At 67.2% G+C, this 54,896-nt stretch carries 55 protein-coding genes and 1 pseudogene (2 of these 56 cut by a window edge); 32 read left to right on the top strand and 24 right to left on the bottom strand.

Translation table 11 applies throughout. The features are described 5' to 3' along the window. Positions 1-405, top strand: partial view of an adenylate/guanylate cyclase domain-containing protein gene (locus ACSQ9I_RS22130; protein WP_436314483.1) — the 3' portion only. 726 nt of this gene lie to the left of the window's left edge; the window shows 405 of its 1,131 coding nt (coding positions 727-1,131); its start codon lies off the left edge, out of view; its stop codon occupies positions 403-405. Between the two features lie 217 nt (positions 406-622). Here ACSQ9I_RS22130 and ACSQ9I_RS22135 read toward each other — a convergent pair whose 3' ends face one another. Next, entirely contained in the window at positions 623-802 is a 180-nt protein-coding gene (locus tag ACSQ9I_RS22135) for a VOC family protein (RefSeq protein ID WP_436293118.1), read from the bottom strand. A gap of 207 nt (positions 803-1,009) precedes the next feature. Beyond that, on the bottom strand, positions 1,010-1,909 hold the full coding sequence (locus ACSQ9I_RS22140) for a LysR family transcriptional regulator (RefSeq protein ID WP_436314484.1): 900 nt from the start codon (positions 1,907-1,909) through the stop codon (positions 1,010-1,012). 105 nt (positions 1,910-2,014) lie between these two features. On the opposite strand from ACSQ9I_RS22140, the gene ACSQ9I_RS22145 reads away from it, so the two are divergent. The 8 genes from ACSQ9I_RS22145 (at position 2,015) to ACSQ9I_RS22180 (ending at position 10,812) form a co-directional block, all read left to right on the top strand. Beyond that, positions 2,015-3,181: a mandelate racemase/muconate lactonizing enzyme family protein gene (locus ACSQ9I_RS22145; protein WP_436293114.1), complete on the top strand. Its 1,167-nt coding sequence runs from the start codon at positions 2,015-2,017 to the stop codon at positions 3,179-3,181. Between the two features lie 33 nt (positions 3,182-3,214). Beyond that, positions 3,215-4,192: a tripartite tricarboxylate transporter substrate-binding protein gene (locus ACSQ9I_RS22150; protein ID WP_436315800.1), complete on the top strand. Its 978-nt coding sequence runs from the start codon at positions 3,215-3,217 to the stop codon at positions 4,190-4,192. A gap of 697 nt (positions 4,193-4,889) precedes the next feature. Further along, positions 4,890-5,336 (top strand): DUF4124 domain-containing protein, encoded by a 447-nt coding sequence (locus ACSQ9I_RS22155; protein WP_436314485.1) that lies wholly within the window; start codon positions 4,890-4,892, stop codon positions 5,334-5,336. A 253-nt stretch (positions 5,337-5,589) separates the two neighbouring features. Then, on the top strand, positions 5,590-6,924 hold the full coding sequence (locus tag ACSQ9I_RS22160) for a C4-dicarboxylate transporter DctA (RefSeq protein WP_436314486.1): 1,335 nt from the start codon (positions 5,590-5,592) through the stop codon (positions 6,922-6,924). 22 nt (positions 6,925-6,946) lie between these two features. Beyond that, the gene (locus ACSQ9I_RS22165; RefSeq protein ID WP_436295007.1) at positions 6,947-7,645 is read left to right on the top strand and encodes a GntR family transcriptional regulator; all 699 of its coding nucleotides are present in this window, start codon (positions 6,947-6,949) and stop codon (positions 7,643-7,645) included. A gap of 37 nt (positions 7,646-7,682) precedes the next feature. Beyond that, positions 7,683-8,750, top strand: coding sequence for an AI-2E family transporter (locus ACSQ9I_RS22170; RefSeq protein ID WP_436314487.1), 1,068 nt, complete (start codon positions 7,683-7,685; stop codon positions 8,748-8,750). 123 nt (positions 8,751-8,873) lie between these two features. Continuing rightward, positions 8,874-9,311 (top strand): DUF2141 domain-containing protein, encoded by a 438-nt coding sequence (locus tag ACSQ9I_RS22175; protein ID WP_436314488.1) that lies wholly within the window; start codon positions 8,874-8,876, stop codon positions 9,309-9,311. A 7-nt stretch (positions 9,312-9,318) separates the two neighbouring features. Next, positions 9,319-10,812, top strand: coding sequence for a carotenoid oxygenase family protein (locus ACSQ9I_RS22180; RefSeq protein WP_436314489.1), 1,494 nt, complete (start codon positions 9,319-9,321; stop codon positions 10,810-10,812). Here the strand turns inward: ACSQ9I_RS22180 and ACSQ9I_RS22185 are convergent. The 10 genes from ACSQ9I_RS22185 to ACSQ9I_RS22230 form a co-directional block, all read right to left on the bottom strand. Next, entirely contained in the window at positions 10,767-11,960 is a 1,194-nt protein-coding gene (locus ACSQ9I_RS22185) for an aromatic ring-hydroxylating oxygenase subunit alpha (protein WP_436314490.1), read from the bottom strand. The genes ACSQ9I_RS22180 and ACSQ9I_RS22185 overlap by 46 nt on opposite strands. A 65-nt stretch (positions 11,961-12,025) precedes the next feature. Continuing rightward, positions 12,026-12,826 carry a siderophore ferric iron reductase gene (locus ACSQ9I_RS22190; RefSeq protein WP_436314491.1) on the bottom strand — a complete coding sequence of 267 codons (801 nt, stop codon included), beginning with the start codon at positions 12,824-12,826 and terminating at the stop codon, positions 12,026-12,028. After that, positions 12,823-14,706 (bottom strand): IucA/IucC family protein, encoded by a 1,884-nt coding sequence (locus ACSQ9I_RS22195; protein ID WP_436314492.1) that lies wholly within the window; start codon positions 14,704-14,706, stop codon positions 12,823-12,825. Before ACSQ9I_RS22195 ends, ACSQ9I_RS22190 begins: the two co-directional genes overlap by 4 nt. Next, complete coding sequence (locus tag ACSQ9I_RS22200; protein WP_436314493.1) at positions 14,703-15,308, bottom strand: GNAT family N-acetyltransferase; 606 nt, start codon at positions 15,306-15,308, stop codon at positions 14,703-14,705. The genes ACSQ9I_RS22195 and ACSQ9I_RS22200 overlap by 4 nt, the downstream gene beginning before the upstream one ends. After that, positions 15,298-16,518, bottom strand: a complete 1,221-nt coding sequence (locus ACSQ9I_RS22205) for an MFS transporter (protein WP_436314494.1) — start codon at positions 16,516-16,518, stop codon at positions 15,298-15,300. Before ACSQ9I_RS22205 ends, ACSQ9I_RS22200 begins: the two co-directional genes overlap by 11 nt. An 11-nt stretch (positions 16,519-16,529) precedes the next feature. Then, complete coding sequence (locus ACSQ9I_RS22210) at positions 16,530-17,843, bottom strand: lysine N(6)-hydroxylase/L-ornithine N(5)-oxygenase family protein (protein WP_436314495.1); 1,314 nt, start codon at positions 17,841-17,843, stop codon at positions 16,530-16,532. 23 nt (positions 17,844-17,866) lie between these two features. Beyond that, on the bottom strand, positions 17,867-20,245 hold the full coding sequence (locus tag ACSQ9I_RS22215) for a TonB-dependent siderophore receptor (RefSeq protein ID WP_436314496.1): 2,379 nt from the start codon (positions 20,243-20,245) through the stop codon (positions 17,867-17,869). Between the two features lie 99 nt (positions 20,246-20,344). After that, the gene (locus ACSQ9I_RS22220) at positions 20,345-21,385 is read right to left on the bottom strand and encodes a FecR family protein (protein ID WP_436314497.1); all 1,041 of its coding nucleotides are present in this window, start codon (positions 21,383-21,385) and stop codon (positions 20,345-20,347) included. Between the two features lie 48 nt (positions 21,386-21,433). Next, on the bottom strand, positions 21,434-21,943 hold the full coding sequence (locus tag ACSQ9I_RS22225) for a sigma-70 family RNA polymerase sigma factor (protein WP_093111249.1): 510 nt from the start codon (positions 21,941-21,943) through the stop codon (positions 21,434-21,436). A gap of 86 nt (positions 21,944-22,029) precedes the next feature. Then, the gene (locus tag ACSQ9I_RS22230; RefSeq protein ID WP_436314498.1) at positions 22,030-23,130 is read right to left on the bottom strand and encodes a GlxA family transcriptional regulator; all 1,101 of its coding nucleotides are present in this window, start codon (positions 23,128-23,130) and stop codon (positions 22,030-22,032) included. A gap of 94 nt (positions 23,131-23,224) precedes the next feature. On the opposite strand from ACSQ9I_RS22230, the gene ACSQ9I_RS22235 reads away from it, so the two are divergent. Beyond that, entirely contained in the window at positions 23,225-23,839 is a 615-nt protein-coding gene (locus ACSQ9I_RS22235; RefSeq protein WP_436314499.1) for a LysE family translocator, read from the top strand. Positions 23,840-23,859: 20 nt separating this feature from the next. Next, positions 23,860-24,132, top strand: a pseudogene (locus tag ACSQ9I_RS22240) (GFA family protein); the annotation flags it as partial. A gap of 176 nt (positions 24,133-24,308) precedes the next feature. Here ACSQ9I_RS22240 and ACSQ9I_RS22245 read toward each other — a convergent pair. Then, on the bottom strand, positions 24,309-25,211 hold the full coding sequence (locus ACSQ9I_RS22245) for a LysR substrate-binding domain-containing protein (protein ID WP_436305002.1): 903 nt from the start codon (positions 25,209-25,211) through the stop codon (positions 24,309-24,311). Between the two features lie 113 nt (positions 25,212-25,324). Between ACSQ9I_RS22245 and gcl the strand changes: the two genes are divergently transcribed. Genes gcl through ACSQ9I_RS22260 form a run of 3 tightly spaced genes read left to right on the top strand, consistent with a single transcriptional unit; the run spans position 25,325 to position 28,844 of the window. Then, positions 25,325-27,118, top strand: coding sequence for a glyoxylate carboligase (gene gcl / locus ACSQ9I_RS22250; RefSeq protein ID WP_436314500.1), 1,794 nt, complete (start codon positions 25,325-25,327; stop codon positions 27,116-27,118). A 20-nt stretch (positions 27,119-27,138) separates the two neighbouring features. Then, positions 27,139-27,918: a hydroxypyruvate isomerase gene (hyi, locus tag ACSQ9I_RS22255; RefSeq protein WP_436314501.1), complete on the top strand. Its 780-nt coding sequence runs from the start codon at positions 27,139-27,141 to the stop codon at positions 27,916-27,918. 26 nt (positions 27,919-27,944) lie between these two features. Continuing rightward, positions 27,945-28,844 (top strand): 2-hydroxy-3-oxopropionate reductase, encoded by a 900-nt coding sequence (locus ACSQ9I_RS22260; RefSeq protein ID WP_436305005.1) that lies wholly within the window; start codon positions 27,945-27,947, stop codon positions 28,842-28,844. Between the two features lie 4 nt (positions 28,845-28,848). Here the strand turns inward: ACSQ9I_RS22260 and ACSQ9I_RS22265 are convergent, their stop codons facing one another. Beyond that, complete coding sequence (locus ACSQ9I_RS22265; RefSeq protein WP_436314502.1) at positions 28,849-30,192, bottom strand: NAD(P)/FAD-dependent oxidoreductase; 1,344 nt, start codon at positions 30,190-30,192, stop codon at positions 28,849-28,851. Between the two features lie 181 nt (positions 30,193-30,373). On the opposite strand from ACSQ9I_RS22265, the gene ACSQ9I_RS22270 reads away from it, so the two are divergent. From ACSQ9I_RS22270 to ACSQ9I_RS22290, 5 genes are all read left to right on the top strand, one after another. Further along, a complete protein-coding gene (locus tag ACSQ9I_RS22270; protein WP_093111237.1) occupies positions 30,374-32,674 on the top strand; it encodes an NADP-dependent malic enzyme in 2,301 nt (766 codons plus the stop codon). A gap of 177 nt (positions 32,675-32,851) precedes the next feature. Beyond that, positions 32,852-33,883, top strand: a complete 1,032-nt coding sequence (locus tag ACSQ9I_RS22275) for an ABC transporter substrate-binding protein (RefSeq protein ID WP_436314503.1) — start codon at positions 32,852-32,854, stop codon at positions 33,881-33,883. Next, complete coding sequence (locus ACSQ9I_RS22280) at positions 33,883-34,725, top strand: ABC transporter ATP-binding protein (RefSeq protein WP_436314504.1); 843 nt, start codon at positions 33,883-33,885, stop codon at positions 34,723-34,725. Before ACSQ9I_RS22275 ends, ACSQ9I_RS22280 begins: the two co-directional genes overlap by 1 nt. Further along, a complete protein-coding gene (locus ACSQ9I_RS22285; protein ID WP_436314505.1) occupies positions 34,722-35,492 on the top strand; it encodes an ABC transporter permease in 771 nt (256 codons plus the stop codon). The genes ACSQ9I_RS22280 and ACSQ9I_RS22285 overlap by 4 nt, the downstream gene beginning before the upstream one ends. Continuing rightward, positions 35,489-35,971: a nucleoside deaminase gene (locus ACSQ9I_RS22290; RefSeq protein WP_436305008.1), complete on the top strand. Its 483-nt coding sequence runs from the start codon at positions 35,489-35,491 to the stop codon at positions 35,969-35,971. Before ACSQ9I_RS22285 ends, ACSQ9I_RS22290 begins: the two co-directional genes overlap by 4 nt. A 29-nt stretch (positions 35,972-36,000) precedes the next feature. Here ACSQ9I_RS22290 and ACSQ9I_RS22295 read toward each other — a convergent pair whose 3' ends face one another. After that, complete coding sequence (locus tag ACSQ9I_RS22295; protein WP_436314506.1) at positions 36,001-36,879, bottom strand: MBL fold metallo-hydrolase; 879 nt, start codon at positions 36,877-36,879, stop codon at positions 36,001-36,003. Positions 36,880-36,953: 74 nt separating this feature from the next. Here ACSQ9I_RS22295 and ACSQ9I_RS22300 point away from each other — a divergent pair, with 74 nt between their 5' ends. The 6 genes from ACSQ9I_RS22300 (at position 36,954) to ACSQ9I_RS22325 (ending at position 40,785) form a co-directional block, all read left to right on the top strand. Next, positions 36,954-37,340 carry an ArsR/SmtB family transcription factor gene (locus ACSQ9I_RS22300; RefSeq protein ID WP_436305010.1) on the top strand — a complete coding sequence of 129 codons (387 nt, stop codon included), beginning with the start codon at positions 36,954-36,956 and terminating at the stop codon, positions 37,338-37,340. Next, on the top strand, positions 37,337-37,768 hold the full coding sequence (locus tag ACSQ9I_RS22305; RefSeq protein WP_436314507.1) for a YeeE/YedE family protein: 432 nt from the start codon (positions 37,337-37,339) through the stop codon (positions 37,766-37,768). Before ACSQ9I_RS22300 ends, ACSQ9I_RS22305 begins: the two co-directional genes overlap by 4 nt. Positions 37,769-37,771: 3 nt before the next feature. Next, the gene (locus ACSQ9I_RS22310) at positions 37,772-38,236 is read left to right on the top strand and encodes a DUF6691 family protein (RefSeq protein ID WP_436314508.1); all 465 of its coding nucleotides are present in this window, start codon (positions 37,772-37,774) and stop codon (positions 38,234-38,236) included. A gap of 140 nt (positions 38,237-38,376) precedes the next feature. Then, on the top strand, positions 38,377-39,405 hold the full coding sequence (locus tag ACSQ9I_RS22315) for an ABC transporter substrate-binding protein (RefSeq protein ID WP_436314509.1): 1,029 nt from the start codon (positions 38,377-38,379) through the stop codon (positions 39,403-39,405). A gap of 19 nt (positions 39,406-39,424) precedes the next feature. After that, positions 39,425-40,396 (top strand): isopenicillin N synthase family dioxygenase, encoded by a 972-nt coding sequence (locus tag ACSQ9I_RS22320; protein WP_436305014.1) that lies wholly within the window; start codon positions 39,425-39,427, stop codon positions 40,394-40,396. 74 nt (positions 40,397-40,470) lie between these two features. After that, the gene (locus tag ACSQ9I_RS22325; RefSeq protein WP_093111216.1) at positions 40,471-40,785 is read left to right on the top strand and encodes an EthD family reductase; all 315 of its coding nucleotides are present in this window, start codon (positions 40,471-40,473) and stop codon (positions 40,783-40,785) included. Here ACSQ9I_RS22325 and ACSQ9I_RS22330 read toward each other — a convergent pair whose 3' ends face one another. From ACSQ9I_RS22330 to ACSQ9I_RS22340, 3 genes are all read right to left on the bottom strand, one after another. Further along, positions 40,786-41,184: an OsmC family protein gene (locus ACSQ9I_RS22330; RefSeq protein ID WP_436314510.1), complete on the bottom strand. Its 399-nt coding sequence runs from the start codon at positions 41,182-41,184 to the stop codon at positions 40,786-40,788. 121 nt (positions 41,185-41,305) lie between these two features. Beyond that, the gene (locus ACSQ9I_RS22335; protein WP_436314511.1) at positions 41,306-42,202 is read right to left on the bottom strand and encodes an SDR family oxidoreductase; all 897 of its coding nucleotides are present in this window, start codon (positions 42,200-42,202) and stop codon (positions 41,306-41,308) included. A 43-nt stretch (positions 42,203-42,245) separates the two neighbouring features. After that, positions 42,246-43,118 (bottom strand): helix-turn-helix domain-containing protein, encoded by an 873-nt coding sequence (locus ACSQ9I_RS22340; protein ID WP_436314512.1) that lies wholly within the window; start codon positions 43,116-43,118, stop codon positions 42,246-42,248. A gap of 200 nt (positions 43,119-43,318) precedes the next feature. Between ACSQ9I_RS22340 and ACSQ9I_RS22345 the strand changes: the two genes are divergently transcribed. Further along, positions 43,319-44,422: a mandelate racemase/muconate lactonizing enzyme family protein gene (locus ACSQ9I_RS22345; RefSeq protein ID WP_436314513.1), complete on the top strand. Its 1,104-nt coding sequence runs from the start codon at positions 43,319-43,321 to the stop codon at positions 44,420-44,422. A gap of 37 nt (positions 44,423-44,459) precedes the next feature. On the opposite strand, the gene ACSQ9I_RS22350 is transcribed toward ACSQ9I_RS22345, so the two are convergent. Continuing rightward, complete coding sequence (locus ACSQ9I_RS22350) at positions 44,460-45,536, bottom strand: aromatic ring-hydroxylating dioxygenase subunit alpha (RefSeq protein WP_436314514.1); 1,077 nt, start codon at positions 45,534-45,536, stop codon at positions 44,460-44,462. Positions 45,537-45,817: 281 nt separating this feature from the next. Here ACSQ9I_RS22350 and ACSQ9I_RS22355 point away from each other — a divergent pair, with 281 nt between their 5' ends. From ACSQ9I_RS22355 to ACSQ9I_RS22375, 5 genes are read left to right on the top strand one after another with little or no spacing between them, the layout of a single operon-like run. Continuing rightward, positions 45,818-46,330, top strand: a complete 513-nt coding sequence (locus ACSQ9I_RS22355; protein ID WP_436314515.1) for a nucleoside deaminase — start codon at positions 45,818-45,820, stop codon at positions 46,328-46,330. A 26-nt stretch (positions 46,331-46,356) separates the two neighbouring features. After that, complete coding sequence (locus tag ACSQ9I_RS22360) at positions 46,357-46,575, top strand: SlyX family protein (RefSeq protein WP_093111204.1); 219 nt, start codon at positions 46,357-46,359, stop codon at positions 46,573-46,575. Positions 46,576-46,591: 16 nt separating this feature from the next. After that, on the top strand, positions 46,592-47,113 hold the full coding sequence (locus ACSQ9I_RS22365; RefSeq protein ID WP_436314516.1) for an AAA family ATPase: 522 nt from the start codon (positions 46,592-46,594) through the stop codon (positions 47,111-47,113). A gap of 4 nt (positions 47,114-47,117) precedes the next feature. Further along, positions 47,118-47,948 (top strand): urease accessory protein UreD, encoded by an 831-nt coding sequence (locus tag ACSQ9I_RS22370; protein ID WP_436314517.1) that lies wholly within the window; start codon positions 47,118-47,120, stop codon positions 47,946-47,948. 50 nt (positions 47,949-47,998) lie between these two features. Then, a complete protein-coding gene (locus ACSQ9I_RS22375; protein WP_436314518.1) occupies positions 47,999-49,474 on the top strand; it encodes an MFS transporter in 1,476 nt (491 codons plus the stop codon). On the opposite strand, the gene ACSQ9I_RS22380 is transcribed toward ACSQ9I_RS22375, so the two are convergent. The 5 genes from ACSQ9I_RS22380 to ACSQ9I_RS22400 all read right to left on the bottom strand — a co-directional run bounded on the left by ACSQ9I_RS22380 (position 49,452) and on the right by ACSQ9I_RS22400 (position 54,234). Further along, a complete protein-coding gene (locus ACSQ9I_RS22380) occupies positions 49,452-50,138 on the bottom strand; it encodes a GntR family transcriptional regulator (protein WP_093111196.1) in 687 nt (228 codons plus the stop codon). The genes ACSQ9I_RS22375 and ACSQ9I_RS22380 overlap by 23 nt on opposite strands. A gap of 71 nt (positions 50,139-50,209) precedes the next feature. Further along, positions 50,210-51,664, bottom strand: a complete 1,455-nt coding sequence (gene hydA / locus ACSQ9I_RS22385; protein WP_436314519.1) for a dihydropyrimidinase — start codon at positions 51,662-51,664, stop codon at positions 50,210-50,212. 13 nt (positions 51,665-51,677) lie between these two features. Beyond that, positions 51,678-52,397, bottom strand: coding sequence for an amino acid ABC transporter permease (locus ACSQ9I_RS22390; RefSeq protein ID WP_436309579.1), 720 nt, complete (start codon positions 52,395-52,397; stop codon positions 51,678-51,680). A gap of 36 nt (positions 52,398-52,433) precedes the next feature. Beyond that, on the bottom strand, positions 52,434-53,276 hold the full coding sequence (locus tag ACSQ9I_RS22395) for an ABC transporter substrate-binding protein (RefSeq protein WP_436305023.1): 843 nt from the start codon (positions 53,274-53,276) through the stop codon (positions 52,434-52,436). Positions 53,277-53,337: 61 nt separating this feature from the next. After that, a complete protein-coding gene (locus ACSQ9I_RS22400; RefSeq protein WP_093111188.1) occupies positions 53,338-54,234 on the bottom strand; it encodes a dihydrodipicolinate synthase family protein in 897 nt (298 codons plus the stop codon). A 100-nt stretch (positions 54,235-54,334) separates the two neighbouring features. On the opposite strand from ACSQ9I_RS22400, the gene ACSQ9I_RS22405 reads away from it, so the two are divergent. Then, positions 54,335-54,896, top strand: the 5' portion of a protein-coding gene (locus ACSQ9I_RS22405; protein WP_436314520.1) for an FAD-dependent oxidoreductase. 2,366 nt of this gene lie beyond the right edge of the window; only the first 562 of its 2,928 coding nucleotides appear in the window; it begins with the start codon at positions 54,335-54,337; the stop codon falls past the right edge of the window.

Genomic DNA, 54,896 nt, shown 5'->3' on the forward strand with positions numbered 1-54,896 from the left:
ATCACCTGGGCGGTGGCCGAAGGGCGCGAGGGCGCTCGACCGGTCGCCTGCTACTTCGCGATCGAACAGGCGCTCGCGCGGGCTGCGCCGGAGTTCGAGCGCGAGTTCGGCGCGGTGCCGCGGCTTCGCGCTGCGCTGCATGGCGGCCCGGTCATCACCGGCGAAGTGGGAGGCAGTCGGCGCGCGATCGTGTACCACGGTGACGTGGTGAACACCACGTCACGCATCGAACAGGCGACGCGAGACCTCGAGCGCCAGTTCCTGGTCTCGGGCGACGCGCTGGAGCGGCTCGAGGATCTCGAGGGCTGCGCGCTCGAGGACCTCGGCCTCCAGCAACTGCGTGGCCGCGCCGCCGCGATGCAGGTCTACGCGGTCAGGGCCAAGGCCTCAACGAACAGCCAATAGAGGATTTAACTGGAACCGGGGCTGTCGATCTAAGGCCTGCAGCCGATGACCTTCGGGCTCGCCGATACCGGGCGTGTTAGGCCGCACCAGAGACCAGTAGAACTCAATCATGGATCCAAAGCTGCCGATTCGCAGTCTCGACTACACCGTGATCTTTGCTCGCCTGCCAGCGATGCGGGAGTTCTACAGCACCGTGCTTGGCTTTCCTGTGCACAGGCTAAATCTCAGCATAGATCTCCAAGACATTGCCGTCAGGATCTCGGAAGAACAGTGTTCGATGGCCCCATGGTTGGTCAGTGGGACCCGAGATGATATTGACACCACGCTCCGCGAGGGTACTTGCACAGGTCGCGACCTCGCTTGGCGTAACACGAAACGCAAGCTGCAGTGACAGCACACCAAAATGTCGTCAGTCCAGTGACCGCTTCGCGGCGATCGGATCCACATCTTGAACAGCCGCTTTGGGCCCACTGCTGCCGTACGGGTTGTCGCGATGGACGTCCGCAATGCAGTGAAGCGGTCTTAGATTGTGGATTCGACCAACTGGCCGCAGTTGAGGTCATACCCTGCGGTGACCACGACCACGACCACGACCACGATGCGATCACACTCCAATCGCGGCGTTCCAGAACGCGTTGGCGGCCTTCCCCAAGAGCTCGCTGTCGCGATAGAGCCTTATTTCCAAGGGAACTTCCCAATCGTTGCTCGCCGCGGCGACAAGCCGACCCTGGTCAATATCGTCCTCCACCAGCGTCTGCGGCAACCACGCGATCCCCCTACGGTCTAGCACCATCGTTCTGAGGACAGAGGCGAGATGAGCCGTGAAGACGGCCTGCGCAGGAACTGACTCCAGCCTGCGACCGATCACGGCGCGCATGATGCGTCCCAGCCCTGATTCCTCGGTGTACTGGAGCACAGGTACTGCAGGTCCGCCTTGACGCGCGAGCTGATAACGCGCGTTACCTTCCTCGTCCGGCGCCGACACCGCGATCAGCAGATCCTCACCGATCCGGGCCGACCTGTACGGCTCTGCATCCAGCGCCCCTTGCGCCTTGCTGTGCGCGTGGCTCAACACAAACTGAACCTTGCTTTGCAGCATCAGTGCTTCGCAACGCTGAAGCACGTCGGACATCAGTTGCACCGGCCCGAGCGTCGTATTCGATTCGAGGCTTCGCAACCATCGCGGCAGAAAAGTAAAAGAGAGCGCATGCGTGGACGCGATGCGCAAGGTGACCGAACTGGCCTCGGCGACCTTCTTGGCGTCACCCGGCACCCGCGCGACCCTGGCGATCAATTCCTGTGCCACGCCGGTGAACCATTCGCCGACTTCGGTCAGCTTGGCGGGTTGCGAACTCCTGTCGAAAAGCTCGGCGCCGATCCACTCCTCCAGGGCACGAATGCGCCGGCTAAACGCGGGTTGGGAGCTGTGGCGGTCCTCCGCAGCGCGCGAAAAATTTCCCGTGGCAGCCAGGGCCACAAAGTCTTCAAGCCAGATCAGATTCATGTGCGGTTCGTCCGGTGCATAGAAGCAGCGAAAAAGAGCATTGGCCCAAAAAGCCCGTGCGGCGGACCATACAGGCTCTCTATCAAACACCCCCTGGAGCCAACCATGAAGATCGTCGAAATCCGCGAGAAAACCATCCCCATCAGCTCGCCGATCCGCAACGCCTACATCGACTTTAGCAAGATGACGCTGAGTCTTGTCGCGGTGATCACTGACGTGATCCGCGACGGCAAGCCGGTCGTCGGCTACGGTTTCAATTCGAACGGTCGCTATGGCCAGGGCAAGCTGATGCGCGAGCGGTTCATACCGCGCATCCTCGAAGCGGATCCGACTTCGCTCGTCGACGACACGGGCGACAACCTCGACCCGCACAAGATCTGGAACACGATGTTCACCAACGAGAAGCCGGGCGGCCATGGTGAACGCTCCGTGGCGATCGGCACGATCGACATGGCGGTGTGGGACGCCGTGGCCAAGATCGAAGGCAAGCCCCTCTTCCAGTTGCTGGCGGACCGCTACGGAGACGGAAAGCCGAACCGCAAGATCTTCGTCTACGCGGCGGGCGGCTACTACTACCCTGGGCAGGACCACAGGAAGCTCCAGGACGAGATGCGCAGCTACATCGACCGCGGCTACACGGTCGTCAAGAAAAAGATCGGCGGCGCCTCGCTCGACGAAGACCTTCGCCGCATCGATTCGATCATGGAAGTGCTGCAGGACGGCCAGAAGCTCTGCGTCGACGCGAACGGGCGCTTCGGCCTTGAAACCGCCATCGCCTACGCCAAGGCGCTTTCGCAATACGACCTGTTCTGGTACGAGGAGCCGGGCGACCCGCTGGACTTCGAACTCCAGGCGGCGCTGCGCAACTTCTACAAAAACCCGATGGCCACGGGCGAAGATCTCTTCTCGATGCAGGATGCGCGCAACCTGATCCGCTACGGCGGCATGCGCCCCGACCGCGACTGGCTGCAGTTCGACTGCGCGCTGAGCTACGGCCTGGTGGAGTACCTGCGCACGCTCGAGATGCTCAAGGAGCACGGCTGGTCGGCCAGTCGCTGCATCCCCCACGGCGGGCACCAGATGTCGCTGAACATCGCCGCTGGGCTCGGACTGGGCGGCAACGAGTCCTACCCCGACCTGTTCCAACCGTTCGGCGGATTCCCGGATGGCGTGAAGGTAGAGAACAGCTATGTGACGCTGCCTGACCTGCCTGGCATCGGCTTCGAAGGCAAGGCCGATCTGTATCGCGAGATGCAGGCGCTGTCGGCCTGACGCCCGCAAACCCAAGGAGACAAGATCATGATCATGATCAATCTTTGGCGCTGCGGCGCCGGCCTCGCCGTGCTCGGATTCGCTTCGTTGGCGTGCGCAGAGTTTCCCGATAAGCCCGTCACGCTGGTCGTGCCTTTTGCCGCCGGCGGCCCGAGCGACAAGATCGCCCGGGACCTGGCCGAGGCGCTTCGCAAGCCTCTCGGCCAGACCGTCATCGTCGACAACGCCGCCGGCGCGGGCGGCACGATCGGCTCGGCCAAGGTTGCCCGTGCCACGCCGGACGGCTACACGCTGCTGGTGCATCACATCGGCATGGCAACCGCACCGGCCCTGTACCGCAAGCTCAGCTACAAGGTGCCGGAGGATTTCGAAACCCTGGGTCTTATCAACGAAGCGCCCTCGGTGCTGATAGGCAAGCCGAGCCTCGCTGCCGGCAGCTTCGCGGAGTTGCGTCAGTGGATCGCGTCGAATGGCGGCAAGGTGAACCTCGCCAACGCGGGGCTCGGTTCCGCATCGCACCTGTGCGGCCTGATGTTCCAAAGCGCGCTGAAGACGAGCATGACGCCCGTGCCCTACAAAGGGACCGCGCCGGCGATGACGGACCTCATCGGCGGCCAGGTCGATGTGATGTGCGAACAGGCGACCAACGCGGTGCCGCAGATCGAGGGCAAGAAGGTCAAGGTCTACGGCGTCACCAGCTTGCAGCGGCTACCGCTCGCGGCGCTGAAGGACACGCCGACCTTGTCTGAAGCCGGACTGAAAGACTTCAACGTCCAAGTCTGGCACGGCTTGTACGCACCGCGTGGCACGCCTCCCGCAGTGCTCGCCAAGCTCAACGCCGCACTGCGCACCGCGTTGAAAGATCCTGATCTGATCAAGCGGGAGGAGGCGCTCGGCCTCACAGTCGTCAATGACGACCGACTCGACCCTGCCGGCCACAAGAAATACCTTGAAGCCGAAAAAGCGCGGTGGTCGAAGGTGATCAAGGACGCTGGCGAATACGCCGACTGATGTGACGAGGGCAGCGGGCCGATAGAGCCCGCGCCCATTTGACGACACGGCAGGTCGGACGGACCTGCCAAGCCGACGGCCCCCACCAAGGCATCCAAGTGGCGCAGCGCGCTCCATTCCTTCCTGATTCGAAATATTCAGCATCGGTGGACCTGTCGTGGATGGCACGCGCCACAAACAAGGAAACGACATGACACCAAAAAAGGAAGAGTTCGCTGCGTGAGATGTCACCTTCCAGTCCTTCACCGGACGTAGCGGGCGGGCGCGCGACTGACGGGTCGTGGCCGATTGTTGACCGCCGCGTGGTCAGTGCGCACGCGCTTCCGAAGGCGGATGTTGGTGGTGTTGCTCGCGACCGTCCTGCCCCAGAGGGCCAGGACCCGGCCTCCTGGCAATTCTTGTAGTTGCCCTCAGATGGCAGCCCATCGTGCGCAGCTATTCACGCTGGCCTCTCGAGCCGTTCCGGCAGAATGATCCCCATGTCCGACCATGGCGCGCTTCCCGTCCACGATTCTCGAACCCCAACCCGTTCAACGCGTTGCGGTGAGGTGAAGGAAGCCCTGACGCCGGAGGGGACTGGTGACGCAGCCCATCGTCGTTTCGGTGCCGCTGCGAGCCTCCTTGAGATCCTCGACACCAGGCCGCTGCACATGCGCATACGCCGCCGGCGGTGGTGGAAGTTCTGGTGAACGCGAGCATGCATCACCTGGTGGTTGCTGCTCTTTGCACTGTGCTCGCGTTGCCAGCGGCAGCTCAACCGAAGGTCTATCGCTGCGATACGAACGGAAAGGTCGCGTACTCAGACGCGCCGTGCGTAGGGGCAAGGATTATCGACGCTACGCCGACTCAGGGTGCGGATAAGCTGGGCGGTGCCTCCCGCAAAGGCCGCGAAGTTCAGCGCGACGAGTACACCACGTCACTCGATAACGCGACGCGACCGCTGCACGGGCGATCTCACGACGAGATGAACGTGATGCGGCGACGAGTCAACTTGCCGGGCGGCGATCAGCAGGCATGCGCGCGGCTTGACAGCCAAATCCCGATGCTCGAAGCCGGTTCGGGGAGTGCCACGGGCGAGGCAAAGGCCCGAGCCGACGTGGACCTCTACAAAGCCCGCAAGCAGTTCTTCGACCTGAAATGCTGAGCTCCCCGTAGGGAGCGATGTGCGCGCTTGTCACCGACTCTGGCAGCCGCCAAAGTCGCCCGGTCGTTTGCGGATTTATTGGCGTCGTTTGCGGATTTATTGACGCGTTTGGGGAATTAATAGCTCAGAACATCTTCTTCAGGTGCACCCCAACCCCGGGAATACCCCCAAAGAAAAAACGCCGAATCTTGCCTACATTGCTTGTATGCAAGATTACTGATCTCTTGCATGCAACCAAACACGGAGATCCCCCATGCCCCGTTTCGCCAAATCGCTCTTCGGTCAGGTGGTCATCGCGCTGGTGCTCGGCGTGCTGGCGGGCCTGTTCTTTCCCGACTTCGCCGTCAAGCTCAAGCCGCTGGGCGACGGCTTCATCAAGCTGATCAAGATGATCATCCCGGTGCTGGTGTTCTGCGTGGTGGTGCACGGCATCGCCGGCGCGGGCGACCTGAAGCGCGTGGGCCGGGTCGGCGTCAAGTCGCTGATCTACTTCGAGGTGCTGACCACCATCGCGCTGGCCATGGGCCTGGTGCTGGCCTTCGTGTTCAAGCCCGGCGTGGGCATGAACGTGGACCCCGGCGCGCTCGACGCCGCGGCCATGAGCGCCTATGCCTCGAACGCCGACAAGCTCACCAGCGGCGGCACGGTCGACTTCCTCATGAAGCTGATCCCGACCACGGTGGTCAACGCCTTCGCCACCGGCGACGTGCTGCAGGTGCTGCTGTTCGCGGTGCTGTTCGGCTGCGCGCTGGCGCTGCTGGGCCCGCGCGGCAAGCCGGTCGGCGATTTCGTCGACACGCTCTCGCAGGTGCTGTTCAAGATCATGGGCATCATCATCAAGCTGGCGCCGCTGGGCGTGCTGGGCGCCATCGCCTTCACCGTGGGCAAGTACGGCATCGGCTCGCTCAAGCAGCTGGGCATGCTGGTGGCGCTGTTCTACGCTTCCGTCATCGTCTTCGTGTTCGTGGTGCTGGGCTTCGTGATGCGGCTTTCGGGCTTCAGCCTCGTCAAGCTGCTGCGCTACCTGCGCGAGGAACTGACCATCGTTTTCGCCACCACCTCGTCGGACAGCGTGCTGCCGCAGATCATGGCCAAGCTGCGCCACATGGGCATCCGCGACTCGACGGTGGGCCTGGTGATCCCGACCGGCTACTCCTTCAACCTCGACGCCTTCTCGATCTACATCACGCTGGCGGCCGTGTTCATCGCGCAGGCGACCAACACGCCGATCTCGATGACCGACCTCTTGACCATCCTGGCGATCGCGCTGGTCACATCCAAGGGCGCGCACGGCGTGCCGGGTTCGGCGATCGTGGTGCTGGCCGCCACGCTGCATGCGATTCCCGCCATCCCGGCCATCGGGCTGGTGCTGGTGCTCTCGGTCGACTGGTTCATGGGCATCGCACGCGCCCTGGGCAACCTGATCGGCAACTGTGTCGCCACCGTCGCGATCGCGGCCTGGGAAGGCGACATCGACCGCGAGCGCGCCCATGCGGTGCTGAACGGCACCCACTCGCCCGAGGACGAGCCGCTGGCAGAGCCCGACTCCCTGGTCGCCGCGGCGCACGCCGCCCACGCGGCACACTAGGGCTCATTCACAAGCCCTCGCCATGACCGACGTCACGCCCACCACCATCGCCGAGCGCGTGGTCGAAGCCATCCTGGCGCAGAAGCTCGCGCCCGGCGAGCGCCTCGGCGAGCAGGACCTGGCGGAGAACTTCGGCGTCAGCCGCACCATGGTGCGCGAGGCGCTGATGCAGCTGCAGGCGCGCGGCTTCGTCGAGGTGCAGTCGCGCCGCGGCTGGTACGTGGTGCAGCCTTCGGCCGAAGAGGCGCGCGACGCCTTCGCCGCGCGCCGCATCGTCGAGGCCGGCATCCTCGCCGAGGCGGGACGGCCGCTCTCGAAGGTGATCCGCAAGCTGCGCGAGCACATCGCCGACGAGAAGCGCGCCATCGCCGGCGCGGATGCCGCGACGCGCGCCTTCCTCTTGGCCGACTTCCATGTCTGCCTGGCCGACCAGATGGGCCACCGCCTGCTGGTCGACGTGCTGCGCGACCTCACGGCCCGCACCACGCTCGCGGCCACGCTGTTCCAGTCGAAGCACGAGGCCGGGCAATCGTGCGCCGAGCATGCGGCGATCGTGGCCGCGCTGGAGGCCGGCGACACGAAGCGCGCGCGGCAGCTGATGCTCGACCACATCGGCAACGTCGAGCAGGCGCTGCAGGTCGAAGCCGAAGCCGCGCCGGGCGCCGACGAGCGCCTGCGCGCCACGCTGGCGCCGGTGGCGCTGCCGCGCGCGTCGCGCTGAGGGAACGGCAAATCCGGTCGGCTACAGTAGCCGGCGTATGAATTCACCCCAACTCCAGCGCGGCGTCTTCCTGTTCCTGCTGGCGGCCGTCACGGCCGCCTTCTTCTGGATCCTGGCCCCCTTCTCCGGCGCGGTACTCTGGGGCGTGGCGCTGGCCATCCTGTTCACGCCGCTCTACAAGCGGCTGCTCAGGAAGATGCCCAAGCGGCGCAACCTCGCGGCGCTCGCCACGCTCACGATCTGCCTGGTGATCGTGATCATCCCGCTCACGATGGTCACCGCTTCGCTGGTGCAGGAGGTGTCGCTGGTGGCGCAGAAGATCCGCTCGGGCGAGATCAACTTCGTGCGCTACCTGCAGCAGATCGCGGCCGCCTTGCCGCAATGGCTGCTCAACCTGCTGGACCGATTCGGCCTCGGCAACATCGAAGCGCTGCTGGCCAAGCTCTCGCAGGGCGCGGCCCAGGGCACCCAGCTGATCGCGACACAGGCGGTCAACATCGGGCAGAACACCTTCGAGTTCCTGGTCAGCTTCGCGGTCATGCTGTACCTGCTGTACTTCCTGCTGCGCGACGGCACCGAGCTGTCGAAGTCGGTGCGCGAGGCGCTGCCGCTGGCGCGGCCGCACACGCACTACCTGCTCAACAAGTTCACCACCGTGATCCGCGCCACCATCAAGGGCAACGTGGCGGTCGCGGCCGTGCAGGGCGCGCTGGGCGGCCTCGCGTTCTGGTTCCTGGACGTGCAGGGCGCGCTGCTGTGGGCCGTGCTGATGGCCTTTCTCTCGCTGCTGCCGGCGGTGGGCGCGGCGCTGATCTGGCTGCCCGTGGCGCTCTACTTCCTGGCCACCGGCGAGATCTGGCAGGGCGTGTTCCTGATCGTCTTCGGCGTGGTCGTGATCGGGCTGGTTGACAACATCCTGCGGCCGCTCCTGGTCGGCAAGGACACCCAGATGCCCGACTACATCGTGCTGCTCTCCACCATCGGCGGCATGGCACTCTTCGGCATCAACGGCTTCGTGATCGGGCCGGTGATCGCCGCGCTGTTCCTGGCCGCCTGGGACCTGTTCTCCTCGTCGAACGAGGAGCAGGACGAGCCGCCGACCTGAATCCGGGCGCGCTTCGCCCGCCGCTCGCGCATTTGGCGCGCGCATTTTGCATTCCGTCGCATGGCGCTGGGCAGCAGCCAGCGGCCGCGCGATCTTCGGGCCTCCACTTCCGACGAGGCCCTCATGAATCCTTCTGCTCCCCTGCCCCGCCGCGGCACGCGCGCCCTGTGCGCCGCCGCCCTGCTCGCCCCGCTGGGCGCGCTCGCCGCCGACCTGACCCTGAGCGTCGTGGACGGTCCGGCGACCGAAGCCACCCTCTATGTCGCGCTCTTCGACAGCGCCGAAGGCTATACCGGCAACAAGGCGCTGGCGGCCCAGACCGTGCCGCTGCGCGCCGGCGCGGCCCGGCTCGCCTTCCCTGGCCTGGCGCCCGGACGCTATGCGCTGCGAGTGTTCGCGGACGAGAACGGAAACGGCAAGCTCGACACCAACCCCATGGGCATGCCGACCGAACGCTACGGCTTCTCGAACGACGCCAAGGGCAACCGCGCCGCGCCGGGCTTCGATGCCGCGGCGTTCAGCGTCAATGCCGATCTCAAGACTGTCATCCACCTGCGCTGAGGCGGAGATGCTAAGACGCGAACTCCTGCGCCTGCTCGCATCGGCCGGCGCCACTCCCCTGCTGACCTCTATCGTGCATGCCGGCACCGACAGCTGGCAAGCCGACTTCGAAGCCTCCGATGCGCCTTGCAAGATCGGCTTCGCCACGCCACCGGCCGACCTGCCGCTCGCCCGCACCGCGGTGCGCGGACGCTTTCCCGATGCGGTCGCGGGCACGCTCTTTCGCATCGGCCCGACGGGCCACGACCTCGGCGGTGAGCGCTACCACCACTGGTTCGACGGCGACGGCATGGTGCATCGCTTCGTCATCGAAGGCACGCAGGTCCATCACCAGGGCCGCTATGTCCAGACGCCCAAGCGCGTGGCCGAAGTGCGCGCTGGCCGCCGGCTGACCGAGGCCTTCGGCACGATCCCGCCGGGCGTCGAGCCGCCGGCCTCGGCCGACAGCATCAATGTCGCCAACACCAGCGTGCTGCCGCTCGCGGGCGAAGTGCTCGCGCTGTGGGAAGGCGGATCGGCCACGCGCGTCGACGCACGCACGCTCGACACACTGGGCCTGAAGACCTGGCGCCCCGACCTCGCCGGCATGCCCTTCTCGGCCCATCCCAGGGTGGACCCGGACGGCACGATCTGGAACTTCGGCGTCGGCTCCGGCCAGGGGCTGCTGGCGCTCTACGAGATCGCACCCGACGGCGCGCTGCGCCGCGCGGCCGTGGTGCCGGTGGGCGACCTGCCGATGGTCCACGACTTCGCCGTCACCGAGCAGCACCTGGTCTTCCTGATGCCGCCGCTGGTCTACGACGTCAAGCGCAAGGAGGCCGGCGCGAACTTTCTCGATGCGCACGTGTGGCGGCCCGAGCTGGGCATGCGCGCGCTGGTGGTCGACAAGAAGAATTGGGACCGGCGCCAGCTGCTCACGCTGCCGGCGGGTTTTCTGTTCCACGTCGGCAATGCGTGGGAAGAGAACACGCCGCGCGGCACGCGTATCCACATCGACTACGTGCGCTCGGAGAACACCAGCTCGGTGTTCACCACCAACCGCGAGCTGATGCGCGCTCGCCGCGTGAAGAGCACCGATCCGTACCTGACCGTGGCCACGCTGAATCTCGCCACCGGACAGGCCACGCAAGAGGCGCTGCCGCTGGACGCCGAGTTCCCGCGCATCGACCCGCGCCGCGTCGGCCTGCGCCATCGCAGCGTGGTGCATGCGACGCAGGGCAAGCGCGAGCAGCCCGGCTTCGGCGCCGTCGCGCGCACCGATGTCGAAACCGGCCGCAGCCAGCGCTTCGCCTACGGCCCGCAGGCGATGGTGGAGGAACACCTGTTCGTGCCCGACGGCACGGGCCCGGGCTGGATCATCGGCACGGTGCTCGACGTCGCGCAGAAGCGAACGCTGTTGTCGTGCTTTGCGGCCGATCGGCTGGCTGCCGGGCCGGTGGCGCAGGCGACGCTGCCCTATGCGTTGCCGCTAGGCTTGCACGGGGCTTTCGTGCCGGCCTGAAGGAAGGCGGGCCCCATCATCTGCCGATACCAGGCATGGAAGTGCCACATGCCGTCCTCCAAAGGCGACTGGTAGGGCCCCACCTCCGAGACGCCGCGCTCGAGCAGCGCGCGGCGGCCCGCGTCCATGCGCTCGCCGATCTCGTCGTCTTCCCTGGCGGTTTCCATGTAGGCGGCGCGTTGCGCCTCGACGAACTCGCGTTCGAAGGCAGCGATCTCCTCCGGGTAGTAGAACTCGACGACATTGACCGTGTCCTGCGGCCCCTTCGGATAGAGCGTCGACAGCACCAGCACGTGCGGATAGAGCTCGATCATGTGGGTCGGGAAATAGGTCACCCACACCGCGCCGAAATCGGGCGCGGCGCCGGTTCGATAGTCGAGCAGGCGCTCGTGCCAGGTGCGATAGACCTCCGTGCCGGGCTGGCTCAGCGATTGATGCACGCCGACGCGCTGCATGCTGTACCAGTCGGCGAAATCCCAGTGCAGCTCGCTGCAGCTGACGAAAGCGCCGAGGCCGGGATGGAAAGGCGCGACGTGGTAGTCCTCCAGGTACACCTCGATGAAGGTCTTCCAGTTGTAGTTGCACTGATGGACCTCGACATGGTCGAGCACGTAGTCCGAGAAGTCGAACTCGGGCCGCGCGAACAGCGCCGCCATGTCCTGCGCCGGATCGCGTGCGCCCTCGAACAGCAGGCCGCGGCAGTTGCGCAGCGCAAAGCGCTGCAGGTTCTTGCAGGGTTTGGGCTCGAACTGCGGCGCGCCCAGCAGTTCGCCGCGGTCGTCGTAGGTCCAGCGGTGCAGCGGACAGACGATGTGGCCGCCGGTCGACCCCAGGTTGCCGCTGGGGTTGGCGAGCCCGCGCACGTCGCCGGTCTCGCCGCCGAGGATCAGTGCCTGCCGGTGCCGGCAGACGTTGGACATCAGCGTCACCCCCTCGGCGTTGTGCACCAGCACGCGCCCTCCGCCCTCCTGCGCGAGCCGGCGCCAGTCGCCGACCTGCGGGACGGTCTTCTCGTGCCCGACATAGCGGGCCGATCGATCGAAGATCAGTTCCTGCTCGCGCGCGAACAGGGCTGGGTCGAAGTAGGCGTCGACGGGCAGCTGCGTGGACGCCGGCAGAACATGCGTGAGGCGTGCGACATCGTTCATCGGAATCTCCAAGGCGTGACGGGATGCACCGGACCAGGCCGGCGGCGGCGCATCGCGGGAATGGATCAGGAATCGGCCAGCAGGCGGGCGATTCGCGTGTCGAGCGGGAGCTTGGGACAGGTGCTGCACTGCTCGCCGTCGCGGCGGCGGAAGTGGTGGCAGCACACCTTGCGGTCGAGCGCGAGCGCCGGCGTGCCGTCGCGCGCCCGGTAGGCGAAGAAACCGCAGCCGCCGGCGATGCCGAGGCGCGCAAGCCAGGCCGCGCCGAGTGCGGCGAGCTCGCTGTCGCTGCAGGCCGGCGCGTGGCGATGCACCAGCAGCAAGGCGCCGAGCACGCATTCGGCCTGCAGGCGATCGGCCGCGCGCGCATGCAGCGCCACCGAGGGTGCCAGCGCCGCGCGCATCGAATCGCAGAACACGCGCAGCTCGGCGGCCGCGGCATCCATGCGCGCCGATGCGCTCCCTGTGACCGGCGCATGGACGGGCAGCTGAAAGCCGCGCGGAAAACCCTCGGCCACCGGCTGCGCGAGACCGGCGAGCCGCGGCACGTGCGTGTCCAGGTGCGCGGCGATCACGCTCAGATAGACCGGCTGCCAGATCGCCAGCCCCCAGCAGCGCAGCGCCCGGTAGTGCGCGCCGGCCTCCGGATAGGCCTCGGCCCAGTGGCGGCACAGCGCGCGCAGGCTTGTCTGGTCGGCTTCGCGCAGCGCGCCGGGCAAGACCTCACTGCCCTGCGTGCCGCACAACCCGGGAACGATGCGCTGCGCCAGCCGCAGCATGCGGGCGAGATCCGGATCGGGCCGCGCGGCCGGCATCGCGCCGGCAACGACGTAACCGCTCACGCTCGCCTGCATGCCGAGGGTCACGCCACGCTTTCCGCCAGCGCGGCCGATGACGCCTGCGCCGCCGGGCGGCGGCGGAACTTGGCGATGGGGTTCACGAGGTTGCCCGCCATCTTCAGGCTGGAGGCCGGGTCGGACAGGTTCACCATCTGCACGTTGTTGCCGAGCTGCAGGCGATTCAGGCAGGAATGCAGGAACTCGGGCACGAACATGTCGTAGTGCGCGTACTTGGCGGCGCGCTCCGGGTGCGCATCCTGATAGTCGTGCACGCAGTCGGCCACGGCGCGCCAGAACTCGTCTTCGCTGCAGCAGTCGTTTTCCACCAGCACCTGGTTGATATGGCGCAGCACGCCGTCGAACACGTCGATGAAGATGCCGAGCAGCTTGAAATGGTCCGGCACATCCACCGCGATGCGATCGACGCGCTCCGGCAGGCCTGCCTTGGCCGCGATGTCGAGGATGGCGCATTCCTCGGCGATGTCCTTCATGATGGCACGCACCGGCACTTGGCCGGAGAGCACCAGGATCAGGTTCTCGCCGTGCGGCATGAAGGTCAGGTCGTGCGCATAGAAGCAATGCAGCAGCGGCGTCAGGTAGGCCTGCAGATAGCGGCCCAGCCAGGCCACGGTGGGGAGGCCGGAGCGGCGAATCAGCTCGGGCAGCAGCGCATGGCCGTCCTTGTCGACATGCAGCAGCGCGGCCATGGTCATCAGGCGCTCGCCCGGCCGCAGCAGCGGCAGCGGGCTCTCGCGCCACAGCGCCGAGAACATCTTCTTGTAGGGCGTATCGAGCGGGATCGCGGCCTCGTAGTAGTGGTTGCGGAAGCCCATCGAGGCGACCTCCTGCAGGATGGTGAATCCGTTCGCGCGCAGGAACTCGTCGTCCGTCACCAGCTTCTTGATGAACTCGTTGATGGCCGGCGTGCCCGACATGTAGTAAGGCGAGAGGCCGCGCATGAAGCCCATGTTCAGGATCGACAGCGAGGTCTTCACATAGCGCTTGGAACGGTCGCTGGTGTTAAAGAAGGTGCGGATCGACTGCTGGGCGATGTAGCGGTCGTCGCCGTAGTCCAGGCAGATGATCTTGCGCCGCGCCACGTAGCCGGCGAAGGCGATCGACAGCTTGTTGAACCACTGCCACGGATGCGCGGGCATCAGGTAGTAGTCGGCCGGGTCGACCTCCAGTTCGTGCAGCCGGGCGGTGAAGCGCCCGACCGTCTCGGCACCCAGTTCCTCGGCCAGCAGCTGCTCGTAGCTCAGCGTGGAGATGCTGGCGAAGGCGGCGTTGTCCTTGTGCACGGCCAGCCAGATCACGCGGATGTCGGAGCCGGCCTCCGGCGCATAGGCGCGGTAGTCGACCGCATTGAAGCCCAGCCGCCCGTTGTTGGCGACGAAGCCCGGGTGACCTTCGGTCATGCCGACCTCGATGGTCTGGAAGTCCGTGGCGTCGGCGAGCTCGGCGCTGCTGGGCGCATCGGCCTTCATGCGCTTGAAGGCGCTGCCGAACAGCGTGCTGCTGATCTCGTCGAGGTAGATCGGCAGCAGGTCCTCGCGGATACCCAGGCGCTGGCGGCATTCGATGATGAACTGCAACGCATCGAGCGGCTCGTCGACGTCGCCCACCAGCTTGCGGATCGACTCCGGCTTGATATGCCAATGGCGCAGTGCCAGGCATTGCGCCTCGAACAGATAGCGCACGGCGCCGTCGTCCGACAGCAGCTCGTAGAGCGCGAAGCCGCCGGTGGTCGGCTTCAGCTGCTCCGGCTCGACGATCAGCTCGTGCGCGTATTCGGCGATCGCCTTGCGCAGCAGCAGGCGATTGGCCTGGGCCCACACCTCCGGCGTCAGGTGTGCGGCGGCCTCGGCCGGGTGTTGCGAGAGTTGGTTCACGAGGGTGAGGTTCATGGATGGATTTCCTCCAGGGTGGCGGCCGTGGCCTGTTCAAAATCTCGCCGGGTGCAGAAGGCGAGGCTGGCGATCTTCTCGGTGAAGACAACGTCGCGGTCGTAGACGAAGCCTGCCGACCGGTTCAGTGCGTGGATCTTTTGGTTGGTGGCGTCCGGCTCCACCACGATGCGCTCAGCGCCCAGTTGGGCGAACATGAAGCGCATCAGCGCGTGGAACACGGCGCGCGTGAAGCCGCGAATGCGCACATCCGACGGCCCGACGAAGATGTGCATGCCCAGGTCGCCGGGCCGCACCTCGTAGAAGCTGCGGATGCGGTCGTGCGCGGGGTCGTAGCATTCGGCCAGGAAGGCGGGCCGGCCCTCGTGCAGGCCGATGTAGGCGGTGGCGGTGCCGGAATCCATCAAGGCCTGGTAGGCCTCGCGGACTTCGTCTTCGGTCTTGTCCTGCATCAGCCAGAAGGCGGCGCGTTCCTGCGTGAACCAGCGGTGCAGCATCGGCACGTCCTGCGGAATGCGCAGCGCTCGGAACACGAAGCCCTCCGCATCGCGGTACGACGCCAGCGCGGCCCGGGCGCGGCGGTGGACGCTGTCAATTCGCATGGGCCGGCACCTCCAGCTTGGCCACATGATCGGCGCTGGGCACGTTGAGGATCAGGCGATCCAGCAGCGCGGTCAGCACGAAGCCACCCGCCGCCAGCAGGAAGGGCAGGTGCAGCCCGTAGCGATCGACGATGGCGCCGGCCGCGAACGAGGACAGCAGCACCCCCAGGTTCTGGAAGAAGTTGGTGATGCTGTAGTCGTGGGCATAGCGCTCAGGCGTCGACAGGCGAAACAGGTTGACTTCGAGCTTGACGATGATCTGGAACAGCGCCCAGCCGTACAGCACGCGCCCCAGCACGATCCACACCGGGTCCGGCGCGGCATGCAGCAGCAGGCCGACCATGCCCAGCAGCAGGTTGCCCACGGTGTGGTCGGGCAGCCGGCCGCCGCGCGCGCGGATGCGGGCATGCAGGCGCAGCGCGACGATGGCGACCACGCCGGGGATGGCGAAGGCCATGCCGGAGATCAGCTCGCTGTCGTAGCCGGTCGTCTTCTGCCAGTAGACCGAGAAGAAGGGGCGGATCAGGTAGGCGCTGAAGTCGAACAGCAGCATCACCAGCGCCAGCCGCAGGATCGGCAGCCGGGCACGCCAGTCGAAGCGGCGCGGCGCGGCAGCAGCGGCGGCGGCCGCCTGCGCATGCTCGCCGCTGTTGCCGCGCACGATCTTGCCGCTCCGGATCAGGTACATGCAGACCACCATCTGGAAGAAGTCGCCGGCGGCCATCGCATAGATGCTGGCGCGCGGCCCCCAGGCCTCGAGCACCAGGCCGCCCACCACGGCGCCGAAGATGGCGCCGAAGTGCACCACCACCGACAGCACGCCGATGGTGGCCGCGTGCTCGTCCTTGGGCGTGAGGCGCATCATGTACGGGTACATCAGCAGGTAGCTGCTCTTGCACATAAACATCAGCATCGACAGCATCCAGTACGTCTCGACGTCGGGCGCCCAGTCGCAGAGCAGGCTGAAAGTGCCGGCGGCGAACTGCGTGTAGACCAGCAGGTACAGAGGCTCGACGCGGCGCGCCACGCGCGCCCAGATCGGCAGCGTGCACATCACGGCGATCGAGATGGCCGCCACGTAGGCGCCCACATGGACCGCGCTGTCCAGCCCGTAGCGCGCGCTGAAGAACTGCGGATAGAAGGGAATCAGGATGGCGTCGCTGATGACGGCCAGCACCGTCATCGCGATGATGTGAAATCTGAGGCTCATGGTGTTCCGCTTCAGAGCCTGACGAAGTCCGCGCTCGCGGGAATCGAAAAATCCTGGATCGCGATGCGCCGCTCGATGCGGTAGTGCTCCACGCCCGTCAGCTCGCGCAGGATGAGCGAGTTGCGCCAGCAGCTCATGCCGAGGTCCTGGTTGGTCATGCCGTGGGTGTGCTGGCCGGCGTTCTGCACGAAGATCTCGTTGCCGTTGAAGTCCGCCGCGTAGTTGCGCGCCAGCCGGTAACGGCCCTTCTCGTCCCAGCGCAGGCGATGGCGGATGCCCTCGATGAAGGGCGGGATGTTCTCGCGGTAGCCGGTGGCGAAGACCAGGCCCTCGGTGCGGTGCGCATAGCGCGCCTCGCAATCGAGCTGGCGGAATTCGATCTCGTAGCTGCCGCCGGCGGCGTCGTAGCGGCAGTCCTGCAGCTCGCAGTTGGTGATGAGGTGCGTGCGGAGCCGCCCGCGCGTGCGGCGGTCGTCGAGCAGGTCGTAGATCTGGTTGATCAGGCTGGCGTTGACGCCCTTGTAGAGGCTGTCCTGCGTGCGGACGATGCGCTCCTTCTTCTCTTCGTCGAGGTTGTAGAAGTAGTCGATGTAGTCCGGCGAGAACATCTCCAGCGTGAGCTTGGTGGTCTCCATCTGGAAGAAGCGCGGCGAGCGCGTGATCCAGGTCAGGCTGTAGTCGTGCGCCTCGGCTTCCTTGAGCAGGTCGTGATAGACCTCGGCCGCGCTCTGGCCGCTGCCGATGATGGTGATGGAGCGCTTCTGCTGCAGCTGCGCCTTGCTCTCGATGTAGTCGGCGGTGTGCAGATAGCGGTGCTCGCCCGGCTTGCAGCAGGCGGGGAACAGCGGCTTGGAGCCCACGCCCAGCACCAACTTGCGGCCGCGCAGGACGAAAGGCTCGCGCTTCGGCCCGCGCACGCCGGTCACGACATAGCAGTTGCGCTCGGCGTCGTGGACGACTTCCTGCACCTCGTACTCGAAGCGCACGTTGCTCAACTGCGCCGCGGCCCATCGGCAGTAGCGGTTGTACTCGGCGCGCGTCAGGTAGAAGCTCTCGCGGAAGTAGTACGAGTAGATCTTGCCCTCTTCCTTGCAGTAGTTGAGGAAGCTGAAGCGGCTCTTCGGGTCCGCCAGGCTCACCAGGTCGGCCAGGAAGGGGTTCTGCAGCGTGGTGTTGTCGATCAGCATCCCCGGATGCCAGCTGAACTCCGAGTTGCGCTCGAGGAAGATGCCGTTCAGATCGGCAATGGGCTGCGCCAGGCAGGCCAGGCTCAGATTAAAGGGCCCGAGCCCGATTCCGATGAATTCATGAATGTCTTGTCTCATCGCACGCCATCTCCTTGTTTCCCCTACCACTGGTAGGTGAAGGTTGCAGTCACGTTGCGGGCGTCGCCCCAGTAGCAGTAGTCCTGGTTCATGCACGACGCCACATGCGACTTGTTGAAAAGGTTGTTCGCGGCCAGGCGCAGGTTGGAGCCCTTGAGCGACGGGTTCAGGCGCCCGAGGTCGATGCGCAGCATCAGGTCCACCAGCAGGTACGAGGGCACCTTGAAGCTGTTGGCGTTATCGACCCAGCTGGTGCCCACATAGCGCACGCCACCGCCCACCGTGTAGCCCGGCGCGAAGCTCCAGTCGCCCCACACCGAAGCCATGTGGCGCGGCGCCTGGTAGGGCGTCTTGCCGGTGAAGCCGTCCGGCGACTCGATGTACTTCATGTCGGTGTAGGTGTAGGTCGCCAGCACCGACACGTCGCGCGTCAGCTGCGAGCGCGCCTCCAGCTCCAGCCCGCGCGAGCGCACCTTGCCGGCAGCCTCGAAGTAGGCGGCGCCCACCGGGCGCGTGGCGACGTTCCTCTGCTCCAGGTCGTACACGGCCGCCGAGAGCAGCGTGTTCGAATCCTTGGGCTGCCAGCGGACGCCGGCCTCCACCTGCTCGGTTTCGGCCGGCGGCAGGATGTTGCCCTGCCGGTCGTTGCGCAGGCTCGGATTGAAGCCGTCCGAATAGCCGACGTAGGGCGCGACGCCGTTGTCGAACAGGTAGACGGCGCCGACGCGCTTGGTGAACTTGGAGCCGCTCCATTGCGCCGGGGCGCCGGTGCCCATCTGGTTCGACGCACGGGCCCGGTCCTCGCGGCCGCCCAGCGTGAGGCGCCAGCGGCCCAGTGCCATCTGGTCCTGCAGGTAGAAGCCGGTCTGCTCGAAGCGGCGGTCGATCGGGAAGCTCGTCACGTCGCTCAGGCCGGGGAAGCCATAGACGGGGGCGAACACGTTGACCGGCAACGCGCCTCCCGACTCCCAACTGCCGTCGACCTGGCGCTTCTGGTAGTCCAGGCCCGCGAGCAGCGTGTGCTCGACCGCGCCCGTCTGGAAGCGGCCTTCGAGCTGGTTGTCGATCGTGTGGCCGCGCGTCGATTCGCGGGCGCCGGAGTAGAAGCGCGTCAACTCGTCGGCGCTCGCCCAGCCGTAGCCGTAGACCTGGCGCAGCGTGGTGTCCGCCGTGACGTAGCGGAAGTTCTGCCGGAACTTCAGCTGCTCGCTGAAGGCATGCTCGAACTGGTAGCCGACGAAACGCTGGGTGCGATGGTATTTCTCGATGCTCGGATCGCCATCGAAGAAGTAGCGCGAAATCCGGCGGCCGTTGTGGTGGGCGTTGATGCTGCCGTCCGCCGGCACGCCGCTGTGGTAGCTGCCCTCGGGATCGTCCTGGAGGTAGGCCTGCAGCAAGAGGCGCGTGTCCTTCGAGGGTTTGATCAAGAGCGAAGGCGCGATGGCGCGCCGCTCCTCCTTCACGTGGTCGAACTGCGAGTCCAGCTTGCGCGCCAGCGCCGTCACGCGAAACGCAGCCACGCCGTTGGAATCGACAGGCCCCGTGAGGTCGACCGCACCCTCCAGGCGGTTGCGGTTGCCGACGGTGAGCTGGACTTCGCGGTGGGGCTCGAATTGGGGCGTCATGCTGGTCAGGGCCACCACACCGCCCGGCGACGCGCGCCCGTAGAGCACCGAGGCCGGCCCGCGCACGACGTCGATGCGCTCCAGGAAATAGGGGTCGACCTGCATCGAGGTGTAGCTGCCCTGATCGCTCAGCATGCGCAGCCCGTCGAGCAGGGTGCTGTCGACGCTGCTGTCCTTGAAGCCGCGCAGGGCTACGTAGTCGTAGCGGTTGGAGGAGCCCACGAGGCCGGTGAAAGCGCCCGGCGTGTAGTTGAGCGCCTCGTTGATGGCGCGCGGCTTCTGGTCTTCCAGCTGCTGCTTGGTCACCACGGAGATGGACTGCGGCGTCTCGATGATGGGCGTATCGGTCTTGGAGCCCGAAGCGCTGCGCCTGGCGACGTAGCCGTTCACGCCGGTGGCGCTGTCCTGCTCCGCGTTGGCGCTGACCGTCACCACCGGCAAGCCCGCGGCATCCGATGTCGGCGGCGCTGCCTTGACGACCACGGCATTGCCGTCGACAGACGCCGTCAGCCCGCTGCCGGCCAGCACGCGGTCCAGCGCCTGCCGGGGCGTCAGCCGGCCCGAGACGGCCGGCGCCGTCTTGCCCGCCACCAGCGCGGGCGGCACCATCAGTTCAAGCCCGGTCTGGCGCGCCACGTCGTTGAGCGCCTGCGCCAGCGGCTGCGCCGCGATGCTGATCGGCACCGGGGTGGAGGCTTGGCTGTGCGCGGCGGTAGCGGCAAAGGCGAATGCCGCGAACAGAGCCAGCGGCGCGGCGTGGAAGCGGGGGCGGGGCATGCGTTCGTTTGCGGGAAAGGTAAATAAGAATCCTTCCCATGTAGACGCACCGGCTTTGCGAAACCCCAGGTGGGCCGCAAAGTTTTTTTCGCTTCGCGATTACTTGGCCGAAACGATCTCCGTCATGCCGTCGTGCTCGCGCAGCCGCACCGGCAGCACCTGCGGCAGTGCGCGCGAGAAGTTGTCGAGCCGGCGCGGATCGAAAGTGCCGGTGACCCGCAGCGCAGCCACAGCCGGGTCGCGCACGATCAGTTTCGCGGGGCCATAGCGCTCGAATTCGGCCAGCGCCTGCGCCACCGACGCGTTGTCGAAGCTCACGCGGCTGTCGCGCCAGGGGGCGATGCCGGCGGCCGGCACGGCAGTCACAGCGCCGAGCCGGCCTGCCGCATCGCTGACGATCTGCTGGCCGCCCCTCAGTTCTACGGCGGCGCCATCGCCGGCCACGCGCACGCGGCCCTCCTCCACCGCCACGCGCACGTTCTGGTTGCCCGCGATGCCGGGTGTGTGGCGCACCGAGAAACGGGTGCCGACGACCGTGATGCGCAGCGGCCCCGCCCACACGTCGAAAGGACGCGAGGGATCGGACTTGACCTGAAGCTCGGTCTGGCCCTCGGGCAAACGCAGCTCGCGGCGCCGGCGATGGAAGATCACCTCGGCACGGCTCGCGGTGTCGAGCCGCAGGTGTGTGGCGTCGGGCAATGTCAGCGCGAGCTGCTGGCCGCGCGCGGTGGCAAAGCTCTGGGCGAACACCGGCTGCTGCCAGTGGTTCCAGGCCAGGTAGCCGCCGCAGCACACCACGAGAGCCGCTGCGGCGACGGCCCCTTGCGGCACCAGGGCCGTCAGCTGGTGCCACCAGGCGCGGCGATGCGATCGCGCCTGCGCCGCGGCCTTGTCCCCGGTCAGCTTCTTCCGCAGGCTGCGCACGCCCTCCGCCGGCAGCGCATCGAGCGCATCCCAGTCGCGCTGCCAGCGCGCGAAGGCCTTGCCGTGGGCCTCATCCGCAGCCAGCCAGGCCTGGAGCGCGGCTTCGTCGGCGGCACCGAAGCCCCCGCCCCTTTGGCGCACGAGCCAAGCCAGAGCCGTGCTCTCGGGCTCTGCGGATGACGCGGCTGGCGGTTCGGCTGGCGGCTGTGTGGTCATGGCGCAGTATTCGGCTCCTTCATGTAGACGCACGAACGGCCTGAAACCCTATGCCGTGCCATCGAGTGCGTTCTTGCAGCGCCGGCAGGCCTGCATGGCCAGTTGAATGTGCTGCTCGACCATCTTGCGCGAAATGCCCATGCGCTCGGCCACCTCTACATGCGGCAGGCCGTCGAACTTGTGCAGGATGAAAGCCTCGCGGCAGCGCAGCGGCAGCGCGTCGATGGTGGCGAGCATGGCGCTCACCGCCTGGCCCGAGGCGGCGGCCATGTCGGGCTCGAAGGCCCGCGGCGCGGCCAGTTCGTCGAGATCGAGGGCGGCCTCCTCAGCATCCGGCTGCAGCGCCTCGCCGCGCACTTCGCTGCGGCGGTACTGGTCGATCTGCAGGTTGCGCGCCGTGCGATAGAGCAGCGCGCGCGGCTCGGGCACCGCCTGGCCCGAGCGCTGCACCGCGAGGACGCGCGCATAGCTTTCCTGCACCAGATCGGCCGCGGCATCGCGGCTGCGCGCCGTGCGGGAGCAGAAATTCAGCAGTTCCTGGTAGTAGCGCTCGAGCACAAATCGACTTTGGCAATGGAGAGCAAATGAGAGTCATTCTCATTATGGACGATCCGTATGACCGATCCGCGAAGGGCCTGCAGGCCTCAGCGCTGCCTCACGCGTCGCGAAAGCGCAGGCGATGCATTCGCCGCCTCGACTCTTTGCCTCTCGGCCTCTTTCCTGAAGTCCCCCGTGCTCACGCCGAAGCGACGCCTGAAAAGCTTGCCGGCATAGCTTGCGTCTCGCACGCCGATTTCGTCGGCCAGCGCGGCAAGACTGCTATCGGCGTTGAGCAAGCGCCAGCGAAGGTGCTGCAGCCGCATCTCCTGCCAGTACGCTTGCGCGGTCTGCTCGAACTGCTGCAGGAAGCGGCGGTCGAGCTGGCGCCGGCTGATGCCCACGCTGCTCGCGATATCAGCGACCGAACACGTGCTGGCGAGCCTTTTGCGCATCAGGCCGATGGCGCGACCGACGTAGCGGCCGACCTGCGGCTCGGCACTTTGCGACTTGAGCAGATGGCGGCTTGCGCGCGGCTCGTCAACCAGCATGTCAGCCAGGCCCTTGAGCGCGCGTGCGCGGCCGCAGTGCTGCACCAGCAGCTCCACGGCCACGTCGATCGCGGCGCTGCCGCCTGCGCAGGTGATGCGCTTGCCATCAAAGAGATAGAGCTGCTCGGTTTTGATGGGGATGCGCGGGAATGCGGCCTCGAATTCCAGTGCGTGCCGCGGATGCAGCGCGACCTTGTGCCCATCCAACAGCCCAAGCTCCGCAAGCAGGAAGCAGCCGTTGTCCATGCTCAGGAGCGTGAGCCCATGCCGCACCGCGCCCTTGACAAGCGACGCGTAGGCCCGCGCCCGGCGCCGCGTGTCGGTGGCGCTGCGGCCGCCAAAGACGACGAGGTAGTCGTAGTCGGACCAGCACACCTGCTGCGGCGTGAGCTGGATCGAGATCTCCACGCCGCTGTTCGAAGTGACAGTGCCGGCCTTGAGGCCCACGATGTCCCAGCGGCAATGGCGCTGCCGGCTGTAGTCCTCATCGTCGGCCGAGAAGCGCAGCTTGTCGAGAAAGCCGCCAAAGGGCAGCAGCGCGAAATCCGGCAGCGGAAGGATGAGCACGCGCACGTCCGGCGCGATGGGCTTCGCCTGCGCAGGCGGCAGCACGACGCGGCCGGGTCGCTTGCGAACCGCGGTTCTGGCGATGTCCAAATCGGCTGGTAACACGTCCAAATCTTACTTCGGTGTTTGACGCACGGTGTGTGACAGTGCATCCACTTTCCTTCACTCGTACGGATTCGCAATCATGGCGCTCGGCACTTGGTTGGTCTATCTGGCAGCGGCCACCGGCCTGGCCTTGATGCCCGGCCCCAACGGCTTGCTCGCGCTGACGCACGGCGCGCTCTACGGGCGGCGCATCACCCTGTTCACGATTTGCGGAGGCGTGCTCGGCTTCGTGCTCGTGCTCGCGCTGTCGATGTTCGGCATCGGTGCCGTGCTGGGCGCTTCAGCACAGGCGCTCACGGTGATGAAGTGGCTCGGCGGTGCCTACCTCGTGTGGCTGGGTATCCAGGTGTGGCGTTCGCCGCCGCCTGCACTCGAGGTCGCTCCGCAGCGGCAGCGGCCGCGCCATGGATGGAGCCTCTTCAGCCAGGGCTTCCTGTCTGCGGTGACCAATCCCAAGGCAGTTCTATTCTTTGTCGCGTTCCTGCCGCCCTTCATCGACCCGCATCGCGACCTCGTGACGCAGTTCGTCGTGATGGCCGCGACATTCGCAGTGATCGAGTTCTTTGTCGAACTTCTGATGACCTTGCTGGCCAGCAGCATGCGCGGCTGGCTGCACCGCAGCGGCAAGCGCTTCAACCAGATCTTCGGCGCGGTGTTCGTGCTGATCGGCGCCGGCGTGACGTTGGGCCCCTGATCACTTGAAGGAGAGAAAGCATGACCGAGGCATATACCGGCGGATGCGCCTGCGGGGCGATCCGTTATGAAATCTCCGGCGAGCCGGTGGTGACGAACGACTGCCAGTGTCGCGACTGTCAGCGCGAGAGCGGCACCGGGCACGGATCCCATCTGACCTTCGTGCGCACGGGCGTGAAACTCAAGGGCGAAGCGAGCCACTGGGACATGGTTGGCGATAGCGGCAATGTGAAGACTCGTGCCTTCTGCCCCGCCTGCGGATCACCGGTGTATATGACGTTCGCGGCGATGCCTGATTTTTTCACCGTGCGCGCTGCGAGCCTCGACGATCCAAGCCGATACAAGCCGATACAAGCCGCAAATGGTGACTTATGGCGTGCGCGGTTACGTTTGGGACCACCTCGATCCGGCCCTGCCGAAATTCGACAAGATGCCACCGATGTGAAACATGGCTGCACAGCGACGTCGCCCTACCGTTCCCACCACCCTTCCTCAAAGCGCCCCTGCAGAAAGGCCACGAAGCTCGACACCTTCCCCGGTACCAGCTTGGGCGAAGGGAACACGGCGTGGATCTCCTGCTCGGGCAGTGCATGGCCCGGCAGCACCTCGACCACCTTGCCCGCGGCCAGCGAATCGCTCGCCACGTAGCGCGGCATCAGCGCGATGCCGAGCCCCTCGCGTGCCGCGGCGAGTACGGCCGAAAGATTGTTGGAGCGCAGCCGGCCCGTGACCGGCACCGTGACCGGCTCCCCCTTGGGCGTGTGCATGCGCCAGACGTCGTCGCCCACCACGCTGCTGTAGATCAGCGCCACGTGCGCACTCAGGTCCTGCGCACGCTTCGGCGTGCCGTGCTTCTTCAAGTAGCCGGGCGCCGCCACCATGACCCACGGGTTCATGCCGAGAAAGCGCGCGCCCAGCGAGGAATCGGCCAGCTTGCCCATGCGCACCGCGACGTCGATGCCCTGCGCTATCAGGTCGACGTAGCGGTCCTCGAAGCTGAGATCCACCTGCACCTGCGGGTTGCGCGCCATGTACTCCAGCGCCAGCGGCACCACGACGCGCCGGCCGAAGGCGACCGAGGTGCCGACACGCAAGAGCCCCTGCGCCTGCGATTCGCGCCGCCGCACCACGCTCTCGGCCTCCTCGGTCTCGCGCACGATGGACTTGCACTTCTCGTAGTAGAGCGCGCCCGATTCGGTGAGGCTCACGCCGCGCGTGTTGCGGTTGAGCAGGCGCACCTTGAGCCGCGCCTCGGTGGCCGCGACCTGCTTGGTCACGGTGGGCTGGGTGGTGTTGAACTCGCGCGCCGCCTTGGAGAAGCTGCCGGTCTCCACCACGCGCACGAACATCTCCATTGCCAACAGTCGATCCATGCCCTGGATCGTAGCCAGTTATTCCGCCCTGGAATAGCTTTTATGGTCCGGCGCCGCCTTCTGCACGAGGCCTCGAATTCCTACAGTCGAGGCCTCTGAAGGAGACAAGCAACATGGCAAAGATGACCGCGGCCCAGGCCGCCGTTCTGGTGATGGAAAAAGAAGGCGTGACCCAGGCCTTCGGCGTGCCCGGCGCCGCCATCAATCCGCTCTACTCGGCGCTGCGCAAGCACGGCAGCATCGCCCACATCCTGGCGCGCCACGTCGAAGGCGCCTCGCACATGGCCGAGGGCTACACCCGCGCCATCGCCGGCAACATCGGCGTGTGCATCGGCACCTCGGGGCCGGCCGGCACCGACATGATCACCGGCCTCTACTCGGCGTGGGCCGATTCGATCCCGATCCTGTGCATCACCGGCCAGGCGCCGCGCGCGCGGCTCTACAAGGAAGACTTCCAGGCGGTGGACATCGAGTCGATCTCCAAGCCGGTCACCAAGTGGTCGGTCACGGTGCGCGAGCCGGGCCAGGTGCCGCAGGTGTTCCAGCAGGCCTTCCACCTGATGCGCTCGGGCCGCCCGGGCCCGGTGCTGATCGACCTGCCCTTCGACGTGCAGATGGCGCAGATCGAGTTCGACATCGACACCTACCAGCCGCTCACCCCCTACAAGCCGGCCGCCACGCGCGCGCAGATCGAGAAGGCGATCGCGATGTTGAACGCGGCCGAGCGCCCGCTGATCGTGGCCGGCGGCGGCATCATCAATGCCGACGCCAGCGACTTGCTGGTGCGCTTCGCCGAGGCCACCGGCGTGCCGGTGATCCCGACCCTGATGGGCTGGGGCACCATCCCCGACGACCATCCGCTGATGGCCGGCATGTGCGGCCTGCAGACCAGCCACCGCTACGGCAACGCGACCATGCTCGCTTCCGATTTCGTGCTCGGCATCGGCAACCGCTGGGCGAATCGCCACACCGGCTCGGTCGAGGTCTACACCAAGGGCCGCACCTTCGTGCACGTCGACATCGAGCCGACGCAGATCGGCCGCGTCTTCACGCCCGACCTCGGCATCGTGTCGGACGCCAAGGCCGCGCTCGAGCTCTTCGTCGAGGTCGCAGAGGCCATGAAGGCCAAGGGCCAGCTGCCGAACCGCGGCACGTGGGCCGGCGAATGCCTCGAGCGCAAGAAGACGATGCTGCGCAAGACCAACTTCGGCGACGTGCCGATGAAGCCGCAGCGCGTCTACCAGTGCATGAACCGCAACTTCAGCCGCGACACCTGCTACGTGAGCACCATCGGGCTTTCGCAGATCGCCGGCGCGCAGTTCCTGCACGTCTACAACCCGCGCAACTGGATCAACTGCGGCCAGGCCGGCCCGCTGGGCTGGACCATTCCCGCCGCGCTCGGCGTGCGCGCCGCGGACCCGACGCGCAAGATCGTCGCGCTCTCGGGCGACTACGACTTCCAGTTCATGATCGAGGAGCTGGCCGTGGGCGCGCAATTCAAGCTGCCCTACATCCACATCGTGGTCAACAACTCCTACCTCGGCCTGATCCGCCAGGCGCAGCGCGGTTTCGAGATGGACTACTGCGTGCAGCTCGGCTTCGAGAACATCAACGCGGGCGTTGACAGCGGCGTCGAGCGCAGCTACGGCGTGGACCATCTCAAGGTGATCGAGGGCCTGGGCTGCAAGGCGATCCGCGTCTACAAGCAGGAAGAGATGAAGCCCGCCATCCAGCGCGCCGAAGCGTTGATGGCCGAGTTCAGCGTACCGGTGGTGATCGAGGTGATGCTGGAGCGCGTGACCAACATCTCGATGGGCACCGAGATCGACGCCGTCAACGAATTCGAGCCGCTGGCCGAAAACCGCGAAGACGCGCCCACGGCCGTTGGCGTGGCAATGCTCGACTGATTCCCGAGGAGACAACACAGATGCCCCGATTCGCAGCGAATCTCACGATGCTCTTCACCGAGCTGCCGTTCATGGAACGCTTCGAGGCCGCCGCCAAGGCCGGCTTCAAAGCGGTCGAATACCTGTTCCCCTATGCCTACGACAAGAAGGAACTGACCGCCGCCCTGCGTGCCAACGGCCTGCAGCAGGTGCTGCACAACCTGCCCGCCGGCAACTGGGACGGCGGCGAGCGCGGCATCGGCTGCCATCCCGACCGGGTGAGCGAGTTCCGCGAAGGCGTCGGCATGGCGATCGACTACGCGACGGCGCTGGGCTGCCCCAAGCTCAACTGCCTGCTGGGCAAGCTGCCGCAGGGCGTGGGCCCGGCCGAGGCGAACAAGGTGGCGGTCGAGAACCTGCGCTTCGCCGCCAAGGAACTCGAGGGCGCGGGCATCCGCCTCCTGATCGAGCCGATCAACCACTTCGACATTCCCGGCTTCTTCCTGACCCGCACCGACCAGGCGCTGGCGCTGATCGAGGAAGTCGGCTCGGCCAACCTGCTGCTGCAGTACGACATCTACCACGCGCAGCGCATGGAAGGCGAACTGGGCGCGACGATCGCGAAGAACATGGCCAAGATCGGCCACATCCAGCTGGCCGACAACCCGGGCCGCGGCGAGCCCGGCACCGGCGAGATCAACTACCCGTGGCTCTTCAAGCACATCGATGCCGCCGGCTACACGGGCTGGATCGGCTGCGAATACAAGCCGAAGAGCGACACCGTCAACGGCCTCGGCTGGCGCACCGCCCTCACGCAATAAGTACACACAGACAAGGAACTCAGCGAATGTCCAACACGGCACCCCAGAAGATCGGTTTCATCGGCCTCGGCATCATGGGCGCGCCCATGGCCGGCCACCTGCTCGATGCCGGCCACCAGCTCTTCGTCAACACCCAAGGCCCGGTGCCCGAGCTCTTCGTTTCCAAGGCCACGGTATGCGCCTCGGCGGCCGAGGTGACGAAGCAGGCCGACATCGTCTTCATCATGGTGCCGGACACACCCGACGTGGAGAAAGTGCTGTTCGGCGAGAACGGCGTCGCGGGCGCACTGACCAAGGGCAAGACGGTGGTCGACTGCAGCTCCATCGATCCGATCGCGACCAAGGGCTTCGCGCAGAAAATCGTCGACCTCGGCTGCGGCTACATCGACGCGCCGGTCTCGGGCGGCGAAGTGGGTGCCAAGGCGGCCAGCCTGACCATCATGTGCGGCGGCGACGAGGGCACCTTCGGCCGCGTGCGGCCGCTGCTCGAGAAGATGGGCAAGAACGTCACGCTGGTCGGCGGCGCGGGCGACGGCCAGGTCTGCAAGGTGGCCAACCAGATCATCGTGGCGCTCAACATCGCGGCCGTCGGCGAGGCGCTGGTGTTCGCCAGCAAGGCCGGCGCCGACCCGGCCAAGGTGCGGCAGGCGCTGATGGGCGGCTTCGCGTCCTCGCGCATCCTCGAAGTGCACGGCGAGCGCATGATCAAGCGCACCTTCGCGCCGGGCTTCCGCATCGCGCTGCACCAGAAGGACCTGAACCTTGCGATGCAGAGCGCACGTTCTCTGGGCGTGGCGTTGCCGCAGACGGCGGGTGCTGCGCAACTGATGAACGCCTGCGCCGCCCTGGGCCATGGCCAGTCCGACCATTCGGCGCTGGTGAAGGCTCTGGAAGCGCTGGCGCAGCATCCGGTTCAGCCGGACTGAGCGATCAGCCGCGAATGTTGAGGTTCTCCGCCGGGTTCTGACCAGCGGCTGCCAGCGCCTCCTTCAGGTTCCGGCGCCGCCAGGCCCAGGTCTTGAAGGCCTGCGGCAGGATCGTGATGCACGAGAGGTAGTAGATCACCTTGAAGCCCAGCAGCCGCGGGCCGACCGGCGTGCCGCGGAACAGGTCGCCCGCCAGGATCGACAGCAGCGCTTCCCGCATGCGCCAGACGTTGTTCTCCGGCTGCATGAAGAGCCGGCGGATGGCCGGCGAGGTGATGCGGTAGATGAACCACGAGAACATCCGGGGCCCGTGATTCATGACCTTCTCGAAGCGGCGGAAGGCCCGCTCCGCCTGGCTGGCCTCGCCCCTGAGCCAGTGATCGACCGCCGTGGCGCTCTCGAAGGCGCTGTTCATCGCCAGGTAGACGCCGGACGAAAACATCGGGTCGACGAAGGCATAGGCGTCGCCGATCATGGCAAAGCGGTCGCCGCGGCAGAACTTCGAGTCGTAGGCATAGTTGCCGGTGGTCGTCGCGCCCTCGATCAGGGTGGCATCCTTCAACCGCTCGGCCAGCTTGGGCGCGAGCGCGATGGTTTCCATCAGGAAGCTGGTGAGATCGCCCTTGCGCTGCTTGAAGTAGGCCGGCGAGGCGACCGCGCCCACGCTGGTGGTGCCATCGAGCAAGGGGATGAACCAGAACCAGCCGTGGTCGAACCAGAACAGCGTGATGTTGCCTTCGTAGCGGCCGGGCGTACGCCGGGCGTTCGCGAAGTGGCCGAACAGCGCGGCGCTCGCGTGCCTGCGGTTGCGCTGCTTGGCGTCGAAGCGGTTCGACAGCACGGTGTCGCGTCCGCTGGCATCGATCACGAAACGCGGGCGCCAGGCGGTCTCGGTGCCGTCTTCGGCTTTCACCGTCACCAGCGCACGGCCGTCGCTGCCCTTGCCGGCGTCCATGTCAACCTGCGTGACCTTGTGGCCTTCGAAGGTGCGCGCGCCGCGCTTGGCGGCGTGGCGGAACAGCAGTTCGTCGAACTCCGAACGGCGCACGTGCACGGCGTACGGAAAGGACTTGTCCATCGCCTCGCCGAAGAAGAACAGGCTGGTGTGGTCGTGCCAGGGCGAGACGAACTCGGCGCCGTGCTTGGCGATGCCGATGGCTTCGACCTCGGTGCGCACGCCCAGCCGGTCGAAGAGCGGCATGTTCATCGGCAACAGCGATTCACCGATGTGAAAGCGCGGGTGATGTGCCTTTTCGAGAAGCACCACGTCGTGGCCCTTGTCCGCGAGCAGTGCGGCGACGGTCGAGCCGGCAGGCCCGCCGCCGATGACGACGACATCTGGGTCCATGGTTGTGAATTGCTGAACTGCCATGAATGGCGGGCCCTCGGTCGTGGTTATGTGCTCGGTTGGAGCGCGAATGCGGCCCGAGTGTATCGATCGCGCCATGGCCCCCTCGTGGTTCCCACTACACGAAGGGCACGCGCTTTTGGAGTAGCCTCATTGGTCGTCAGAAACAAGGAGATTTTTCATGGCCGACACCCTGTCACCGGCAGAAGAAGCATTGCGCGAAGCCGCCCGCGAATACCACCGCAGCCCCGTCCGGGGCAAGATTTCCATCTCGCCGACCAAACCGCTGCTGAACCAGCGCGACCTCTCGCTGGCCTACTCGCCGGGCGTCGCCTACCCCTGCCTCGACATCGAGGCCGACCCGTCGAAGGCGGCCGAATACACCTCGCGCGGCAACCTGGTCGGCGTGGTCACCAACGGCACCGCGGTGCTGGGCCTGGGCAACATCGGCCCGCTGGCCGCCAAGCCGGTGATGGAAGGCAAGGGCTGCCTGTTCAAGAAGTTCGCCGGCATCGACGTGTTCGACATCGAACTCGCCGAAACCGACCCCGACAAGCTGGTCGAGATCATCGCCGCGCTCGAGCCCACGCTGGGCGGCATCAACCTCGAGGACATCAAGGCGCCCGAGTGCTTCTACATCGAGAAGAAGCTGCGCGAGCGCATGAACATCCCGGTGTTCCACGACGACCAGCACGGCACGGCCATCATCTCGGCAGCGGCGCTGATCAACGGGCTCGAACTGGTCGGCAAGAAGATCGAGGAAGTGAAAATCGCCGTCTCGGGCGCCGGCGCCGCCGCGATCGCCTGCCTGGACGTGATGATCGGCCTCGGTGCGAAAGCGGCCAACATCTACGCGGTCGACTCCAAGGGCCTGATCTACATCGGCCGCCCGGGCGGCTTCGACGACTCGAAATCGCGCTACGCGCAGAAGGACACCGGCGCGCGCACGCTGGCCGACGTGATGAAGAACGCCGACGTGTTCCTCGGCTGCTCGGCGCCCGGCGTGGTCACGCAGGACATGGTCAAGAGCATGGGCAGCCAGCCGATCATCCTGGCGCTGGCCAATCCCGAGCCCGAGATCCGGCCCGAGCTCGCCAAGGCAGTCCGCCCCGACTGCATCATCGCGACCGGCCGCTCGGACTATCCGAACCAGGTCAACAACGTCCTCTGCTTCCCCTACATCTTCCGCGGAGCGCTCGACTGCGGCGCAAGCAAGATCACGGAAGAAATGAAGCTGGCCTGCGTGCACGAGATCGCCGACCTCACCAAGGCCGACATCAGCGAGGAGGTGGCCACCGCCTATGCCGGCCAGGAGCTCGCCTTCGGCCCCGACTACATCATCCCCAAGCCCTTCGACTCGCGCCTGATCCTGCGCATCGCGCCGGCGGTGGCCAAGGCCGCGGCCGCCTCGGGCGTGGCCGCGCGCCCGATCGAGGATCTCGAGGCCTACCGCCAGAACCTGGCACGCTTCGTCTACCAGACCGGCATGTTCATGCGCCCGGTGTTCAGCGCCGCCAAGCTCGCGAGCGCCAAGCGCGTGGCCTACTGCGAGGGCGAGGACGACCGCGTGCTGCGCGCCGCGCAACTGGCGGTGGACGAAGGCCTGGCCAAGCCCATCCTGATCGGGCGCCCGGCGGTGATCGAGACGCGCATCAAGAAGGCCGGCCTGCGCATCAAGCCCGGCGTGGACGTGGACGTGGTCGACCCCGAGGACGACCCGCGCTTTCGCACCTACTGGGAGGCCTACCACCGGATCATGGGCCGGCGCGGCATCACGCCCGAGGCCTCGAAGGCGATGGTGCGGCGCTCCAACACCACCATCGGCTCGCTGATGGTCCAGCTGGGCGACGCCGACGCGATGCTGTGCGGCCTGGTGGGCCGCTTCGACAGCCACCTGCGCATCCTGCACAACGTGCTGGGCCTGAAGCGCGGCGCCCCGGGCTTCGCCACCCTCAACGCGCTCACGCTCGAGAAGTACACCCTCTTCATCGCCGACACCAACGTGCACGAAGACCCGAGCGCCGAGACGCTGGCCGAGATCGCGGTCATGGCGGCCGAGGAAGTGCGCCGCTTCGGCCTGCCGCCCAAGGTGGCCTTCCTGTCGCACTCCAACTTCGGCTCTTCCGAGCGCGCTTCGGCGCGCAAGATGCGGGTGGCGCGCGACCTGTTCGCCAAGATGGCGCCCGACATCGAATGCGACGGCGAGATGCACGGCGATGCCGCGCTGTCGGACACGGTGCGGCACAACGCCCTGCCGGAGACCTCGCTGAACGGCGAGGCCAACCTGCTGATCTGCCCGAACCTCGATGCCGCCAACATCCTGTTCAACGTGCTGAAGATGACCGGCGGCAACGGCGTGACGGTGGGTCCGATCCTGATGGGCGCGGCCGGCTCGGCCCACATCCTGACCCCCTCGGCCACCGTGCGCCGCGTGCTCAACATGACGGCGCTCGCCGTGGCCAACGCCACCTCGTCCAAGTAGGCAGCGCACCACGATCGACGCCCCGCCGCAGTGCATGCGACGGGGCGTTTTCACGCCCGCTCCGAGTGGCAATGGCCATCGGCCATGCACCTCATTGGCTCATCGGGAGGGTTCGCACCAAGTGCGTGCCGGCACCGTTTTTGCTTGAATCCCGTGCATCACCTTTCACGGACTCCCATGAACAAGCGCCAACTGATCCAGACCTTTCTTGCCACTTCGGCGCTCAGCTTCGGCCTAGTCACCGCCCACGCCCAAGCGCTCACGCCGATCAAGTTCCAGCTCGACTGGCGCTTCGAAGGTCCGGCGGCGCTGTTCCTCCATCCGGCCGCCAAGGGCTACTTCAAGGATGCCAAGCTCGACGTGACGATCGACGCCGGCAACGGTTCGGGCGGCACGGTCACGCGGGTGGCCTCGGGCGCCTACGACATGGGCTTCGCCGACCTGGCCGCGCTGATGGAGTTCCATGCCAACAACCCCGACAGCCCGAACAAGCCGGTCGCGGTGATGATGGTCTACAACAACACGCCGGCCTCGGTCATGGCGCTCAAGAAGAGCGGCATCGCCAAGCCGGCCGACCTGGCCGGCAAGAAGCTCGGCGCGCCCGTGTTCGACGCCGGCCGCCGCGCCTTCCCGATCTTCGCCAAGGCCAACAACATCGGCGCGGTCAACTGGACCGCGATGGACCCGACGCTGCGCGAGACCATGCTGATCCGCGGCGACATCGACGCCATCACCGGCTTCACCTTCACCTCGCTGCTCAACCTCGAGGCGCGCGGCGCCAAGGCGGCCGATATCGTGGTGCTGCCCTACCCCGACTACGGCGTGAAGCTCTACGGCAACGTGATCATCGCCTCGCCCAAGCTGATCAAGGAGAACCCGGCGGCGGTCAAGGCCTTCCTCTCGGCCTTCGCCAAGGGCGCGAAGGAAGTGATCGCCAATCCGACCGTGGCCATCGAATCGGTCAAGAAGCGCGACGGCATCATCGACAGCGCGCTCGAGACGCGCCGCCTCAAGCTGGCGATCGACACCGTGATCAACAGCCCCGACGCGCGCGCCGAAGGCTTCGGCGCGGTGAACGCGGGCCGGCTCTCGCTGATGGCCTCGCAGGTGTCGGACGCCTTCAACACCAAGACGCGCGTGAGCCCCGACGCGGTGTGGACCGCCGCGCTGCTGCCCCCTGCGGCCGAACTGAACATCCTGAAGAAGTGATGGCGGTCGCGGAGACCACGCCCTTCGTCGACTTCCAGGACGTCTGGCTCGCCTACAACGAGGAGCTGCTCGCCGCCAACCACTTCGCGGTCGAGGCCATCGACCTGAAGGTGAAGCGCGGCGAGTTCATCGCCATCGTCGGGCCCTCGGGCTGCGGCAAGTCCACCTTCATGAAGCTCACCACAGGCCTGAAGATGCCCTCGATGGGCAAGATCCGCATCGACGGCCAGCCCGTGAACGGCCCGCTCAAGATCTCGGGCATGGCCTTCCAGGCGCCCTCGCTCTTGCCCTGGCGCACCACGGTCGACAACGTGCTCTTGCCGCTGGAGATCGTCGAGCCCTACCGCTCCACCTTCAAGGCCAAGCGCCGCGAATACGTGGAGCGCGCGCGCAAGCTCTTGCAGAAGGTGGGCCTCGCCGGCTATGAAGACAAGTTCCCGTGGCAGCTCTCGGGCGGCATGCAGCAGCGCGCCAGCATCTGCCGCGCGCTGATCCACGAGCCCAAGATGCTGCTGCTCGACGAGCCCTTCGGCGCGCTCGACGCCTTCACGCGCGAGGAGCTCTGGTGCATCCTGCGCGACCTCTGGACCGAGCAGCAGTTCAACGTGATCCTGGTCACGCACGACCTGCGCGAATCGGTTTTCCTGGCCGACACGGTCTACGTGATGAGCAAGAGCCCGGGCCGCTTCGTGGTCAAGCGCGAGATCGAGCTGCCGCGGCCGCGCGAGCTGGAACTGACCTACACCAAGGAATTCACCGACATCGTGCTGGAGCTGCGCGGCCACATCGGTGCCATCCGAAGCAATGCCATCGCGGCCGCCGCCGCAGCGAGCCCGGCATGAAGAACGGCAAACTGATCGAACGCTGGTCGCCCTGGCTGCTGCTGGTCGCGGTGCTCGTGCTGTGGCAGATCATCTGCGCGGGCTTCGGCGTCTCGGATTTCATCTTCCCGAGCCCGTGGCGCATCTGGACCCAGTTCTGGGAGTTCAAGGAAATCATCGCGGGCCACGCCTGGCGCACCTTCTGGGTCACGATGGCGGGCTTCGGCCTGGCGATCGTGGTCGGCGTGCTGCTGGGCTTCGTGATCGGCAGCTCGCGCCTGGCCTACGCGGCGGTATATCCGCTGATGACCGCCTTCAACGCGCTGCCCAAGGCGGCCTTCGTGCCCATCCTCGTGGTGTGGTTCGGCATCGGCATCGGGCCGGCGATCCTCACGGCCTTCCTGATCAGCTTCTTCCCGATCATGGTCAACATCGCGACCGGCCTGGCCACGCTCGAGCCCGAGCTCGAGGACGTGCTGCGCGTGCTGGGCGCCAAGCGCTGGGACGTGCTCGTCAAGATAGGCCTGCCGCGCTCCATGCCCTACTTCTACGGCTCGCTCAAGGTCGCGATCACGCTGGCTTTCGTCGGCACCACGGTGAGCGAGATGACGGCCGCCAACGAAGGCATCGGCTACCTGCTGATCTCGGCCGGCTCGGCCATGCAGATGGGCCTGGCCTTCGCGGGCCTGATGGTGGTGGGCGCGATGGCGATGGGGATGTACGAGCTCTTCAGTGCGATCGAGAAGCACACGACCGGCTGGGCGCATCGAGGCTCTCAAAACGAATGACCCCTGAGCAGATCGTCAAGGCTCTGCGCCGCGCCGACGAGGTCGCGCGGCGCGCGATGGCCATGGGCCGCCATCCCTTCGGCGCGGTGCTCGTCGCGCCGGACGGCGAAACGGTGTTGGCCGAGCAGGGCAACATCGACACCGTGCAGCACGCCGAGGCCACGCTGGCGCGAAACGCCTCGCTCAACTACCCCGCCGAGTACCTCGCGCAGTGCACGCTGGTCACGACCTTCGAACCCTGCGCGATGTGCGCCGGCACCATCTACTGGGCCCATATCGGCCGCGTGGTCTACGGCGCCGAAGAAAGCGCGCTGCTCGCGCTGACCGGCGACCACCCCGAGAACCCGACGCTCTCGCTGCCCTGCCGCGAAGTCTTCGCGCGCGGACAGAAGCAGATCGAGGTCGTTGGGCCGGTACCGGAAGTGGCCGACGAGATGATCGCCACGCACCGCGGCTTCTGGCAAAGCCGGGGCGCCTGAGCCGCCGGCCAAATGAACCGGCCGCCGCACTACAACGTGTTCACCGGAATCTTCAGGTAGCGCACGCCATTGGATTCCGACGGCGGCAGCTCGCCGGCTCGGATGTTGACCTGGATCGCGGGCAGGATCAGCAGCGGCATGGCCAGGGTGGCATCGCGCTTCTCGCGCATGGCGACGAAGGCCTCTTCGTCGACGCCGTCGTGCAGATGGATGTTCTTCTCGCGCTGCGCTGCCACCGTGGTCTCCCAGTTCGGTGCGCGCCCGTCGGGCGGATAGTCGTGGCACATGAAAAGACGGGTCTGCGCCGGCAAGGCCAGCAGCTTCTGCACCGAGCGGTACAGCGCGCGGGCGTCGCCGCCCGGAAAGTCGCAGCGCGCACTGCCCACGTCGGGCATGAACAAGGTGTCGCCGACGAAAGCGAGCCGGGTCTCCCCCGCCTCGCTCTCCAGCACGTAGGCCATGTCGGCCGGCGTGTGGCCCGGCACATGCAGGGCCTTCATGCGCAGGCGGCCGACATGGAACACCTCGTCGGGCGCGAACAGATGGCCGAACTGCGAGCCATCGAGCCGGAATTCGGGTTCGAGGTTGAACACGGTCTTGAACACACCCTGCACGGCGCGGATCGCCCCGCCGATGGCGATGGTGCCGCCGAGTCGCTGACGCAGATAGGGCGCCGCCGACAGGTGGTCGGCATGGGCATGTGTCTCCAGCAGCCACGACAGCTTCAGGCCATGGGCCTGCACGAAGGCGATCACCCGGTCGGCCGACACGGTGGAGGTGCGGCCGGACCCGGGGTCGTAGTCGAGCACCGGGTCGACGACGGCGCATTCGCCACCATCGGCCTCGAACACCACGTAGGTGATGGTCGACGTGTCGTCGTCGAAAAAGGCCTGTACCTGCGCGTCCATGGGATGCATCGCTCCAACGTTCTATATTTTCACATTCTATTGATATACATTATGTTTTTCAATAAACTGTAACCATGGAATTCGACTCCGTCCTCCCCGCACCGCCATCCACCGAGGCGATGGCGCAGTTGCATTCGGCCGCCACCGAGGCCTGTTCGCTGCTCAGGGCCATGGCGAACGAGACGCGCCTGCTGCTGCTGTGCCAGCTGATCGGCGGCGAGCGCAACGTCGGCGAGCTGCAGGCGCTCTCCGGCATCGTGCAGCCCTCGCTGTCGCAGCAGCTCGGCGTGCTGCGCGACGAGGGGCTGCTGACCGCGCGCCGCGAAGGCAAGTTCGTCTACTACAGCCTCGCCAGCGCAGAGGTCATGGCAGTGATGCAAACGCTCTACGGCATCTTCTGCGCCAAGCCCGCCCGCACGAAGAAGGCGCCCGCGCGCAAGACCGCGGCGAAGTCGCGATGAGCATCGACTGGTCCCACTTCACGCCGTGGAGCGCCCTGGCCGGCGGCCTGTTGATCGGACTCGCGGCCGCGCTGTTCCTGCTGCTCAACGGCCGCATCGCCGGCATCAGCGGCATCGTCGGGGGGCTGCTGCAACGAGGCGGCGGTCGGGGCTGGCGGCTGGCTTTCGTCGCCGGCTTGCTGGCGGCACCGTGGGTCTGGCAGCTCGCAGGCGCACTGCCGCCGGTCGCCATCGCCGCGAGCACGCCGGTGCTGATCGCGGCCGGGCTGCTGGTCGGCGTCGGCACGCGCTATGCGAGCGGTTGCACCAGCGGCCACGGCGTCTGCGGCCTGTCGCGTGGCTCGCCGCGTTCGCTGGTGGCCACGGCCGCCTTCATGGGCGCGGGCTTCGCAACCGTCTACCTCGTGCGTCACCTGCTGGGAGCCTGAACGATGTTGAATGCAAGCGCAGCGCTGGCCGGACTTCTGTTCGGCCTGGGCCTGATGCTCTCGGGCATGACCGACCCGGCGAAGGTGCTCGGCTTCCTCGATCTTGCGGGCAGCTGGGATCCGTCGCTCGCCCTCGTGATGGGCGGTGCGGTCGCGGTCGGCGCGGGCGCCTTCGCGCTGGCGAAACGGCGCCGCCGGAGTTGGCTTGGGCAAGCGATGCAACTGCCCGCCGCCACCCGCATCGACCGGCGGCTCCTGCTCGGCAGCCTGGCCTTCGGCGCCGGCTGGGGTCTGGCCGGCTTCTGCCCGGGACCGGCGCTCGTGAGCGCGGCCGGCGGCAGTGCGCAGGCGCTGATCTTCGTGGCGGCCATGCTGGCCGGGATGCTCGCATTCAGTCTGGTCGAGGGCCTCCGCCGCAGGCGCTCGAGCGCTACTGGCACGGAACCTGCACCAGACTCCGCGGAGTAGAAGCGTTCACCGTTTCGCCGTGAAGACGCCCAACGACGGTGCGGCTTCTGCGGCGTGTCGGCCGGAAATTGCTCCGAAGGCAGCGCACGCCAGCGCTGCCTCCGGTGTCCTGTTTCCAACCGCCCACGGAGTTTTCATCCATGCAACGTCGTTCTCTTCTGCGCGCCGCCGGCGCCAGCGCCCTCGTCACCGCCGCGCCCTTCGTACGCGCCCAGGGCTCGCTCCAGAAGTTCAAGTTCAACCTCGGCTGGAAGGTCGAGGCTTCCGGTGCCGGCTTCCTGCTCGCGCAGCAGCGCGGCTACTACAAGGATGTGGGTCTCGAGGTGACGATCGACACCGGCAACGGCTCGGCGTCGGCGATCAGCCTGGTCGGCAGCGGCGCCTACGACTGCGCCTCGGCCGACCTCGCGACGATGATCGAGTTCAACGTGAACAACCCCACTGCCGGGCTCAAAGCCGTCGCGATCCAGTACGACCTGAATCCCAACGCGATCCTGGTGCGCAAGGGCGGCCCGATCGCCAAGCCGGCCGACCTGGCCGGCAAGAGCATCCTGGGCCAGCCCTTCAACGCCTCGCGCAAGCTCTTTCCCGCCTTCGCCAAGGCCCAGGGCTTCGACCCCTCGGGCGTCAAGTGGGAGAACGTCGCGCCCGACATCGGCGACACGCGCTTCGTCAAGGGCGACTTCGACGCCTCGGCCTACTTCTTCTTCACCGGCCTGCTCAACCTCAAGGCCCGCGGCATGGGGCCGGAGCAGATCACCGTGTTCCGCTTTTCCGATCACGGCATGAAGTCCTATGGCAACGGCCTGGTGGCCAACGCGAAGAGCATGCAGGAACAGGGCGATGCCATGAAGGCTTTCGTCAAGGCATCGACGCGCGGCTGGATCGAGGCGATCGCCGACCCGAAGGCCGGCGCCGGCGCCATCAAGACGCGCGAGCCGCTCGCCAACGAGGAGATCGAGTTCGAGCGCCTGAAGCTGATCGTCGACGGCACCATGAAGACACCCGACACGCGCAGCAACGGCTGGGGCGCCGCCACGACCGCGCGGCTGCAGGCCACGATCGACGAGACGGTGGGCGCCTTCGGCCTGAAGAGCAGTCCGGCGGTCGCGGACCTCTGGACCGAGCGCTTCCTGCCGCTGGCGGCAGACCGCAAGCTCAAGGCCTGACGAGACACAAGGGCGCGCCGTGGCGATCCCCGTCATCGACCTGCAGCACGCGCTGGCGCCCGGCGGCGCGCGCAGCGCGGAGGCCGCTGCGCAACTGCGCGCCGCCGCCATGGCCTCCGGCTTCTTCTATGTGCGCAACCATGGCGTCGACGCCGAGCTCGTGGCACGCCAGTTCGACGTCGCGCACCGGCTGATGGCGCTTCCGGAGGAGACAAGGGAGGCGTTGTCGATGCAGCACTCGCCAACGATGCGCGGCTTCGAGAACATCGGCGCGCAGACGCTCGACGCCGAGGCTCGCCCCGACCTGAAGGAGAGCTTCTATTGCGGGATGGCCTATCCCGACGAACACCCCTACGTGCGAGCCGGCTACCAGACCTACGGCCACAACCAGTGGCCGAGCGAACTGCCCGATGCGCCGGCGCAGTGCGAGCGCTACATCCGCACGATGCTCGCACTCGCGACGCGACTCATGCAGCTCATGGCGCTGTCGCTGGGCCTGCCCGAGGGCTACTTCGACGCGAGCAGCGAAAGCCCGATGCTCACGCTGCGCATGATCCGCTACCCCGCCCATCCGGCCGATGCCGACGAGCGCACCTTCGGCGCCGGCGCGCACACCGACTGGGGCGCCGTCACGATCCTTGCGCAGGACGCCCACGGCGGCCTGGAAGTCTGCATGCCCGACGGCAGCTGGGTGCCCGCGACACCCATCGAGGGCTGCTTCGTCGTCAACCTCGGCGACATGGTCCCGCGCTGGACCAACGGCCTCTACCACTCCAACCCGCACCGCGTGCGCAACCTGCATTCGGGCGGCGCGCCGCGCTATTCGATCCCCTTCTTCTACGAGCCCGACTACTTCGCACGCATCGAAGCTGTGCCGGGCACGGTGCCGGCCGGCGAGGCGCCGCGCTACGCCCCGTGCACGGCCGGGGAGCACCTGCGCGAGATGTACCGCAAGACCTACGGACTGAAATCCGGCGCGGCGGTTGCATAGCCGGCCATACGGCCGGTTGTTTCCCGCTGCGCCTTCTCCTATGCTGGCGGCCCCCCCCAACAAGGAGATAAGCAATGATCAAGGTCAGCGTGATGTACCCCCATACGCCCGGAGCGCGATTCGACCACGACTACTACCGCGACAAGCACATGCCGCTGCTCAAGAGCAGGATGGGCGACGCCTGCAAGTCCTACACGATCGATAAAGGGCTGGCCGGCGGGGCACCTGGCGAACCGCCCACCTATGTCGCGTCTTGCCACATCTTCTGCGACTCGGCGGAGGCTTTCCAGACGGCCTTCGGCCCGCACGCCAAGGAGATCCTTGGCGACATCCGGAACTACACCGACCTGAAGCCGGTGATGCAGATCAGCGAGGTGGTGGTGGGCTGATCACACCAGCCGCGTCTCGATCTCCGTCTTGACCTCGGTCATCAGCCGATGCAGCGGGCACTTGCCCGCCACCCGCAGCAGCGAGGCGCGCTGTTCGTCGCTGAGCTGGCCGGTGACGCGCAGGGTGGAGTCGAGCTTGTAGACGCCTTTGCGTTCCTCGCTGTCGTCGCGGTTCACCACGACTTCGATGTCTTCCACCGGAATGCCCTTGTGCTGGGCATAGACCAGCACGGTCAGCGCCTTGCAGGCGGCCAGCGCGGAATCGTAGAGGTCGTGCGGCGAGGGGCCCGCGTCGGTGCCGCCTGCATCGGGCGAGGTGTCGACCGCGATCTCGTGGGCACGAACCTTGAGGATGTGGCGGGTGCCGGTGGTGCCGTCGCGGCGGACCGTGATGCTCATGGAATTTCCTTTGAAGGGTGAGAGATTCGGCCGGCGCCGCCTGTGAATCCAGGCGTTGCCATCGGGCGCTCCTGCTGGTGACAGCGCCCGATGGTAGTCGCTGAGGGCCTGTCAACAGGCCCTACATCTCGAAGGCCTCGACCTGGCGGCCGTCGATGTCGGTGAAGCCGTATTCGCGCGCCAGGTCCGCCACGCGGTGCACCGCGCCGCTCTTGTCCAGCACCTTCGGGTCGCCCGCCAGCGCGACCACCGCGCGGCCCAGGTAGCGCGGCGACTCGGTACGCGCCAGTGCCGGGCGCTCGGTCCAATGCGCCTCGTCGGTCTTGTGCCCGGTCAGGACGAATTCGGTGCGCATCCAGCCTGGCGACACGGCCAGCGAAGCGACGCCGTGCGGGCGCAGCTCCTGCGCCATGCCGAAGGCCAGGCGGCTCATCGCGGCTTTTGCCAGGTCGTAGAAGAGATTGCCGCGCAGGTAGCGATCGCGGTCCCAGAAGGTGGTGGTCACGATCAGCCCCCGGCCCTGGCCGACCATCATCGGCGCGGCAAAGCGGCTGGCCAGCAGGTGGTTGCGCACGCCGCGGTCGAACATCGAATCCCATTGCGCGAGCGAGTGCTCCCAGAAGGGCGCCTCGAACACGCCGTTGAAGGTCTCGTGGCCGCCCCAGGCGTTGTTCACGAGCAGGTCGAGCGTGCCTTCGTCGCGCTGCACCTGCGCGAACAGCTTCGCCACCTCGTCTTCGCGCGTGTGATCGCATCGCACCGCGATGCCGTGGCCGCCGCCTGCCGTGACCTCCTCGGCCGTCGCATCGATGCTGCCCGGCACCGCGGCGAGCCCCGACAGCGCGAGGATGTCCCCGTAGGTGTCGGCGGGTTGCGCCCGCGTGCTGCGCCCGGTGACGTACACCGTGGCCCCGGCGGCGCCCAGCTCGACGGCGATGCCGCGCCCGGCGCCCCGGCTGGCACCCGTCACGATGGCGACGCGTCCCTTCAGTGGCCGGTCCGTGTTCTTGTCCTGCATTCGTTCTCCTTTCGTTGGCTTTAGGGCCTACGGTAGTGCGGACTCAAGCCGCCGTCTTGGAAGAACCCGAAATGCGGTGGCCGAGGAACTCGGTCGGCGTGATGCCGCAGAGCGCCCGGAACTCGTTCACCAAATGCGATTGATCGTAGAAGCCTCCATCGAGCGCGAGCTCCGCCCAGGCCGGCGTCTGCTGTTGGCGAAGCGCGCGCAGGCAGGCGTGAAGCCGCGCCAGCCGGCTCCAGGCGCGCGGCGAAAGTCCCACGTGTTCGTGGAAGAGCTGCTGCAATCGACGCTCGCCGATGCCCAGCGCGGCGGCCACTTCGCGCAGCGGAAGCCGGCCGCCCGAAGCGGCGATGCGCTGCGCCGCATGCATGGCGGCCGAAAGCTGCGGCGATGCCTCGCTCGCGAGCAGGCGGCGTTGCAGCGCGGCGCCGAGCAGCGCGATCCGCGCGGCATCGTCGCGCGCCTCGGCGATGCGCTCCAGCAGCTCGGCACCCTCGCCACGCCACAACGCGTCCAGATGCACGGCCGTGCCGCCGATCTCGCCGGCCGGCATGCCCAGCAGGGCCGCCGCCGCGCCGGGGCGCAGCGTGACGCACAGGCCTTCGATCCTGCTGCGCAGGCGCACCATGGCCGGCGCCGTGGATGCGCCTATCGCCTCGACGGGCTCGCCGGCGCCCTCGCTCGCCGACGGCGCATCGCCCAGGTTGAAGATGAGGCGCACCGCGCCGTCGGGCAGCACGCGCTCCAACACCTCGTGCCCCTCGGGAATGGTCTCGCGGCACAGGAGGATGTGCGAAACGTGCCGGCGCAGCGGCGCGGCCACGTCGAAGGACTGCAGCGTGCCGGCGGGAGCGCTCGCTTCCGGCCCGTGCAAGGGGTCGTCGTCGAGGCGGAGATAGAGGCGCTCGCTCATGGGGGTGAATCCATCGGCTCCGCGCGGGCGCGCGGCGAACCGGTCGATCCGGTCGATCCGGTCGATCCGGTCGATCCGGGCAGTTTGTAGCACTTCCGGCACGGGCTGCGGTCGAGAACGCCGTAGACTCGTTCTCCCCAAGGGATGACATCGATGGCCGGCCGCCAAAGCGGCGGCCACCGCCTTCAGGAGCGCTTTGAATGAAGATTCAGCACATCGAGGCGATTCCCTTGCGCATCCCGTTCACGGTGGGCGGCAAGTCCGATGCAGGCGCCTGGGGCGGCAAAGACCTGAAGACCGTGGATTCGCTCCTGCTCAAGGTCAGCACCGACGACGGGCTGGTCGGCTGGGGCGAGAGCTTCGGCTTCACGGCCGTTCCGATCGTCAAGGCGGCCATCGACGCCGTCGTCGCGCCGCTGTGCATCGGCCGCGATCCGGCGCTGATCGAGAAGTTGATGCAGGAGCTGCAGCGCACCTTGCACATCTTCGGGCGCAGCGGCGCCCTCATGTTCGGCCTTTCGGCCCTCGACATCGCGCTCTGGGACATTGCCGGCAAGGCTGCCGGGCAACCTGTGCACCGGCTGCTCGGCGGCAGCGACGCGAGCGCGCTGTCCTGCTACGCCAGCCTGATCCGCTACACCGATCCGGAACTGGTTGCCGACAACGTGAGGCGCGCCCTGGACCTCGGGTACCGGCGTCTCAAGCTTCACGAGATCGACCCGGCCTGCGTGCGCGCCGCGCGCGAAGCGGCCGGCGACGAGGTGGAAATCACGCTGGACGTCAATTGCCCGTGGTCCGTGCGCGAGGCACTGGACATGGCCCGACGGCTGCAACAGTGCAACCTGCGGTGGCTGGAAGAGCCGGTGTGGCCGCCGGAGAACCACGCGGGCCTGGCGCGATTGCGCCGCGAGGGCGGCATTCCGATCGCCGCGGGAGAGAACGCATCGACTCTGATGGACTTCGCGCACATGCTGCAGGCGCAGGCGGTGGATTTCATTCAGCCCAGCCCCGCCAAGATGGGCGGGATCACGGAACTGCGCAAGGTCTTCGCGCTGGCGAATGCGAACAACACGACGGTCATGGTGCACGCGTTCTACGACGGGCCCGGGCTTCTGGCCGGCATTCACGGCAGCGCGGCGCTGGGCGGCGCCAATGCGTTGGTCGAGTGGCGTTTCTTCGATCTGGAAGCGCAGCTCTTTGGCGACGCCATCGTTCCGAAGAACGGGATGATGGCCGTGCCTCAGGGCCCCGGGCTCGGCATCGAGCCGAGCGCTGAAGTGATCCGCGACTACCGGCTGCATTGACGGCCGGCGGGTGCCACCGGTCGGCAGACAGCAAACCTCAGGCCGCCCGCACCAGCGGCTCGACGCGCATCCCGCGGTGCACCTCCGATTCGCCATGCTTCGCGAGCAGCTGCATCAAGTGCTTGCGGATCAGCATGCCGGGCCGGTCGGACTCCATCGAGTACTCGACACCGCGGCGGCGCGTGTCGACCAGCGCATCAGGGTCGGTCGATTCGAGGATGTCCTTGTCCTCGCGCGTGATCTCCGCGTCGAAGTCGATCAGCATCTGCGCCGCGCAGTCGGCCTCGGTGTCGTTGCGAAACAGCCATTGGCACAGCTGCATGCGACCATCGTCGATGGGCGTGAAGCAGTTGATGATGATGTGTCGGATGCCCGAGGGATATTCGATGTCGAGCCGGCGCGAGAAGGGCAGGAAGTAGGCGTTGCGCATGTGGCGCGTGGTGATCGGGTCGACGACGCCGCTGATGGCGTGGAACTTGGCCGGGTTGGTCGCCTCGATCACGGTCTCGGCATGGAAGCCGCTCTCGTTCTCGACCAGCTCGTACTTGCTCGGCTTCGGACTCGCGGCCACGCCGAAGGTCGCGCGGTGCACGAAGCTGAAGTGCGAGTTGTCGAAGGAGTTCTCGAGCGCGCGCATCGGGCTGGTCTGCCACTCTTCGTGGAACTGGAAGATGGTGCGGTAGCCAGGGTCGTCGAACTCGGGAATCTGCGGGATCTCCGCGATGGGGTCTTCCAGCGCGACCCAGGCATAGCCGTAGCGCGCCGTGCAGTGGTAGGCCGTGGTCCGATATTCGGGCGAGATCCTGCGCTCGGCCTCGTACTGCGGGATGCGGATCACCTGGCCGCTGCGGTCGTAGGTCCAGCCGTGGTAGCCGCACTGGATGGCGCCCTGGGCGCAGGCCTTGCCTTCGGCATCGACGCACCAGCCCTTCGACAACCGGGCGGTGCGGTGGCAGCAGCGGTCGCGCAAAGCGGCGGGCTGGCCTTTTGCATCGAGAAAAAGAACGATGTTCTCGCCCAGCAGCATGAAGGGCCTGGGCCCCTGCTGCAGATCGGCCAGCGGCATGACGGCATGCCAGAACTTGCGGAAAACGGGTTGCTGCGTGACGAGCATGAAAGAACTCCTTCGGTTGCGTGGGAACACATGAAAGAGCAATTTCCCGCCGCGGCTCCCGTCGAAATCAGGACGCCGGACTGAACGCTTCTACTCTGCGCAGATCTCATTGCAAGTTGCGCGCCCGGATTGTCTCGCAGACGCTGGCATGCGTCATGCATTTGTCATACCAAACCATTGAGCATTTCACAGTGCGCGCACCGCCGCAGTGCATCGCACGAGGGCCTGTTAACGCTATTTGCGGGGTCGAAAATGGCGTTAACAGGCCCTAACATCCCAGTATGAGCCCCCTTTCCCTTTCCAGCGAAATCGAACTCGACGAGCGCGACGGCCGCTACCTGCGCAAGGCCATCGTCTGGTCGCATGCAGCACGTCGCCGCGGCAACCGGCCCTTCGGCGCCATCGTGGTGTCGGCCACCGGCGAGGTGCTGGCCGAGGCCTACTGCAACACGGCCGAGACCGGCGACGTCACCGGCCATGCCGAAACCAATGCCGTGCGCGCGCTCGGCGAGCGCGGGCTGTCGCGAGAAGAGCTGGCGGGCACCACCCTCTATTCGTCCGCCGAACCCTGCGTGATGTGCGCCGGCGCGATCTTCTGGTCCAACATCGGCCGCGTGGTGTTCGGCATCGACGCCGAGCGGCTGCGCATGTTCCGCGGCGAGCGCCCCGAGCAGCGCGATGCCGAGCTCTCGTGCCGCGATGTGTTCCAAGCCTCGTCGCATCCCATCGAATGCATCGGCCCGGCGCTGCTCGACGAAGCCATAGCGGCGCACGTGGGGGCGTGGAAGGACTGAGCCTGCTCTTGCTGTCCAATAGCGGCATGCAAAGCCCGCACGACACAGAACGCCGCCTCAACGAACTGGAGATCAAGGCCAGTTTCACCGAGGACCTGCTGGACCAGTTGAACCTGGCCATATACAGACAACAGCAGCAGATCGACAGCCTGGCCCTTCAGGTCACACAGCTTCGGCAGCAGAGTCCCGACCCCGGAGCCGGCGCGACGCGCAACCTGCGCGACGAGCTGCCGCCTCACTACTGAAGGCGACGGAGAACCGATGCTGGTCGTATTCGGGGGATTGCCGGGGGTCGGTAAGTCGACGATCGCACGCGAGCTCGTGCGCCGGTGCCAGGCCGCCTACCTGCGGATCGATGCGATCGAGCAGGCCATCAGGGATTCGAAGGTGCTGGCCGCGGACATCGGCCCGGCCGGCTACATGGTGGCCTATTCACTCGCCAGATCGAATCTCGAGCTGGGCCGGATGGTGGTCGCCGGCTGCGTCAACCCGCTGCCGATCACGCGCGCGGCCTGGCAGTCGGTGGCGCGCGAGGTCGGAGTGGCGCTGGTCGAGGTCGAAGTGATCTGCTCGGACGCGAACGAGCATCGGCGCCGCGTCGAAGGCCGCATCGGCGACATCGACGGACTGGCCCTGCCGACATGGTCGTCGGTGACGAGGCACGACTATGTACGCTGGACCAGCGACCACCTGATCATCGATACCGCACTGCTGAGCCCGCAGAGCGCGGTGGACGCCGTGGTCGACGCGATGGATCGCGTCCGATCCGCATCCCTACACTAGCCCCATGCCATGGCACGCGCGACTAGCCCTCGCCTACAACCTAGAAAACCAGCGCAGCGTCGCCCGCTTTCGCCATGAAGGCCCGCTGCGCATCCTGCAAAGCCTCTACCCCGAAGGCGACGCCGTCTGCCACAACGTGCTGGTGCATCCGCCCGGCGGGCTGGTCGGCGGCGACACACTGGACATCGCGGTGCGCGCCGCGGTGGGCAGCCACGGCCTCATCACCACGCCGGGCGCCACGCGCTTCTACCGCTCCGAAGGCGAGCTGGCGCTGCAGCGCACCGAGCTCACGCTCGAGGCTGGCGCGCGGCTCGAATGGCTGCCGCTCGAAGCCATCTGCTACAGCGGCTGCCGCGCCGAGAATCGGCTGACACTGCGCGCGGCCGAGGGCGCCGAGCTGATCGGCTGGGACGTGACGGCGTTGGGCCTGCCCGGCGCCGGCAAGCCCTTCGAGCTCGGCAGCCTGCAGCAGCACATCGAGGTGCCGGGCGTGTGGCTGGAACGCGGGCGCATCGATGCCGCGGACACGCGCCTGCTGCAAAGCCCGATCGGCCTGGCCGGACACCGCTGCCTCGCCTCGATCTTCTTCCTCGCGGGCTCGCCGATCGCGCGTGCGCGGCGCGACGCGGCGCTCGAGGTCACGCGCGCGCTGATCGATGCGCACGGCCTGCGCGAGAGCGCCGGCGCGACCAGCCCGCATGCCGAAATCATCGTGCTGCGCGCGCTCGCACCGGTGGTCGAGCCGGCCATGCAGCTGCTGCGGCAGGTGTGGAAGGCATGGCGGGCCGAGCTCTGGCACATGACGGGTACGCCGCCGCGCATCTGGGCGATGTAGGGGCCTCGTCCGACGAGGCGGCCCGGCGGGTCTGCCTAGACTGCCGGGCGATGCAACAACAAAGCACGACCCCGGCCGGCAGCGACATCCCGGCCCGCCTCGACCGCCTGCCCTGGTCGCGCTGGCACTGGCGGGTGGTGATCGCGCTCGGCGTGGCCTGGGTGCTCGACGGTCTCGAGGTCACGCTGGTGGGCTCGATCGGCGGCGTGCTGGAGCGGCCCGACACGCTGGGCTTGAGCGCGGCGCAGATCGGCTGGTCGGGCTCGCTCTACGTCGGCGGCGCGGTGATCGGCGCGCTGCTCTTCGGCAGGCTCACCGACCGCCTGGGCCGCAAGAAGCTGTTCCTGATCACGCTGGCGGTCTATGCGCTGGCCACGCTGGCGACCGCCTTCTCGCCCGACTTCGCCTTCTTCGCGCTGTGCCGCTTTCTCACCGGCCTGGGCATCGGCGGCGAGTACGCGGCCATCAATTCGGCCATCGACGAGCTGATTCCGGCGCGCGTGCGCGGGCGCGTGAACCTGGCCATCAACGGCAGCTTCTGGGTCGGCGCGGCGCTCGGCGCCGGGTTGAGCCTGTGGCTGCTCGATCCGGGGGTGCTGGGCCCCGTGTGGGGCTGGCGCGCGGGCTTCGGGCTCGGCGCGCTGCTGGCCGTGGCGATCCTGCTGGTGCGGCGCAACGTGCCCGAGAGCCCGCGCTGGCTGATGGCGCATGGCCGGGCCGAAGAGGCCGAGCTCATCGTTGCGGGCATCGAGGCCGAGATCGTTGCGCAGCAGGGCGCACTGCCTTCGGCTTCCGGCCGGGTGCACTATGGCGACCGCGCGAGCCCCGGCTGGCGCGAGGTCGCGCAGGTGCTGCTCTCGCGCTACCCTCAGCGCAGCATGGTGGCGCTGGCGCTGATGATTTCGCAGGCCTTCTTCTACAACGCGATCTTCTTCACCTACGCGCTGGTGCTGACGCGCTTCCACGGCGTGGCCGAGGGCAAGGTGGCGCTCTACATCTTTCCGTTCGCGCTCGGCAACGTGCTGGGGCCGCTGCTCCTGGGTCCGCTGTTCGACCACGTGGGCCGGCGCCGCATGATCGCGCTGACCTACGTGCTCTCGGGCGTGGGCCTGGCGCTGACCGGCTGGGCCTTCATGCAGGGCTGGCTCGATGCGCGCAGCCAGGCGCTGTGCTGGTCGGCGGTGTTCTTTCTCGCATCGGCCGCGGCCAGCTCGGCCTACCTCACGGTGAGCGAGGTGTTTCCGCTGGAGATGCGCGCGATCGCGATCGCGATCTTCTATGCCGTGGGCACCGGGGCCGGCGGCTTCGTGGCGCCGGTGCTGTTCGGCGCCTTGATCGAAACCGGCAACCGCGGCGCCGTGGCCATCGGCTATGCGATCGGCGCCGCGCTGGTCATCGTGGCCGGACTGCTCGCGCTGCGCTGGGCGGTGGATGCGGAGCGCAGGCCGCTCGAGGACGTGGCGCCGCCGCTCGGATTGCATACGGACAGCGACGCCTCCGCCATCACTCGACAAGAGCGCGCTTGACGTCTTCCTGCAAGCTGCGCAGGTGCTCGCGCATCGCCGCCCTCGCCCGCTCCGGATCCCGGGCGCGCAGCGCGCGGACGATCTCGCCGTGCTCGTCGTGGTTCTCGCGCTGCCGGTGCAGCGGACTGTGCAGGCGGAACAGCCGCGCATTCACGCGCAGTTCCTCCACCAGCCGCGGGAACACCACGTTGCCGCTGGCGGTGGCGATCAGCAAATGGAAGCGGTCGTCGAAGTGCCAGTGCTCGGTTTCGTTGTGCTCGCCGCTGTCGAGTTCCCGGATGTCCGCCTCGAGCGTGTCGATCTCCGCATCCGTGATCTTGCCGACGGCGAGCGCGATGGCCTCGCACTCGATCACCTCGCGCGCGCGCATGCAGTCGAAGTATTCCTTGGTGCCCAGCGCGCGCACGGCATAGGAGCGCGCGTCGCGCCGCACCAGCAGCCCCTCCCCGGCCAGGCGCACCAGCGCTTCGCGCATCGGCGTGCGCGAGATGCGCAGGTCTTCAGCCAGGCGCGCTTCCTGCAGCGGGCTGCCGGCCGAGATCTGGCGGTCGAGGATCAGCGTGCGCAACCGTTCGTAGGCCTGCTCGGCAAGGCTGGCGGAGCGCACCTCGAGCGGTGCGATCGTGATGGTGGCGGGTTGCGCCGGACTGGGGAGGCTTGGCATGCGAGGGGAGGCGATTTCCACGAGGGGACGGGGAAAAGCTTATCAGGCCGGCATTGCGAGGGCCGCTATCCTCACAGCCACTTGTCCAACGGGTTGCCGTCGTTCGGCGCGCGCGGCCGCAGGCAGGGCTGGAAGCGGCCCGAGCCGGCCTCGGCCGAGAACACGCCGTCCTGCCAGACCACGCGCCCGCGCGAAACGGTGACGCCGGGCCAGGCGCGCAGCGCCATGCCCTCGTAGGGCGTGTAGTCGGCCGCGTGATGGAGCATGTCGTTGGAGATCCGCTTCTCCTGCCCCGAGGCGAAGACGTCCCACACCACGAAGTCGGCATCGCTGCCGACCGCGATCGTTCCCTTCTTCGGGTACAGACCGTAGAGGCGCGCCGGGTTGGTGGCGGTGAGTTCGACGAAGCGATGGATGTCGATGCGGCCCGCGAGCACGCCTTCGCTCATCAGCAGCGGCAGGCGCGTCTCCACGCCCGGAATGCCGTTGGGGATGCGGTCGAAGGCAGGCTGCTCGCCGGCCACGCGCTTGCCGTCGGCGCCGTTCATGTTGAAGGGTGCGTGGTCGGACGAGAAGATCGTGAAAAGCCCGCTCGCGAGCCCGTTCCAGATGAACTGCTGATTGGCCTTGTCGCGCGGCGGCGGGCTGCAGATGCAGCGCGCGCCGTGCATCGGGTCGTCGGGATCGATGCCCAGATCCTCGGCGCTCAGGAACAGGTACTGCGGGCAGGTTTCCGCATGGATCGGCAAGCCGCGCCCGCGCGCCCAGTGGATCTGCTCGACCGCTTCGCGGCCCGACACGTGCACGATCAGGATCGGCGTGTCGACCAGCTCGGCCAGCGCGATGGCCCGGTGCGTGGCCTCGCGCTCCACCGCCATCGGCCGCGAGCTGCCGTGGTAGCGCGGGGCCGTGAGGCCGGCATCGAGCAGCTGCTCGGTGAGCCAGGCGATGCAGTCGCTGTTCTCGGCGTGGATCATGGTCATCGCGCCATGCCGGCGCGCGGCCGCGAGCACCTCGATGATCTGCCGGTCGTTCAGCTTCAGATCGTCGTAGGTCATGTAGATCTTGAAGGAGGTGTAGCCCTTCTCGATCAACGCGGGGAGTTCGCGCTGCGTCACGTCCTTGGTGGCGTCGGCGACGATCAGGTGGAAGGCGTAGTCGATCACCGCCTTGCCCTCGGCGCGCCGGTGGTAGTCGTCGACCGCTTCCTGGATGCTGCGCCCCTTCTGCTGGGCCGCGAAGGGCAGCACGGTGGTGGTGCCGCCGCAGGCCGCGGAGCGCGTGCCGGTGAAGAAGTCGTCGGCGAAGCGCGAGCCGTCGCTGGTCGGCTGGTCGAAGTGGCAGTGGCCGTCGACGCCGCCGGGCGTGACCAGGCGGCCGGCCGCGTCGATCTCGCGCGCGGCGCCGGCGTCTAGCCCTTGCGCGATGGCGCAGATGCGGCCGTCGCGCACGCCGATGTCGGCGCGGTAGCGGTCGCCGACGGTGGCGATGTCGGCGTTGCGAAGGATCAGGTCGTAGCTGCTCATGATGAATCTCCGGCTAGCGCTGCTCGAGCACGACGTCCGCAGCCACGACCGGCGCGCTCGCGTTGCCGTAGGCGCGGCCGTAGTGGCGCTCGATGCGGCGCTGCACGAAGTCCCAGGCGGTGGTCATCAGCAGGTAGTAGATGGCGGCGACGAGGAAGAGCTCGAGCACCATGAACTTCTCCTGGATCAGCACCTGCGTGCGGCGCAGCAGCTCCTCCATCGAGATCACCGAGGTGATCGAGGTGGTCTTGAGCAGGCCGTTGATGCTGTTGCCCAGCGTCGGGATGATGAGCCGCATGGCCTGCGGCATGACGATGTAGCGCATGGTCTGCGCGTTGCTGAAACCGACCGCGCGCGCCGCGTTGGTCTGGCCCACCGGCACCGACTGGATGCCGCCGCGAATGATCTCCGCGAGATAGGCCGCTTCGTTGAGGATCAGCCCGAGCAGCGCCGACTCGATCACCGAAAGCTTGAGCCCGAGCTGCGGCAGGCCGGTGTAGATGATGATCAGCTGCACCAGGAGCGGCGTGCCGCGGAACACCCAGATGTAGAAGTGCGCCGGCCCGGCCAGCCAGCGCTGGCTGGAGAGCCTGGCCAAGGCCAGCGCGCATCCGACGACCAGCCCGCCGGCGATCGCCGCGAGCGTGAGCCACAGCGTGGTCACGGCGCCGCTCAGGATGTACGGATTGAACAGGTAGTCGGCGAACCCCGACCAGTTCCAGCCTTGTCCCATGGACTTTCCTTCGTGTACTCAGGGACCGCGGCGCGATCAGCTCGCGGGCCCCTTGACGGTCACGGCGCCGTCGATCGCCTTCACGCCGTACTGGTCGAAGAGCTTCTGGAAGCTGCCGTCGGCCTTCATGTCGTTGAGCGCCTTGGCCATCGCGACCGCAAGTTCCTTGTTGCGCGTGGCCAGCGCCACCGGCGTCGGGAACAGGCCGTTGAGCACACGGTCGAAATCGCCGCGCTTCTGGTATTCGGCACCGGTGGAGTCGATCGACAGCGCCACCTCGACCTGGCCCGCGCGCAGCGCCTGGAAGGCCATCGCGAAGTTCTCGAAGGTGCGGATGGTCATGCCCTTCATGCCCTTGTCGGTGAGCTGCTTGTCGAGCTCGCGCGCCTTGCGCTCCTCGAAGCCGCCGATCTCCACGCCGATGCTCTTGCCGGAGAGGTCGTCGGGCTTGGCGATCTTCAGCGGGTTGCCCTTGGCCGTGCTGATGCTGATGGCCTGGTCTTCGTACTGCAGCATCTGCATCAGCTTGGCACGCTCCTCGGTGTAGAAGATGCCGGTGTTGATGACGTCCCAGCGGCCGGCCTGCAGGCCCGGGATCATGGCCGAGAACTCGATGCGTACGTATTCGGGCGTGAGGCACAGGCGCTTGGCGATGGCTTCGCCGAGCTCCACGCGCATGCCCTTGAGCGCGCCGGACTGGTCGACGAACTGCATCGGCGGCAAGGTCGGGTTGACCGACATCACCAGCGTGCCTTTCTTGACCAGGGCCGAGTCGGGCACCGGCGACTTGCAGGCCTGGGCCTGGGCTTGAGCTTGAACCCCGCCCATGCCGAAGACGAAGAGAGCCGTTGCCGATGCGAGAGCGGGAAGCAATTTCATGATGGATTCCTTCAGGAGATGGACGAGACGAGAAAGGGGAACGGGGGGGCGGCGAAGGCGCTCAGGCGCGGATCGAGTCGAGCAGGCCGAGCTGGTCGAGCGCGCGCCGTAGGTCGACCGCGTCGGCCTCGGGCAGCGGCAGGCGCGGCGCGCGGGGCTTGCCGACCGGCAGGCCCATCATCGAGAGGCCGTCCTTGGAGGCGGCGACGTAGCGGTGGCCACCGACCCAGCGCACGATCGGCAGCATCTTCTTGTAGAGCGCAAGCGCGGCAGGCATGTCGCTCTCGTCGGCGACCAGCTCGAACAGGCGCGCCGACATCTTCGGGATCAGGTTGGAGCACACCGCCACCCAACCCTGCGCGCCAAGCCAGAAGGACTCGTAGCCGAGGATGCCGGCGAACACCGTCATGCGGTCGCCGCAGAGTTCGATGATGTCGCGCACGCGCGTGACCTCGAGCGTCGACTCCTTGATGTACTTGCAGTTGTCGATGCGCGAGAGCCGCGCCACCAGCTCGGGCTTGAGGTCGACGTTGGCCGTGGCCGGATTGTTGTAGACCATGATCGGAATGCCGATCGCCTCGCCCACCTTGCGGTAGTGCGCGAACAGCTCGTCGTCGGTGGGCGTGCTGTAGAAGGGCGGAATGATCATGACGCCGTCGGCGCCCATGGTCTCGGCCTCGCGGCTCAGCCGCACGCACTCGTCGGTCCACTCCGCGCCGGTGCCGATCAGCACGGGCACGCGTTTTGCTGCCGTGCTCACGCAGGTTTCGATCACCAGCTGCCGTTCTTCGGCCGTCAGCGACAGGAATTCGCCGGTGCTTCCCAAGGGGATGAGCCCGTGGATGCCCTCCTCGATCTGCCAGTCGACCAGCTTCTTCAGTGCCGGCACGTCCACGTGCTTGCCGTCGGCGGTCATGGGGGTGATGAGCACCGTATAGGTGCCTCGGAACGCTGTCATTGCTCGGTCCTCGGTGAAAATCGAATGACGAAGTATATGTATACGTGTAGTATACGTATACATTGAATCGCGTCAATGCGGTTTTTTGCTTCGATCTGCAATGAGCGCCAGACTGACCCACCCCTCCATCACCGCCAGCGGGCGCCCCGTGCGCTTTTGGTACGACGGCCGGCCCATCGACGGCCTGGAGGGCGAAACGATCGCCGCCGCCCTGGCCGCCGGCGGCATCCGGCAGCTGCGCCATACCCGCGGCGGCGAGCGCCGCGGCCTGTACTGCGGCATGGGCGCCTGCTTCGATTGCCTGGTGACGGTGGATGGCCAAGCCAGCCAGCGCGCCTGCCTCACCAAGGTGGCCGAGGGCCAGCAGGTGCGCTCCGCCATGCCGGCGGGAACGCCGGCGGATCCGCTGCGCCCGCTCGCGCCCGAAGCGGCCGCCGAGCCGGCAAGCCGGCAGGTCGACCTGCTGGTGATCGGCGCCGGGCCGGCGGGCCTGTCGGCGGCGCTCGCGGCGCGGCGGGCCGGGGCCGAGGTGCTGGTGCTCGACGAGCGCCTTCAGTCAGGCGGCCAGTTCTACAAGCCGCTGGCGCCCTCCCACCAGGCGGCCGCGCCGATCGATCGCCAGTTCGCGGATGGCCGCGCGTTCGAACAGCAGGTGCGGGCGG

It is taken from the genome of Variovorax sp. LjRoot84 (genome assembly GCF_964254305.1).
Classification (GTDB): domain Bacteria; phylum Pseudomonadota; class Gammaproteobacteria; order Burkholderiales; family Burkholderiaceae_C; genus Variovorax.

Coding starts and splice junctions, on each gene's coding strand:
- ACSQ9I_RS22140 (WP_436314484.1), bottom strand. CDS start 1,909: ATGAATCTGATCTGGCTTGAAGACTTTGTGGCCCTGGCTGCCACGGGA.
- ACSQ9I_RS22145 (WP_436293114.1), top strand. CDS start 2,015: ATGAAGATCGTCGAAATCCGCGAGAAAACCATCCCCATCAGCTCGCCG.
- ACSQ9I_RS22150 (WP_436315800.1), top strand. CDS start 3,215: ATGATCAATCTTTGGCGCTGCGGCGCCGGCCTCGCCGTGCTCGGATTC.
- ACSQ9I_RS22155 (WP_436314485.1), top strand. CDS start 4,890: ATGCATCACCTGGTGGTTGCTGCTCTTTGCACTGTGCTCGCGTTGCCA.
- ACSQ9I_RS22160 (WP_436314486.1), top strand. CDS start 5,590: ATGCCCCGTTTCGCCAAATCGCTCTTCGGTCAGGTGGTCATCGCGCTG.
- ACSQ9I_RS22165 (WP_436295007.1), top strand. CDS start 6,947: ATGACCGACGTCACGCCCACCACCATCGCCGAGCGCGTGGTCGAAGCC.
- ACSQ9I_RS22170 (WP_436314487.1), top strand. CDS start 7,683: ATGAATTCACCCCAACTCCAGCGCGGCGTCTTCCTGTTCCTGCTGGCG.
- ACSQ9I_RS22175 (WP_436314488.1), top strand. CDS start 8,874: ATGAATCCTTCTGCTCCCCTGCCCCGCCGCGGCACGCGCGCCCTGTGC.
- ACSQ9I_RS22180 (WP_436314489.1), top strand. CDS start 9,319: ATGCTAAGACGCGAACTCCTGCGCCTGCTCGCATCGGCCGGCGCCACT.
- ACSQ9I_RS22185 (WP_436314490.1), bottom strand. CDS start 11,960: ATGAACGATGTCGCACGCCTCACGCATGTTCTGCCGGCGTCCACGCAG.
- ACSQ9I_RS22195 (WP_436314492.1), bottom strand. CDS start 14,706: ATGAACCTCACCCTCGTGAACCAACTCTCGCAACACCCGGCCGAGGCC.
- ACSQ9I_RS22200 (WP_436314493.1), bottom strand. CDS start 15,308: ATGCGAATTGACAGCGTCCACCGCCGCGCCCGGGCCGCGCTGGCGTCG.
- ACSQ9I_RS22205 (WP_436314494.1), bottom strand. CDS start 16,518: ATGAGCCTCAGATTTCACATCATCGCGATGACGGTGCTGGCCGTCATC.
- ACSQ9I_RS22210 (WP_436314495.1), bottom strand. CDS start 17,843: ATGAGACAAGACATTCATGAATTCATCGGAATCGGGCTCGGGCCCTTT.
- ACSQ9I_RS22215 (WP_436314496.1), bottom strand. CDS start 20,245: ATGCCCCGCCCCCGCTTCCACGCCGCGCCGCTGGCTCTGTTCGCGGCA.
- ACSQ9I_RS22220 (WP_436314497.1), bottom strand. CDS start 21,385: ATGACCACACAGCCGCCAGCCGAACCGCCAGCCGCGTCATCCGCAGAG.
- ACSQ9I_RS22235 (WP_436314499.1), top strand. CDS start 23,225: ATGGCGCTCGGCACTTGGTTGGTCTATCTGGCAGCGGCCACCGGCCTG.
- ACSQ9I_RS22245 (WP_436305002.1), bottom strand. CDS start 25,211: ATGGATCGACTGTTGGCAATGGAGATGTTCGTGCGCGTGGTGGAGACC.
- gcl (WP_436314500.1), top strand. CDS start 25,325: ATGGCAAAGATGACCGCGGCCCAGGCCGCCGTTCTGGTGATGGAAAAA.
- hyi (WP_436314501.1), top strand. CDS start 27,139: ATGCCCCGATTCGCAGCGAATCTCACGATGCTCTTCACCGAGCTGCCG.
- ACSQ9I_RS22260 (WP_436305005.1), top strand. CDS start 27,945: ATGTCCAACACGGCACCCCAGAAGATCGGTTTCATCGGCCTCGGCATC.
- ACSQ9I_RS22265 (WP_436314502.1), bottom strand. CDS start 30,192: ATGGACCCAGATGTCGTCGTCATCGGCGGCGGGCCTGCCGGCTCGACC.
- ACSQ9I_RS22270 (WP_093111237.1), top strand. CDS start 30,374: ATGGCCGACACCCTGTCACCGGCAGAAGAAGCATTGCGCGAAGCCGCC.
- ACSQ9I_RS22275 (WP_436314503.1), top strand. CDS start 32,852: ATGAACAAGCGCCAACTGATCCAGACCTTTCTTGCCACTTCGGCGCTC.
- ACSQ9I_RS22280 (WP_436314504.1), top strand. CDS start 33,883: ATGGCGGTCGCGGAGACCACGCCCTTCGTCGACTTCCAGGACGTCTGG.
- ACSQ9I_RS22285 (WP_436314505.1), top strand. CDS start 34,722: ATGAAGAACGGCAAACTGATCGAACGCTGGTCGCCCTGGCTGCTGCTG.
- ACSQ9I_RS22290 (WP_436305008.1), top strand. CDS start 35,489: ATGACCCCTGAGCAGATCGTCAAGGCTCTGCGCCGCGCCGACGAGGTC.
- ACSQ9I_RS22295 (WP_436314506.1), bottom strand. CDS start 36,879: ATGGACGCGCAGGTACAGGCCTTTTTCGACGACGACACGTCGACCATC.
- ACSQ9I_RS22300 (WP_436305010.1), top strand. CDS start 36,954: ATGGAATTCGACTCCGTCCTCCCCGCACCGCCATCCACCGAGGCGATG.
- ACSQ9I_RS22305 (WP_436314507.1), top strand. CDS start 37,337: ATGAGCATCGACTGGTCCCACTTCACGCCGTGGAGCGCCCTGGCCGGC.
- ACSQ9I_RS22310 (WP_436314508.1), top strand. CDS start 37,772: ATGTTGAATGCAAGCGCAGCGCTGGCCGGACTTCTGTTCGGCCTGGGC.
- ACSQ9I_RS22315 (WP_436314509.1), top strand. CDS start 38,377: ATGCAACGTCGTTCTCTTCTGCGCGCCGCCGGCGCCAGCGCCCTCGTC.
- ACSQ9I_RS22325 (WP_093111216.1), top strand. CDS start 40,471: ATGATCAAGGTCAGCGTGATGTACCCCCATACGCCCGGAGCGCGATTC.
- ACSQ9I_RS22330 (WP_436314510.1), bottom strand. CDS start 41,184: ATGAGCATCACGGTCCGCCGCGACGGCACCACCGGCACCCGCCACATC.
- ACSQ9I_RS22335 (WP_436314511.1), bottom strand. CDS start 42,202: ATGCAGGACAAGAACACGGACCGGCCACTGAAGGGACGCGTCGCCATC.
- ACSQ9I_RS22340 (WP_436314512.1), bottom strand. CDS start 43,118: ATGAGCGAGCGCCTCTATCTCCGCCTCGACGACGACCCCTTGCACGGG.
- ACSQ9I_RS22345 (WP_436314513.1), top strand. CDS start 43,319: ATGAAGATTCAGCACATCGAGGCGATTCCCTTGCGCATCCCGTTCACG.
- ACSQ9I_RS22350 (WP_436314514.1), bottom strand. CDS start 45,536: ATGCTCGTCACGCAGCAACCCGTTTTCCGCAAGTTCTGGCATGCCGTC.
- ACSQ9I_RS22355 (WP_436314515.1), top strand. CDS start 45,818: ATGAGCCCCCTTTCCCTTTCCAGCGAAATCGAACTCGACGAGCGCGAC.
- ACSQ9I_RS22360 (WP_093111204.1), top strand. CDS start 46,357: ATGCAAAGCCCGCACGACACAGAACGCCGCCTCAACGAACTGGAGATC.
- ACSQ9I_RS22365 (WP_436314516.1), top strand. CDS start 46,592: ATGCTGGTCGTATTCGGGGGATTGCCGGGGGTCGGTAAGTCGACGATC.
- ACSQ9I_RS22370 (WP_436314517.1), top strand. CDS start 47,118: ATGCCATGGCACGCGCGACTAGCCCTCGCCTACAACCTAGAAAACCAG.
- ACSQ9I_RS22375 (WP_436314518.1), top strand. CDS start 47,999: ATGCAACAACAAAGCACGACCCCGGCCGGCAGCGACATCCCGGCCCGC.
- ACSQ9I_RS22380 (WP_093111196.1), bottom strand. CDS start 50,138: ATGCCAAGCCTCCCCAGTCCGGCGCAACCCGCCACCATCACGATCGCA.
- hydA (WP_436314519.1), bottom strand. CDS start 51,664: ATGAGCAGCTACGACCTGATCCTTCGCAACGCCGACATCGCCACCGTC.
- ACSQ9I_RS22390 (WP_436309579.1), bottom strand. CDS start 52,397: ATGGGACAAGGCTGGAACTGGTCGGGGTTCGCCGACTACCTGTTCAAT.
- ACSQ9I_RS22395 (WP_436305023.1), bottom strand. CDS start 53,276: ATGAAATTGCTTCCCGCTCTCGCATCGGCAACGGCTCTCTTCGTCTTC.
- ACSQ9I_RS22400 (WP_093111188.1), bottom strand. CDS start 54,234: ATGACAGCGTTCCGAGGCACCTATACGGTGCTCATCACCCCCATGACC.